Here is a 57,671-nt window from a genome sequence, read left to right as displayed (position 1 = left end):
CACTTTCCCTCACCTACCAAGATAGTTGTCTTAACACCAGAAGGAACATAATCTACAGCCGTTTGCAGATCAAAATACAATCCACTTCCATCTTTTGCAACTGAAGCATCATACTTGCAACGATATTGTTTAAGTTCTGGAACAGCATCAGAAACGGCATCAGCAAGTAATCCGGCAACAACATACGCACCATAAACATTATAGTGAGTATTGTCTTGACGCCCCTTTGGCAATGAAGGAACTTCATTAGGTAGATACCACATATGCAGTTTTTTGGATTTATCCGGCCCTAGCCCCTGTTCCAAATCATGTGTAATCTTATTTGCATCCACAAAAGGCACATTCAACTCACGCGCAACATTACGAGGAGACAAAAGATAGTCACCGTGAGTATCTACCAATGTATCACCTTCAACCAAATCAGCTGACGAATTAGAACGGGTATCATCATCAGCAACAGCTGTTTTACTATTTGTAAAGATTCGCCTTACTACACTATTAAATAAAACAGGAATGCCGCCTCTCATCCTTGTTTCCTTAACAAACTTGCGCAAGTTTTCATCGAAAGTTGTTCCAGGATCAGTGTGTCGTTTAGGATCGTCTTTCTCATCATTATGCCCAAACTGAATAAAGACATAATCTCCAGGCTTTATTTTTTCCACGACCTTCTGCCAATGACCCTCACTAATGAAACTTTTTGAAGAACGCCCATTAAGTGCATGATTATCAACAATTACGTCCTCAGTGAAGAAATTTTTGAGCATCATTCCCCATCCTCGCTCCATCTTTCCACCACTAATATCCTTATTAGCCATAGTGGAATCACCTATCATAAAGATTGTAATTTTTTCATTTTTCTTATATGCAGATAGTGACAACACACACAGGAGAAGGACAAGAAAATATTTTATTCTACCCATAATCACTGTCCAGATTTAACGATTGACACAAGTTCATCAGCATCAACCAGACGCTGCTCACCTGTCAACATGTTCTTCAAAGTTATCTTATTCTCATTTATCTCATTTTCACCTGCAATAGCCACATAATGAACATTGCAGTTATTAGCATAGTTCATCTGCTTTTTCATCTTTGCTGCATCAGGATATATCTCAGTAGCAATGCCGTTCTCACGAGCTTTGGCAGCAATAGGCAAACAATACGCCATTTCCTTTTCCCCGAAGTTAATAAACATCAGACGAGTTCCGCTCATTGCATTTTCAGGATAAAGTTCCAATGCATTAAGGACATCAAAAATTCTATCTGCACCAAAAGAGATTCCGACACCACTCAAACCTGGCATACCGAAAATGCCTGTAAGATTATCATAACGTCCTCCGCCTGTAATACTTCCGATTTGAACATCAAGTGCCTTAACCTCAAAGATTGCTCCTGTATAATAATTAAGACCTCTTGCAAGAGTCAAATCAAACTGTACCTCATTCTTAAGATTAGACTTGTCAAGTACGCCGAATATATAACGAAGCTCTTCAACACCCTTTGTTCCTATTTCTGAATCTTTGAGGATATTGCTTATAACATCCAATTTTTCTTCATTGCTGCCGCTGAGTGATATCACCGGCTGTAGCTTTTCAATTGCTTCTTTACTGAGTCCGTCTTCTGCAAGTTCAGCATTTACATTATCAAGACCTACTTTTTCCAGTTTATCAATAGCAACAGTAATAGGCACTATTTTATCAGCCTCGTTGATATATTCAGCTATTCCTGTTAATATTTTACGGTTGTTGATTTTTATCTGAACGCGCACGCCAAAACGTGTAAACACTGTATCAATAATCTGCATCAATTCAATCTCATTGAGCAACGAATCACTGCCGACAACATCTGCATCACACTGATAGAATTCACGATACCTACCCTTCTGAGGACGGTCCGCACGCCATACAGGCTGAATCTGATAACGCTTGAACGGCAACTGCAACTCATCCCTGTGCATAACGACAAAACGGGCAAAAGGAACGGTCAGGTCATATCGCAAACCTTTCTCACATAATTTTGAAGCCAAATGCAACGGATTTCCATTGACAAGTTCCTCTCGATCAATCTTGCTCAAATAATCTCCACTATTGAGCACCTTGAAAAGAAGTTTATCGCCTTCCTCACCATACTTTCCAAGCAATGTCTGCAATGTTTCCATGGCCGGAGTTTCAATCTGCTTAAAACCATAAAGAGCGAAAACAGACCTTATTGTATCAAAAATATAATTGCGCTTTGACATTTCCAACGGGGAAAAGTCACGTGTACCCTTAGGTATTGATGGTTTGTTCATATCTGTCTTTATTTAAGATAAAACCCAAGAATTGAGAATGATGAATCTGGATATTGAAAACATCAATTATCCACACCACAAATTCTCAATCCTTGGGACGAAATTATACGTATTATTTTCTAACTATTGTCTGGGCACGATCCGGACCTATTGAGATAATCTTAATAGGAGTTTCAAGTTCTGTTTCAAGGAATTTGATATAATCCTTAAATTCCTGCGGGAACTCTTCCTCGCTGGTCATCTTTGTCATGTCGGCCTTCCATCCCTTAAGTTCCTTATAAACAGGCTCGATGCCTTCCTCTATATTATAGGGGAAATCTGTCAAGGTCTCACCATTGCGTTTATAAGCTACACATGCCTTTATTGTATCAAAGCCATCAAGCACGTCGCTCTTCATCATGATTAACTGAGTGACTCCATTAACCATAATAGAATAACGCAGCGCAACAAGGTCAATCCATCCGCATCTGCGCTCACGTCCGGTAACAGCTCCATACTCATGGCCAAGCTGCCTTATAAGACTTCCAGTCTCATCAAACAATTCTGTCGGGAACGGTCCGGCACCGACACGTGTACAATAAGCCTTCATTATGCCATACACTTCTCCAATTCTGTTAGGGCCAATTCCCAATCCGATGCAAGCTCCTGCACAGATAGTGTTAGAAGACGTTACAAAAGGATAGCTGCCGAAGTCGACATCAAGCATTGTACCCTGAGCACCTTCACATAATATATTCTGACCAGACTTTAAGATTTTATTAATTACATGTTCAGAATCTACAATATGGAACTGACGGATATATTCTATACCTTCCATCCATCTCTTTTCTACATCAGAAATATCATAGTCAGTATAATTAAGCGATTTCAAAATCTGCTCATGACGTGCCTTATGAGCATTATATTTTTCTTCAAAATTATCAAATATATCACCCACACGAAGTCCATTGCGCGAAACCTTGTCTGTATATGTAGGACCGATGCCTTTACCTGTTGTTCCTACTTTGTTTTTTCCTTTAGCCTGTTCATAGGCTGCATCCAACAGTCTGTGAGTTGGCATAATAAGATGGGCTTTCTTTGAGATATAAAGTCTTTCTTTCAAAGGATGACCGCTTTTCTCCAAGTCTTTAGCCTCATCCATAAACAAATCCGGAGCAAGTACTACACCATTACCAATAATGTTAATCTTGCCACCCTGGAAAATGCCAGAAGGAATACTTCTAAGGACATACTTTTCGCCTTCAAACTCGAGAGTGTGTCCTGCGTTAGGACCGCCCTGAAATCTTGCAATCACATCGTAATGAGGCGTAAGCACATCAACAACCTTGCCTTTGCCTTCATCACCCCACTGCAAACCTAGCAATACATCAACTTTGCCTTTTTCCATATTTATTAATATATTTGTTTTTATTTATATTCTCCTGTTTTTCAGTATTCTCTTTATTTTTCAAGCGCGTAAGCATTGCCTGACAGGTGCTGCATACACCATAAATATGCATTGAGAAGCCTTCTTTGCGAAAGCGCCTCAAATGCGTTCTGTCAATTACATCTGCAATCTCGGGTATTTTTATCTCTGTAACCTTTCCGCAAACAGTACAGACCTGAGTGCAGTGATTATCCGAGTAACACGCCTTATAGCGTATACCGTCCTGCAGTCTCAGGCATATAACAAGTCGTAAACTCATCAACAGCCTTACCGTATTGTAAAGCGTAGCTCTGCTAACGGGAAAGCATCGTTCTATCAGCCTGTCGCTAAGTTCTTGTATTGAAAAATAAGAATTGAAGCTATACACCGCATCGAGAATCGCAAATCGTTCAGGGGTTTTGCGATAATTGTTCTGTTCCAAATAGTTGTCCAGAATCTCCCTTACTGCGTCGCTACAATTATTTTTCATTTTATCCATACTCCGGATTGTCCGACAAAAATACAACAAAATTCCGTATTAGCCGTACAAAACATCAAAAAATATCTAAATCGTATGATTTGAAGGCAGATTTTGTTATTTTATTATACTCGTCGGAAATAGTACAAAAATGTGACAACATATTTACAACTGTATGCTGCAGTGACACACTTCCACCTTCAAGAGCAGTTTTGGCCTGATCAAAAAGCTCATTTATCTCTCGTGAATCAAGCACCTCTCCACGCATAAAAAGCCGTGACAAGATGTTATAACCACACATCTGCTCTAGCTCACTCGCTGACGCAAGCCATTTGAACGCGAGGTCTTTCGCGCTGTCTATATACTGAAACAGATTGAAGGCCACCATAGCTGCAACTTCCTGATTTGGAATCTGTGACACCCAAAGGCAGGCCAAATCAGCTTTCATATCCGCCGGTGGCATAATCAATGTGGCAAGAATCTTACATTCGCGGATGTTTTCTTTCCACAGTTCGATGGCCAAGTCATAGTCTTTGCCATACTCTTCTGCCAGTGTTTTCAAGGCAGGCAGAGATATGCCCCAGTTTATGCTATACCCAAGTCCTTTCTCGCGCATTGACTGAGAAGCCATGCCGTTCATCATCAATCTGAAACGCTGTTTAATTTGTTTCAGTTTGTCTTGTGTTTCCTGTTTCATATTTATCAAATCAATGTGGAGTAATCTCTGCTGTAACGCAACATCTGATGCTCGTAAGTTTCAGAATAATCAACAGTTATGTCCATTATTTTACCATCACAATCAGTAACAGGCATAAGTACCGGATTTATGAATCCTTTATAAGGAGGTATGCCCAGACTATTATATCTGCACAATATTTCATCATGCAAAACCGGATCAATATTCACAGCATAATTCTCGACTATGTCCCGGGCTGCGGCATAATCACCCTCGCTCTTTATGCGTTGAATTTCAGCTAGCAAGGCTGCAAACAGATTGCGGAGTTGCTCATAATCGTTTATACGCACATAAGTTTTCCCGTTTTGACGCACAAGCTCTACAACATTGCCCTCACGTCCTTTTTCATAACACCAACGTGCAACCAGGGCACGGTTACGCATATGGGCCTCCTCTATACAATTGCCTTTTTTAATGCGTGCAAGCTGAGTGAGAAGTCCATTCATCATATATGAATAATACTCTGCCTTATAAGCTTCTGCATCAGGCAGCAGCCCCAATTCAACTAACTTTTTATCTGCTGCATAATACAATCCGAACAAATCAGCACGCGCCTCTTCAATAGTATTGCCGTATGCTTTCAGAGAGTCAGGATCAACACCGGGCAACAATTGTCCGCTACCATGTCCGAGACACTCATGCAGGTCAGTATGTATGATGTCACATATATCTCCATACTGTCTTATAAGCTTTATTGTCTCTTCGTCAATGACAAACTCTTCGTCAAAGCCATTACCACGTGATGCTTCATTATAAGCCGATATGATATTACTTATCGTAACGCTCTTGCTTCCATGGCTTGCTCTAATCCAGTCAGCATTAGGAAGGTTTATGCCTATGGCCGTTGAAGGGTATTCACCTCCGCCGAGAGTTGCCGCACATATTACATTTGCAGACACACCCTTTACCTGCTGTTTCTTAAAACGAGAATCAACAGGCGAATGGTCTTCAAACCATTGAGCGTTATCGCTAATCACTCTGGTCCGCCTTGTTCCTTCTACATCACGGTATTCAACAAGACCTTCCCAAGTGCCTTTCATTCCGAGCGGATCGTCATAAACCTCAATAAACCCATTAATAAAATCAACGGCAGATTCTTTTTCATCAACCCATTTAATGCAATATTCATTAAAGTCTGCCAAATCGCCCGACTTGTAATATTTAATCAAAGCATCAATTACACTGCGCTGCCTGTCATTTTCAGCCACAGTTGAAGCCATTTCGAGCCAATATACAATTTTCTCTATTGCTGCGCCATATTTTGCTCCAATTCTCCAAACATCTTCAACAACCCGTCCATCACATTTTTTCACTGTAGTATTCAGTCCATATGACAAAGGCTCCTTATCGTCTGGATTTTTCTTTGAAGCATAATACTCTTCAACTTCACTCTGTGTTACACCATCATAGAAGTTGCATGCTGAAGTTTCAACCAAATCGAAACCGTCCTTTTTATTCACCTTTACAGGCATTACATCCGGATCAAAAATTATCGGCAGAAGTTCTTCACATAATCCATCCACCGTCTGTCCTTCGTCTAAAGGCAGCAAACTGCCATCAACAGATTTAACAGCATCTATAAAAAATGCTTCAGAAAAACCAGGGACAAATTTATCGCATCCGTAATGATGGTATATGCCGCTAGAGAACCATACCCGCTTCAGATACACAACAAGTTCCTTAAACTCATCAGCAGTTCTGTCACCTTTATAATTAAGGTATATCTGCTCAAACACTTTGCGTATCTTCAGATTATACCGGCCAAACTGATCAAAAGTTATGTCACGGCCATAAAGCGCGGCCTCAGACAAATAATACACTAGCTTTTTCTGCCTCAGCGACAAAGAGCTGAAGTTGTCAAGTTTATACCTGAGCATCAGTATATCCGCAAAACGTTCGTCGGTATATGAAAATTGAGTATTTCTCATTGCAGCATTAATATGTTACGTTATTTTTCCGAATTATCTAACTTATACTTTCGCGGCGTAACACCTGTGTATTTATAGAACGCCGCATAAAAAGACTGTCTGTTTGAAAAACCAACCAAATCACTCACTTCCTCCATTTTAAGCTTTTTATGCTTTTTGTCAGTAAGCAAAGCCTTGGCATCTTCTATGCGATACTTATTTACCCATGACGTATAATTCATGTTGAAGCATATATTAACCACGGCAGATATATACCTAGTATTGGTTTCAAGTTCTTCAGCCAGACGCTTGGCCGAATATTCCTTGTCTTTATATTTTTTCTTTTTTACGATAATCCTGACAATCTTTACTTTCAACTCACTGACCAATTTTGGACTTATAAGCGAACGATATGCAGCGTCCTTCTTATAATTGTCAAAATTCACGTTATACTTTACCATACCTTAAACTTTTAATATTTCCTACTAAAGACATTTTATCGCAGAATTTTCATTCTGCCTGTTCATATTAATGCAAAGGTAATATTTTTTCAGCAAACAGATTGATAAATGGCTTATTTTAATAAAAATTGCATTTAAACATTATCTGTGAATACAATAAATACCGTTCACGAAAACAGTAAACTGATAATATACAAAACTAGGATTTGACTAATGCTTGATGTTATGCCTGCTTTTGGCTTATAAAATGCGACCTTTTACGAGGTGAAAGGGCATCTTTTGCCAGCCAAAAGATATTCTTTTACAAAACACTGTATATCAAGATGTTACGTACACCACACAAATCATGAAAAAAGAACTTTATCAAAAATTAAAAAACCGGCTTAACAGCCGGTATATGTAATCTTAAGTATTTTCTTCGTTGTATCAGAAACCCTGCATCTGTTGTCAGGTCTCTGGTTTACGAGCCATATTATCTTTTCGTCCGAATCAGTTATAACAAGCTGACGGCGCTTATCAAACAAATTAAACTTACGATCTGTCAAATAATCACTTACCAACTTGGAGCCATTCATCCCGAAAGGAATGAATCTGTCACCGGTAGAGGCCCTGCGCACAATAAGCGGAAAAGCGACCTTAGACAAATCTGCAAAAAAGCAATTTCTGTCTCGTACAATTTCTACATTCGACCCGTTATCTATAATCTCTACCCGAAACTTAGAAGACTCATCATATACATAAGTTCCTGTCTCAGGTATAACAAACCGCCTTTGTCCTTCGTCAGACAATGGTTCAATGAAAATATATTTACGGTCGATAAGCAGAGCGTGGGTAGATGAACGAAATTCTGTGCCAGGCCCAGAGTTCAATGAAGAATAAATCTGTTCTATCTGCAACGGGGCAAAAGAATAGTTCTTTAAAATATGAAACAGCACATTCTCAGGAGACGGTCCTGAAGAAAGTATATCCAGTGATATTTTTGCCTCACCTTTATTATTATATGTAACTGCACGCCCGGCAGCCTCGCTGATAGTAGAACCAAAAACTCGAGCGACCTCTTCCATACGCATGGCAGTCTTGGCTATGCTGTTTCCAACAGAAGGATTTATCTGCCTCATAAGAGGAAGAATGTCCAGACGGATTTTATTTCTGACAACATCATCAACCAGATTCGTACTGTCAGTTACATAATCCTGCCCTGCGGCACAAAGCTCGTTTTCGATATCAGCTCTTGAAACGCACAATAGCGGACGCACTATGTCACCGTTTTTCGGAGAGATACCCGTAAGTCCGTCAATACCTGTACCACGGATAAGATTCATCAATACGGTCTCAACAGAATCATCCTGATGATGCGCAACACATATAGCGTCGGCGCAGATGTCACGCTTAAGCTGTGAAAAGTAAGAATACCTGAGATCTCGGGCTGCCATCTCTATGCTTACTTTACGCAACTTTGAATAAGACACTGTATCAAAATGAGCTCTATGAAGCTCTATGCCATTCTGCCGGCAAAACTCGACACAGAAATTTTCATCACGGTCTGATTCTTCACCACGCAGATGAAAATTGCAATGAGCAGCCTCAATCTTGTAGCCCAATTCGCAAAGAGCTAAAGCCAAAGTAACGCTGTCGGCACCTCCCGACAGCGCAACTATATATTTTCCGTCCTTACTAAGTAACTGACGGTCTTTAATAAAATCTGATATTCTTTTTAGGAAACCATTACTCAACATAAAGAACCAATCCCTTTAGATATTCGCCTTCAGGATGATATATGTTTATTGGATGGTCGGCCGGCTGATGCAACTGGTGCAATATCCTGACATTACGACCTGCCAATGCAGCCGCTGTAAACACGGCATTTCTGAAATTATCCTTTGTCACGACCTGACTACAGCTGAACGTAAACAGAATACCACCACTCTTTATCTTCTCAAATGCCTTCACATTAAGCCTTGTATATCCTTTAAGCGCATTATGCAATGCAGCCCTATGCTTGGCAAAAGCAGGAGGATCGAGTATTATCAGGTCATATTTGTCTTTTGCGGCATCAAGAAACTTGAATGCATCCTCACAAAAAGCCTGATGACGCTTGTCGCCGGGAAAGTTCAGTTCCACATTGGCATTAGTCAGTTCTATCGCCTTGGCACTGCTGTCTACTGAATGAACGGCCTTAGCATTGCCTCGCATGGCATAGAAAGAAAAACCGCCCGTATAGCAAAACATATTCAAGACAGTTTTACCTTTTGCGTAATGCTCAAGCAATTTTCTGTTTTCACGCTGGTCAACAAAGAATCCTGTCTTCTGACCTTTTAGCCAGTCAACATGAAACTTAAGGCCATTTTCTACAGCGACATTGTCATCACTTCCCCCATATATAAACCCGTTTTCCTGTCCAAGGTCAGCCTTAAACGGCAATGTTGTCTCACTCTTATAAAAGACATTCTCTATGCGGTTGCCCATAACCTCAACCAGCTGGCGGGCTATGACATTACGGCACACATGCATACCAACACTATGAGCCTGCATGACTGCAGTCTTGCCATAGCAGTCAATAACCAATCCCGGAAGATTGTCGCCTTCACCATGTACAAGCCTGAACGTATTGTTTTCAGGATTGTCTGCAATACCGGCACACTGACGCATGAGCAACGCAGCCGCCAGGCGCTGTTTCCAGAAGTCATCATCAATAGCTATATCCTGAAATGAAAGCACACGCACAGCAATGCTTCCAATCTGATAATGCCCCAAAGCAATGAAAGCGCCCGACTGAGTGATGACTCTTACAATGTCACCCTCCTCTATTCCATCGTCCATATGCGCTATCGCACCAGAAAACACCCAAGGATGAAAACGCTTAAGACTGTCTTCCTTACCTTTCTTTAAATATATGTTCTTATACATCTGTCTCCTTATTTTCTTCTATTTTTACCAACTCATAATCTCCGGTCTTTTCCAGCCGGCACAACTCTTCATATATATTTATACATGCCCACGCATCGGTGGCGGCATATAGTTTCTGTCTGTCGCTAAGCACATCCGACTCCCAGTTACTCAGCCTTACCGACTTACTGATCTTCTGATGGAAGAAATTTGCATATAGCTTTTGCAAGCTCAAATCCTCCACTCCAAGTTCGCAGACATGCTTCTGCAAATCAATGAAATTCCCCGGATGAAAATCGGCACGCTTATGCAATGAATTTATATCGTCGCGCAACGACAAGCCAATCTTCGGAATTGAAGGATCTTCAAGCAGACGGATTATAGCCGGAGTTATACCTGTAAGATTCAATCTGAAAAGAAAACACGTGTCATGAGTTGACACCTGAAGCAATGCTACATTATGAGTCTGTCCCTTTTTAAACGAAGGCCTTGTCTCCGTATCTATCCCCAATATTTTTTGAGACATCAGATAGTCAACAGCCTTCTCTGCCTCCGCAGCAGTATTTATCACAATGATACGTCCGGAGAACAGCACTTTCGGCAGAGCTGTTATGTCATGCTTATCAAACTTATTGTATATGATTTTTCTCATTTGCAAAAATTACAGTTTGCAAAAATATAAAAAAAAGGTGATTTTATAGCTTGATTTGGCAATTTTCAATTACTTTTGCAAATAAAATATTCTAAATACACTGATGGCTAAGAAAAAAAATACGAACACGAACAAATCATTAAGTGAGGTAGTAGGATTTAAAAATATTTTTCAAAATGACTTTATTAATTTTACGGTAGGAATCATTCTGATATTTTTATCCATTTACATAATCATAGCATTTATATCCTTCTTTTCTACAGGCCAAAACGACCAAAGCTTGGTATTGGATTTAAGGCCAGGAGAGATATTTAATTCAAACAGGGCATTTCAGAACAGCTGCGGCCCGTTCGGAGCATTCGTTTCATATTTCTTTATTTCAAGATGCTTTGGTCTTTCAGCCTTTATTGTTCCGGTATTCATGGGCATGGCAGGACTGAAACTTGTACGTGCATATAACTTCAACCTGATTAAATGTTTCTTTTGCCTTTGCATATCTATGCTATGGCTTTCCATAACATTTGCAGAAATATTGACACCTATCATGGGAAGCCAGGTGTTTAATCCCGGAGGCGACCACGGCCAGTTCTGCAGTCAATGGATAGAAAATCTTGTAGGAGCGCCTGGACTGACAGCCATCCTCCTTTTAACGGCTATCATATTCCTTACTTACCTAAGTAAAGAAACCATCACGGTTGTACGAAAGATTCTGAATCCCGTGAACAGCATATCAAACAAAGTGAAATTCGACATCACCAACAATCAGGGAAAAGCCAATAAGTCTAAACCTATTGAAACCCTTGAAGACCCTACTGTATTTGACGATCCGCAGACACAAAGGGTTGAATTTGGTGACAACGGAGAAGCTGTAATAAAACAAGAAGAGCAAGCAGAAGAAACCAAGGTTGAGACAGCTAAAGAAATAAAACAAGCTCCAAGCACTAACGACCTCAAGATAATTATACCCGAGAAAGAGAACCTGGCAGACTCGAAAGACGTATCTGGCAGCAGCAATATCAATACGCCCATCAATCCGAAAGAGCCTTGGACGAAGTATAAATATCCGACGCTCGATTTGCTGAAGAAATACGAGAATGACGGCAAGCCGTACATCGACATGAAGGAACAGACGGCTAATAAAAACCGTATTGTTGAGGTGCTGAACAATTTCGGAGTACAGATAAAGACCATCACGGCTACGGTTGGTCCTACAATCACATTGTATGAGATAACCCCTGCCGAAGGCGTAAAGATATCAAAGATAAGAAACCTTGAAGACGACATCGCCTTGAGCCTTGCCGCGCTCGGCATACGTATCATAGCGCCTATACCAGGCAAAGGCACGGTCGGAATAGAGGTGCCTAACGCACAGAAGAACATTGTCTCTATGGAAAGCATATTAAATTCAAAACGCTTTCAAGAGACAACCATGGACTTGCCTATTGCCATAGGAAAGACCATAACCAACGAGGTATTTATGGCAGACCTTACAAAACTGCCCCACTTGCTGGTTGCCGGTGCTACCGGACAGGGTAAATCAGTTGGACTAAATGCCATAATTACTTCATTGCTATATAAGAAACATCCGAACGAATTGAAATTTGTGCTGATAGACCCTAAAAAGGTTGAGTTCAGCATGTACATGCCTATTGCAGACCATTTCATGGCAAAAATTCCTGATGACAATGAAGATGCAATAATAACTGACGTCACCAAGGTTATACGCACACTGAACAGCCTGTGCAAGCTCATGGACTACAGGTATGACATGCTTAAACTTGCCGGTGCAAAGAACATTAAAGAATATAACAAAAAGTATGTCAACCACCAGCTGCGACTTACAGACGGTCATGAATACATGCCATATATCGTTGTTATTATCGACGAGTTCGGAGACCTAATCATGACTGCCGGCAAAGAAATAGAAATGCCTATTGCACGTATTGCACAGCTTGCACGTGCGGTCGGCATACACATGGTGATTGCAACACAACGCCCGACAACATCTATCATCACAGGAAACATCAAGGCTAACTTCCCTGGCAGAATGGCTTTCAGAGTAAGTTCGATGATTGACTCGCGTACAATACTTGACCGTCCTGGAGCCAATCAGCTCATTGGACGAGGCGACTTGTTGTTCCTCAACGGAAACGAGCCTGTCAGAGTGCAGTGCGCATTTGTAGACACACCTGAAATAGAAAGAATAAATGAATACATCAAACAGCAGCCAGGTCCGATAGAGCCGATGGAACTGCCAGAGCCAACCACAGACGAAGGTTCAGACTCAGGCAAAGGCGGATCGCTTGAAATGCACAGTCTTGACCCTCTGTTTGAAGAAGCAGCACGTACAATAGTGTTAAGCCAGCAAGGCTCAACCAGCATGATTCAGCGCCGTTTCTCAATCGGATATAACCGTGCGGGCAGACTGATGGACCAGATGGAAAAAGCCGGAATCGTTGGTGCGGCACAAGGCAGCAAACCACGTGAAGTATTGATACAGGACGAGAACAGTCTTGAAAATCTTCTGTCTGCATTACGAAAATAGTATTTGAACATTAATTTAGAATAACAATTCAAACAGGAAGCACAATTATGAAAAAGTTTTGTTTGCTAATACTTTTGTTTACATTGGCAGTTGGCATGCATGCACAAAATGCAGCGCAAGCACGAAAGATACTCGACAAGACTGCAGCCGTAGTAGGACGCAAAAGCGGAGCAAGTGCCAACTTCACCATAAGCGGAAAATACGGAAATACGTCCGGCACTATTGCGATAAAAGGAAACAAATTTAATGCACGTACTTCACAGGCCATTGTATGGTATGACGGAAAGACACAGTGGACATACATGAAAAAGAATCAGGAGGTAAATATAAGCACGCCTACTGAAGCACAGCAGCAATCTATGAATCCATATAAATTCATCAATATCTATAAAAACGGATTCAATCTCGGCATGAAAAACGTTGCAGGCGGATGGCAAATACATCTTTACGCACAAAACCAAAAACGGACAATAAAAGAAATGTATATAACGATAAACAAGAATTATTATCCGCAAACAATAAAGATGCGTCAGAGCAACGGATGGACGACAATAAAAGTTTCAAACTTTAAAGCAAAAAATATCAGTGACGCCACATTCCGTTTCAATTCAAAAGATTTTCCTAACGCTGAAATAATTGACCTAAGATAGGAAAAGTTATTTACCATAACAGGAATAAATCAAAGTTCTGAAAGATATCAGCTTAAAAAGAATTTAAGAATAATCATAATCCGGCAGTGTTTTTATTGGAGTTGATAAAACACTGCCGGATTTCATTTTGCATTATCAACATACAATCCTTAATAAAACTCGTATACAAGATTAATCCACACACAGCGTTCTAACTAGATGTTTTTAAGTACGATATTGTCTTCTTTACATGCACTCGGATAGCTTTCTGCCCCAGAAAATATAAAGTCCATAAAATCCGTAACAAATCCGCCCCATTTTATTTCACATTAAACATCTGCCGCGCCCTATCAGCAATTACATTAAACAAACGACGGCTATTTTCTTTCAAACTGTTAATGGCTGAGTTACGCCTCGTAACTCGGCCACTTTTGCATCAAAAGTCACTGCTTTTTTATGCGTAAATCATTGACTTTTTCATTATAATATTATCACCTGCATTTTAGCTGGCATAGCTGACTATATTTATGAGAAACAGATGGCAAGATGACATAGGATAACAAATGATGGGTAAAAGTATCTATTTACTAACAGAATTAATACACAAGCCTGATGCCTGATTTGGGCATAAAGACCTAAAGAAAATGAGTATGCATAAAATACGTAAATTAATAATAAAAAATCATATTTTTAAGTTATATAGTCTATATTTAAAGGATTTAATATTTATATTTGTCGAGGAATAATCTACAAACTATTTAAAAACTTAAATAATGAAAAGGAAAACATTTTTATGTATGTTCCTGATGACATTATTGTCAGGAGGAACAATGTATGCAGAAACAGAACAAACCGTTATAATAAACGGAACTGAAATCGACAAATTCGTAAGCAATCTGACTTTCAATGGGAACAACGTAACACTTCAATTTGACGACAACACTTCACTGACAGAAGACATGTCGAAGGTCAGCATCTCCTTAAGCTATGAAAACACAACCGGAATAACAAATATTACATCTATGGACAATTCCGGAAAGTCAAAAGTCTACAACCTTAACGGACAATACATGGGCAAAGATGCCAATGCCCTTAACAAAGGCGTGTATATTATTAATGGAAAAAAGACAGTCATAAAATAATTTTATCATGAAAGACATATACTCAAAAATAATTATGGCATTCCTAATATGCCTTATGCCATTTTTTACTACTGATGCAGTTGCTCAGACATGGGACTTTCAAGAGGAAGGTGTAAGCAGTACAGACAGGACAAATCTGTCTGCCGATACTGAAAACTGGACATATGATGCCACAAATGACAGATATTCGAACAATAAGGCATTAAACTCTGAAACATTAAAAGCTAACGGCACAGAACTGATATTTACACAGAATATCATATTCACGGCTGAAACATCAGATGCCATTCGAGTGGATATAAAGAAACAATGCCTTACATTGAATAAAGTGTCAACAATAACGATAGACAACCTTGAAAAAGGCTCTAAGATAACTGTTAAATGCAAGACAAGTTCAAAAACAGAAAAAAGAGGACTCAATGTGACAAACATTACTCCTGAGTCAGGATTTTTTAACAGCACAAGTCTTGACGATCAGGTAAACATAGGCACTGTTACCGAAGACGGAAGCATAACGCTGACAAACACAGGAGGACTTTACATATATATGATATCTGTTGAAAAAGAAGGCGAAGGAACAACGCCTGAACCGACAACAGACCACTCCGTAAGCCTCAACAGCCAAAATAATCAAATGCGACTGACACTGACCAGCAACGACATTAAATATTATAATACAGATGAAGTAAAAGTCAGTATAGACAGAGCCAACGGCATAGTAAACGTCAGCCCTGTAAACGGGACATGGACAGACGCATACACAAAGACTGTAAAAAATATCAGCTTTGCAAAAGCAGAAGACAGCGGCAGCGAAGGCGACATTGACAATCCGGAAGGAAAGGTAAAGATTCTTGAGTCAAAAGGATGGCACGAATCAGCCTTCGTAAAATGGGAGCCGTTTGCAGATGCTTCGTCTTACATAGTGTACGTAAAAGGTGGACAATACGAAGAATATACAAAACTTGACGACCAGCTGGTACGCAACTATGGAACATACGGACGGGCAGATGCTACAGGCTTAATTGCTGCAGACAATTATTCATTTAAGATTGTTCCGGTAATTGAAGAAAAAGAACAAGATGATGCAGCTAACGAAGTTACCGGAATAAAGGTAATAAACTATAAACGTGAAGGTTTCTGTTTCCTCAATGGCAATACGCCGGGAGCATATAATGCCGACGGTACGCTAAAAGCCAACGCACGCGTAATATACGTTACGGCAAATACAGCAAAGACTGTAACATGTCCTGTTATTGGTGATAAGGAACAGACTTATACGGGACTGCAGGCAATACTCAACGCATACCAAAAAGGAAAAGAGACACGTCCGCTGTGCGTAAGAATCATCGGCATGATCAAAAACACCGACATGGATGCACTGTTAAGCAACGAAGGACTTCAAATAAAAGGAAAGAACAATTCTGTTGAAATGAATATAACAATAGAAGGCATAGGTGAAGACGCAACAATAAACGGCTTCGGATTTCTTCTGCGCAATGCCGTAAACGTAGAGCTGCGCAACTTCGGCATATTAAACTTCATGGATGATGGTGTTTCGTTGGATACGGACAACAAATACTGCTGGATACACAATCTGGACTTATTCTATGGTCAGGCCGGAGGAGATTCAGACCAGGCTAAAGGCGACGGCACTATCGACATCAAAGGCGACTCTCAGTATATAACCGTATCAAGCAACCATTTCTTCGACAGCGGAAAATCGTCATTATGCGGAATGACAAGCGAGAGCGGACCAAACTATATAAGCTACAACAACAACTGGTTTGACCACTGCGACTCACGTATGCCGCGTATCCGCACGATGTCTGTACATGTATGGAACAACTACTTCGACGGTATTTCCAAATATGGCGTAGGTGCAACATCCGGCTCAAATGTATTTGTAGAAAGCAACTATTTCAGAGCAACAAAATGTCCGATGCTCATATCCAAACAAGGATCAGACATTTCATCTGACCCTAAAGGCACATTCTCTGGCGAAGATGGTGGTATGATAAAGTCATTCGGCAACATCATAACAGAAAAGACACAATATTATAAATATGTAACATACCAGGAAGACAATGTACAATTTGATGCATACGAAGCCAAAACTAGAGACGAGCAAGTGCCGCAGGACATAAAGACCTTGCAGGGTGCAACTTCTTATAACAACTTCGATACCGATGCATCATTGATGTATGACTATGAACCGGTAGAAGCAGCAAATGTACCGTCAGAGGTCACAGGCTGGTATGGTGCAGGAAGAATGAATCACGGAGATTTCAAGTGGACCTTCAATAACAGCATCGACGATACAGACTATAACGTCAATAAAGAACTGAAAGAAGCTGTTACAAACTACAAGTCATCACTTATCGGCATCTTTGGAGACGAAAATGCTTCTAGCGGTGAAACAGGCGGAGGTGAAACAGGTGGAGAACCGGGTGACACAGAAACACCTGTTGAGGGTGAAATAATCTGTGACTTTACAAACGGCACTCCGTCTAACAGCGCCATTACAATGACCGGAACAAAAGAAAATTACAGAAAAGAAGATACTATAATAGATGGTGTTACATATACAAACAGCCTTAAGATGGAGTCAGGCACAGAGATATCATTCTCTACAACTGAAAAGATGACCCTTACAATATACTTTGGCTCGAGCAGCACTAAATACAACATAAAAGTTGACGATGTTAAAATTGAAGGCGACAGCTCTTCTAAGAGCCTGACGACCACAATAGAGCAAGGAAGCCACAAAATAACAAAGGCCGACAGCTGCACTGTAGCCCTAATAAAATTAACGCCTATTGCTGAATAAAGCCTAAACTTGATTTTTAATTATAACGTGAAATCTGATTGACAATTAAATTCTATCTGAAGCGGACCTGACATAAATCAGGTCCGCTTTTATTTTATATGCCTCATAGGCCTATTAATCTTTACGTAATAACTTAATTTAAATTCTATCTCAAAAAATAATAGCTACAAAGACGGAAACAGACAATCATATTATAGGTATATCACGTGAAATAATATAACTAACTTATAAAAATCAAAAACATTTATTTTACAAAAAATATCTTTCTTGGTATTGTCATTCATATCCGATTATTTAGAATAAAATATTGAAAAAATAGAATTTTGTTATTACCTTTGCAATATGGTAATATTGTGAGTTAAGTGAAAATATTTAAATAATATGCTATAAAATAATACACAGAAACGTATCCTAATAAAAAAGGTTGCTTTAAAAGAATGTACTACAATAGTCACAAGGGAAGCGAATAGACTTGCTTTGCATATGTAAAAAAGATCAGCAATAGTATTGATTATGTATACAAACAACATTATGTTTTCAATATTAAAGGTAATAATTTAAGACCGATTGTAGCAATAATATTTACTAAAAATCTATTTATAATCACTTTATTGGCACTCATGCAGAATATGATAAAATAGTTGATTGCTCTAAAATTTAAAGATATGACAAAGATAGAAACAAAAGATCAATATGACAGGGCTGTACAAAGAGTTGAAGAGTTACTTCCACTGATAACAGACAAAACACCTCTCGATGACCCGAACAGTATAGAATTGGAACTACTTTCTAATCTTGTTGCAGAGTATTCGGAAAAACATTTTGCATTGAGAGCACCCTCACTTGCTGATGTTCTCAAATTCCATATGCATGAAATGGGGCTTACCCCAAAAACATTGGCTAAATTGATAGGTGTTACCCCTCCCCTTTTGAATGATTATATTTCCGGTAAATGCAAGCCCACATTGAAGATAGCCCGTGAAATTAGCCGGAAACTGAATGTTGATGTTAATATTGTTTTAGGTGTTTGATATGAGAACTGTTGAAGTCATTGTTGAACATGCATGAAACGACCTAAGTGCTTACATAAAACTTGAGGTGACAAAACATATTTATATCGAGGGTATATGGAAAGTTCAACAAAACATCTAATGTATACATTTTCATGGCAAAAAATAATGCCAAGACTTATAAGAAAGAAATGATGCAGTCTGTAAGTTGTATCATCAATCAATATAAACGCAAATAAGAACATCTATGATAAAAAGAAAAAGGAGCATCACATGATGCTCCTTTTCTGTGATTCCGTTGGGATTCGAACCCAAGACCCACGCCTTAGAAGGGCGTTGCTCTAATCCAACTGAGCTACGGAACCCCTAAATCGAGTGCAAAGGTACTCAAAATAATTCTTATAACAAAATTTTTTAGTAAAAACTTTTAAATAAGAATACAAGTACCTCTAAAATATTTATGAATTCATCGTTGCAAGGAACTCATCGTTATCATAAGTACGAGCCATACGATCATGAATTGTATTCATAGCCTCAATTGGCGTCATGTCAGAAATATACTTGCGTAAAATCCACATGCGGTCGAGAGTTGTCTTGTCCTGCAACAGATCATCACGTCGTGTACTTGAAGCAACAAGATTAACAGACGGGAATATTCTCTTGTTACTGAGGCTTCTATCCAACTGGAGTTCCATGTTACCAGTACCCTTGAACTCTTCGAAAATAACCTCATCCATCTTACTGCCTGTGTCAATCAATGCTGTTGCAACAATAGTGAGCGAACCTCCACCCTCTATATTACGTGCCGCACCAAAGAAACGTTTCGGCTTCTGCAGAGCATTAGCGTCAACACCACCGGTAAGCACCTTACCACTAGCTGGTGAAACCGTATTGTATGCACGTGCAAGACGTGTGATAGAATCAAGGAAGATCACCACATCATGACCACACTCAACCATACGCTTTGCCTTTTCCAATACAATACCGGCAATCTTTACATGACGTTCTGCCGGTTCATCAAACGTAGAGGCAATAACTTCTGCATTAACCGTACGCGCCATATCGGTAACTTCCTCTGGACGCTCATCAATAAGCAACATCATAAGATATGCTTCAGGATGATTTGCCGCAATTGCATTGGCTATGTCCTTCATAAGGATTGTCTTACCTGTCTTTGGCTGCGCAACGATAAGCGCTCTCTGTCCTTTACCGATCGGCGAGAACAAGTCAACAATACGAGTGCTGAGGTTTGTAGTTGAACGCTCACCGCACAAAGTAAACTTCTCATCCGGGAATAAAGGAGTAAGATGGTCAAACGGTATACGGTCGCGTACTTCAGCTGGATCACGGCCGTTAATCTTATCAATGCTTGTCAACGGGAAATACTTCTCTCCGTCATGCGGTGGACGCACGTGGCAATTTACCACATCGCCAGTCTTAAGTCCATAACGCTTAATCTGGGCTATAGAAACATAAATGTCATCAGGAGAAGAAAGATAATTATAGTCGCTCGAACGCAGGAATCCATAGCCATCAGGCATTATCTCAAGTACACCGTTGGCAGTGATAATATCCTCAAAATCAAATTGCGGTACACTTTCCGGCTCCATCTGAGGAGCATACATAACATTATTTAAGTCCATAGGACTTGTCGGATTGTCGAACATATCAAATCGCGGCACAGCCATCTGATCCTCAATCGGCAAGTCAACAATAGGAATAAAGTCTGTTCCGTCTCCGGGATCGCCTTCCCACACACCTGATGCAATAATCTCACGTTTCTCGTCAGCCACTTCGTTGTGTGCATTCACCTTGGCCTGCAACTGTGCTATAAGATCTGTTGAGTTGTCATTCTGAGTATCAGGAGCTTCTGCGGTTGCAAATTCAGCTTCAGGAACAATGGCCAAATCTGTTTCTTCCGGCATGTCATCACTTATTGCTTCAGGAATTTCGCTGACACCTTCAACAACATCCTCTGATATTGCTTCGGGAACTTCAGGCGCAGCCTCAACTACATTATCAACAACAGGCTGCAATGGCTCAGGCTGTTTTTCCGGTTCAACAGGCACAACATCTTCCACAACAGGAACTGCCTGCGGCTGCTCAACCTCAGCCACCGGTTCGGCAACAGCCTTGCTCTTAGCCCGAGAACGTGTCTTGGCGGGCGGAGTAACCGGTGCATCATTAAACAATGACGGAGTCTCAGCCTGAACTTTATTCTTTTTCAAGTCGAAGTTTTCGCCTTCCTTTCCGTTTACAGAATAAACACGGTCGGTGTCCTTCTTTACAATACGAACTCTGCGACGCTTCGTGCCAAGCGGGTTCTTGTTTCCTTCAATTTCGGCCTGCTTATCAAGGATCGAATATATTATTTCTTCCTGAGTTTCGCCAGACTTGATTTTAGCACCCACTTTCTCTGCTATCTCTTCAAGCTCGGAAATATCTTTAGATAATAATTCGTCTTTGCTATACATATTAGGTTTACGTATATAAGAAATTTATTGATTGTATTCGTTTCACGAGTGGAAACAAATTATGATTTTTTAAATTTAATGCAAAAGTAATAATTTATATTGATTAAAAGAAGTAACGGCTCTGAAGACTTATTCATTTTAACTTAATTTTAATATTTAAGATTCTATTTCTGAAAGCTCCAGCCACCGCATTTCCTTAAGGTCAAGTTCTTCCTTTATCAACGGCAGACGCTTACTTTTTTCAGTCAGTTCGCCTACCGGCAGCTTACCGCTGCAAAGCTGCTCTTCTATTTCCTTCTGCTCTTTTTCCAGTTCGGCTATTTCTTTCTCAAGCTGAGCAAACTCCATCTTTTCTTTATACGACATCTTGCGGCGCTCCTGATGCCGTTTTTCTCTTGGACGACTGTCTTTTTTAGCCGCCGTTTCTTCGTCACGGCTCTTAAGCGAACACCATTCGCGATACTGTGTGTAGTTTCCGGGGAAATCGTTTACTACGCCATTGCCTTTGAACACAAGCAAATGGTCTACCACTTTATCCATGAAATAACGGTCGTGACTTACGATTATGACACAGCCGGGGAAGTCGGCCAGATACTCTTCAAATATCTGCAGAGTCTGTATGTCAAGGTCATTTGTCGGCTCATCAAGCACCAGGAAGTTCGGATTTTTCATCAGCACTGTACACAGATACAGCTTGCGCTTCTCGCCTCCGCTCAACTTATACACATAATTGTGCTGCTGTTCGGGAGTAAACAAGAAATGCTGCAGGAACTGTGATGCCGACAGATGCTTTCCGCCTCCCATGTCGATATAGTCGGCAATGTCGGTTATCACGTCGAGCACTTTCTTTTGTTCATCAAAGACCATGCCTTCCTGAGAGAAATATCCGAAACGTACGGTCGAGCCGATGTCAAAACGGCCGCTGTCAAGCTTCTCTTGTCCCAACAGCAACTTCAGGAATGTTGTCTTGCCTGTGCCGTTGTTGCCAACAATACCCATTTTCTCAAAACGGGCAAAATTATAGTAAAAGTCTTTGAGAATAACCTTATCCGGCGACCAGCTCTTGGAGATATACTGGCACTCAAATATCTTGCTTCCGATATAGACGTTTCTGACTTTAAGCCTTACCTGGCGGTCCTCAATCCTCTGCTTGGCCACTTTCTCAAGTTCATAGAATGCGTCCTCTCTGTATCTTGCCTTATGGCCTCGTGCCTGGGGCATTCTGCGCATCCAGTCGAGTTCCTTTCTGTACAGGTTGTTTGCACGTGCTATTTCGGCGCGCGTGTTGTCTATGCGCTCCTGACGTTTCTCGAGATAATAGCTGTAGTTGCCGCGATAGGTGTATATTTTCTTGTCGTCAAGTTCCAATATCACCGAGCATACCTTGTCGAGGAAAAACCTGTCGTGGGTAACCATGAGTAAGGTTTTGTTGCCACGGGCAAAGAAGCCTTCCAGCCATTCTATCATGTCGAGGTCAAGATGGTTGGTTGGCTCATCCAGGATAAACATGTCCGGGTCGGTCAGCAATACGTTTGCCAGTGCCACACGGCGCTGCTGTCCTCCGCTCAGAGTGCCCATCTTCTTGTCAAGGTCATCTATCTTAAGCTGTGTAAGTATCTGCTTCGCACGCAGAATCTTCGCCTCATCTCCTTTATGATTAAAGCATGCATCCAGCACAGTGTCGTCGGGATCAAACTTGGGCGACTGTTCCAAATAGCCAATCTTAAGCTCGCGTCTGAAGATAATATTGCCCGAATCGTAGCCTTCGCGCCCTGTCAATATGGAGAGCAGCGTCGACTTGCCCGTGCCGTTCTTAGCAACAAGACCTATTTTCTGTCCTTCGGCAACACTGAACGATATGTCCTGAAACAGGACATGGGCTCCAAACGATTTAGTAAGATTCTGTATGTCAAGATAAGGTAACTGACCGGCCATTTCTGTCTTTATTTATTATTTACGCCTTACTGTTTAAGCGTTTTATTTATATTTTCGATATAATCAAGAATTTCGTCGCGTCCGCGCTTTGTCTCGCTGCTCGATATGAAATAAGGAGGAAGCTCATCCCAAGTTTCCTTCAGCTTGTCCATATATGCGGCTGCCGTAGGCGCCACCTTAGACGAGCTAAGCTTATCGGCCTTTGTGAACACTATCGAGAACGGTATGCTGCTCTGCCCGAGCCAGTTGATAAAGTCTATGTCGATAGCCTGCGGCTCGTGTCTGATGTCTATCAGCACAAACACGTTTACGAGCTGCTCGCGCTGCAGGATGTAAGACGTTATCATCTGCTCCAACTTCTGCTGAACCGTCTTTGAGCGCTTGGCAAATCCATAGCCGGGAAGGTCTACCAGATACCACTCATTATTTATAATAAAGTGGTTGATAAGCAGAGTCTTGCCCGGGGTGGCCGATGTCTTTGCAAGATTTTTGTGGTTGCAGAGCATGTTGATAAGGCTTGATTTGCCAACATTGCTTCGTCCGATAAACGCATACTCAGGCTTTGTGTCTTTAGGACAAAGCTGTATGTTAGGACTGCTCACTGAAAATTCTGATTTTGTTATTATCATTTAGTCGTCGATAAATTTATGAAAAACCTTTGCAAAGGTAATAAAAATATCAGAAAAATACAACCGCCGGCACAATGTTATATATAAGCAACGGATAAAATCTGCAGACAATACCCTGCATGCACCCAGGCACAATGACGACGGCGCATACGCGAAAACGCACCCGGACCGGCATGTGTGCAATAAAAATTCATGACAAATTATTTTTCAGAAACAGACAATCACAAATGCAAAAATGGCATACAGAGATGACAAAACAGGGGATATTTTACACAAGAAAAGCCAACTTGCAGTCATAAAACAGCCAATATCGCCGCTGAAACACACTTAAATGCGATGCGAAACACACTGAATTACGAATCAAAAAGCATGCTTTTACGACCTAAAAGGACACATATCAGCAGTCAGAAAGTGGCATGCGTGACTACAATAGCACATAACACGCTGGCTTACAATTAATTACGCAAAAGCCACTATTTTTCGATTAAAACACAGCAAAACAGTCAAGCTGCTAATACGGAGGCTGCCTGAGAGGCTTAAAAATCTGCATTTTGTAAAGAAATAAGAAAGTGTGCATTCTTCATATACGATACACTCTTCATGCCTGACATCAATAGTCGATATGCAGAAGACATTAATAATGCGCAAAACAGGCTGCCACAGCGCACAAAACAGCAGCCACGCAACCCGCAAAAGACATTCAAAGGAAAATAAAAATAAATTTGTTTTGAATTTTACTACTATTGAAGTAACTTTGCCGACAAAAACATTTTAGCAAAGTATGACCCAACAATATCCGTCGGCATTGCTCGAAAAGGCAGTGGCAGAATTTTCAAGCCTGCCCGGCATAGGACAGAAAACAGCCCTAAGGCTGGTGCTGTTTCTGCTGAGACAGGACAAGGACAAGGTGGAAAGGTTTGCCCAGACCATAAGCGAAATGAGGCATAAGATAAAGCACTGCACCGTGTGCCACAACATAAGTGACACGGACGTCTGCCCTATCTGCTCCGACGCAAGGCGCGATGACACCACTGTGTGCGTGGTTGAAAACGTGCAAGACGTAATGGCCATCGAAAACACTCAGCAGTACAACGGGCTTTATCATGTACTCGGAGGCGTAATATCGCCCATGGATGGCATAGGTCCTAACGACATAGAGATAAGCTCGCTGGCAGAAAGAGTTGAGAGCGGAAAGATAAAAGAGGTGATTCTGGCGCTTAGCTCCACAATGGAAGGCGACACCACCAACTTCTACATCTACCGCAAACTGGCAAAATTCGACATACGCCTGAGCGTGATTGCACGCGGAATATCTGTGGGCGGCGAGCTGGAATACACCGATGAGGTTACGCTCGGACGCTCTATCATTAACCGGCAGCCGTTCGACGGCAGGCAATAGCAGATGACGCCACCTGCCGGAAAACTGCTTAAAGCGAAAATATTAACCAAGAAAATGAAAAGAACAAAAAACATACTCTCGGTAATCATGTACGTCAGCATAGCTTTGCTGCTGGCCATAACCGCAATATTTGAAACCGAGACGCTGCTGCCGGGAGACCTGACAGCAAGCAAGAACGCCGAATTTCTTACCGTGTCGCTAATGGAAGTCATTACAATATGCCTCATTCCTGCGTCACTGAGGCTGTTCAAGGTCAAGAAAATCAGCATGAAGCTACAGGCTGAGCCAGAGAAAGAGCTGCTCCGCTGGGGAAGCATACGCATGATGATGCTTTGTGTCCCGATGGTGGCCAACACCCTGCTCTATTACCTGTTCATGAACGTGGCATTCGGCTATATGGCAATTATCGGACTTATCTGTCTGATTTTCGTCAACCCTACAATGGCAAGATGCATATCTGAAACAAGCTACAAGAAATGAAACTTGCAATAATAATCGTCAGCTACAACGTAAGACACTATCTTCAGCAATGTCTCGACAGCTTATACAGAGCCGTTGAGGGCATCGACGCAGAAATATACGTAATCGACAATCATTCAAAAGACAACACCGTGAAGAAGCTTAAAGGCAAGAACCGCGGTGTGAAGTTTATTGCCTGCAATCACAATCATGGCTTTGCAAAAGCCAACAACATGGGCATAAGGCGCACAAAGAGCGAATACGTGCTGCTGCTGAACCCCGACACTATTGTTGGAGAAAACACCCTGAAAGAGTGCATCAGATTCATGGACGAACATGAGAATGCGGGCGGACTGGGCGTAAGAATGCTGAAATGCAACGGCAGCGACGCCATGGAGAGCCGGCGCGGTCTGCCGACACCGATGACCGCTTTCTACAAGATGTGCGGACTGTGTGCCAAATATCCCACACATAAGAAACTGGGAAAATACTACATGGGATATCTTCCGTGGGACGAACCGGCCAAGATTGAGATAATAAGCGGAGCCTTCATGATGATGAGGCGCACCGCACTTGACAAGGCAGGACTGCTCGACGAAGACTTCTTTATGTACGGTGAAGACATCGACCTGTCATACAGGCTGCTGAAGAGCGGCTTCGACAACTGGTATCTGCCAACAAAGATACTGCATTACAAAGGAGAAAGCACGCAGAAGTCATCGTTCAAATATGTACACGTGTTCTACGAGGCCATGCTCATCTTCTTCAAAAAGCACTATGGCCATCTCAGCATCTGGCTGAACATGCCAATAAAGGCTGCAATATATCTTAAAGCCACAACGGCTCTTATAAAGACTACGTCAGAGCATATACAGAAGACACTGGGATTCATGCCCGACAGAAGACGCAAGTCGCCACTCTACATATTTATTTCTACAAAAGAATCAATATCAAGATGCCGAAGCCTCGCCGACCGTAACGGCCTGGACGCACAATATATAGTAACGCAGACACCGGCAGACCCGGCTGCACATGCCGAAGCCGTAAAAAACATCAGTTGCAAGACGCCCGTATATCTTGTTTATGACACAGGCTTATGCAGATATGAAGACATTCTTAATCTATTCTCTAAAAACAGCAAGCCCAATGTAAAAATCGGCACATACAGTCCGAGATTCAACATAATAATAACAGACAACGAGATAATAGCCTGATGACAGACATTCTACCGACAATACATCTCAGGGCGATAGAGCCGGAAGACCTCGACGTGTTGTATACCATCGAGAACGACACTAAGGTTTGGAACGTTAGCACAACGAACGTGCCATACTCAAGGTACGTGCTATATGACTACGTCGCAAATGCAAAAAACGACATTTACGCCGATAAGCAGGTGAGGATGATGATAGAAGACGAACATCATAACGTTGTGGGAATAGTTGACATAATAAACTTCGACCCTAAGAACATGAGAGCAGAGGTAGGCATAGTAATAAAACAAGACTACAGAAACAAAGGCTATGCCCTGGCCACTATAACAAGAATAAAAGCTTACGCCGCAAACATCCTACACCTGCATCAGCTTTATGCGTGCATAAACAAGGATAACGAGAGGTCGTTAGCCCTGTTTGAGAAGAGTGGATTCATAAAGTCAAATGAGCTGAAAGACTGGCTCTTCGATGGCAAAAAATACCATAATGCACTGCTAATGCAACTTTTTTTGTAAAAAATCGCCAAAAAGTTTGGTAGATAAAAAAAATATTCATACCTTTGCAACCGCAATTGAGACAGATACCTAATGGTGCGTTAGTTCAGCTGGTTAGAATGCCTGCCTGTCACGCAGGAGGTCACGGGTTCGAGTCCCGTACGCACCGCTCTCAAAAGAGTGGTATTCTCATCTCAGGGTGCGTTAGTTCAGCTGGTTAGAATGCCTGCCTGTCACGCAGGAGGTCACGGGTTCGAGTCCCGTACGCACCGCCAGAAAACATATAAGTCCGCAATCAAGATTGTGGACTTTTTTATTTATTATCACTCATTATATATCATGCGAACGGATCACCCGATAAATATAGAGCACATTATCATTGGCTATGTCTTTTTACAATCATATGCATTACAATAAGATTTAGCACACATAAGATAATGCCTATAAACGCATAAACAAACATTTCGTACAAGGAAAAAAATGAATATGTTTTAATCATTGCCCAAAAACAATATGGCAAACAAAACGCTGTTGTAAAGATGGCAGGAATATATCCTTTCCACACAACGAACTGTATAAAATGTACTACAAGATGAATCGCAAATGCCGCCAGACAACAATACCATACAACAATCTTGCCGAAATAAAGACACATTAATGTACATAATGAAACAATAATAAATTCTTCAGCAGCAACAACTATAAACCTTCTGGTGGTCATTTGTTCCATCCACACAATAATATGTCCCAGATTTGAAAAACGCTCACGTAAAGCAGCCTGATTTTTATCCAACCATGAACGCACCATTATTATTTCCTCCAACTCATGCAGCAAAAAGAATAATGGCAATAACGATACTACAATAGAAACATCCATCTTATATTATTTTTCGCATCATAAAATTTGTCATAATCATACGATTGGCCTGAACACGCTGCTCACGCTCAACCTTATAACCATGGTGTTCAAAAAACGGACGGGCAGTAATACTCACCTCAGATGTCATTTCTTTTATTCCATGCTCCGATGCATAAGCTTCTATTTTCTGCAACAGAGCCGTTGCGATGCCCTGACGCTGGTAATCTTTATGCACAAACATTGAATGAAGATAGCCATCCCCTCTAAGGGCTGTAAAACCAAGCATCTGGCCTTCAACATCAGTAGCAACAATAAAATACAAAGTAGAAAGCAACTGTTCCCAACGTCCGTCGCTTTCACAGCACGACGCCCAGTCTGCCACTTCTTCTGCCGTATAGTCACGACGATTAACTGCCATAACAGTATTACAAAAAAGTTTTTTAAGCTCCTGTATGTCTTTCATCGTAGCAGTACGAAATTTACATTCTATTTTCATTGCATTATCATTATTTTTCATTACACAACTTAACACAAACAGATGTTTCTGTTATTATTACAGAAATACATCTAAGAACAAAGGTATAAAACTTATTCGTTATTCCGGCATTAAAGGACAAAATCAACAAATATATTTTATTTAGTTATAGCATATTTTTTAACGACATAACAAGAACAAAAAGAAAATTGTTGTTTACGGACAAATATATTCACCGACAGACATCTCATACAGACAAATTGGTATTCCATTAGTTTTCATAGCATCTGTAAACTGTTACATCGTCTCTTCCATCAAAAGTTTTCTCCATATCATCCATAACTTCAATGGCTCTGACATCAGAATAAAGACTATAAATTTAGGGCATATTGCAACATACATATTCCAAAATGCGCAATTGCAACTAAGTTGCATCCGTTTTACGTTATTTTTGCATAAATAATAAATATGACAAAACATTATTAATAAAGCTACATAAAATAAACATGAAGAAAAACATCTTAATTACATCTGTACTAAGCATGCTGGTCATGGTTTCATGTCAGCACAAACACACACACAGCGAAGAGGCAGACGCACACGAAGGTGAAGAAAAAGGCCATTCAACCGAAATTGTTATTAGTCCGGAGCAGGCTCACCAGGCAGGCATAGTTGCCGAGATTATCAAGCCGGGCAACTTCAGCGGAGTTATTCCGGCCGGAGGCAAGATTCTTGCAGCATCCGGCAATGAAGCCACAATAGTGGCAACTGTGCCAGGTATAGTAAGATTTCAACGCGGCATAACAGAAGGAACAGCCGTAAGCAAAGGAGGAACGGTGTTCACTATCTCAGCAGACAAGCTTCAGGATAATCCGGCAAAGCAGGCTGCAATCGCATATCAGACAGCCAAGAAGGAGTATGAACGCGCAGCAAAGTTAGTGAAAGACAATATCGTCACACAAAAAGAATTCAACAGCATAAGAGCCAACTACGAATCTGCAAAGATTGCCTACGAGGCATTCTCTGGAAGCAAAGGCGGAAGCGGAGTGGCCGTAACATCTCCAATAAGCGGATATGTAAAGACATGTCTCGTAAAAGAGGGCGACTATGTAAGCGTCGGACAGCCTATGATGAACGTCACTCAGACACGCAAGCTATATCTAAAAGCCAACGTTCCAGAGCGATATTACTCAATACTTGGTACAGTCAAGTCAGCTAAGTTTAAGACAGCATACAGCGACAGAATATACAACATAGGAGCAATGAACGGCCGTCTTGTTGCCACCGGCAAGTCAACAGGCGACGGATCACCCTATATTCCCGTAACATTCGAGTTCAACAATCAGGCCGACGTCATGCCGGGAGCATTCGTTGAGACTTATCTTTTGACGTCAGAACGCCCCGGAGTAATAAGTGTTCCAGTGTCTGCACTTACCGACGAGAACGGAGTAAACTTTGTTTATATACAGACAGATGCCACTTGCTATGAGCGCCGTGAGGTGGAAATAGGCGAAACCGACGGTGAGAGAGTTGAAATAAAAAGCGGCCTGAAAGGAGGCGAGAAAGTAGTTACCAAGGGCGCAACTCAAGTAAGACTGGCATCAGCCAGCACTAGTCTGCCCGCACATTCGCATCAACACTAAACCAAGGATAAGCAATGCTGAACAAAATAATAAAATTCTCACTGCAAAACCGCCTGCTTATACTTGTCGCAGCGGTACTGTTGATTATTGGAGGCATCTACACAACAGGACAAACCGAGGTAGATGTATTTCCCGACCTTAACGCCCCTACTGTAGTTGTCATGACCGAAGCCAACGGCATGGCGGCAGAAGAGGTGGAGCAACTTGTAACATTCCCTATCGAAACAGCAGTGAACGGAGCCACGCATGTACGACGTGTGAGGTCTTCTTCAACGACGGGATTCTCTGTTGTATGGGTTGAGTTCGACTGGAGTACTGATATTTATCTGGCACGCCAGATTGTTTCAGAGAAACTTGCTGCTGTAAACGAGACCCTACCCGACAACGTAGGACAGCCAACCTTAGGTCCGCAGTCGTCCATCTTAGGAGAGGTTCTCATCGTTGGCCTTACAGCAGACAGTACATCAATGACCGACTTGCGCACATTGGCCGACTGGACAGTGCGCCCCCGACTGATGTCTACGGGAGGTGTGTCGCAAGTAGCTGTATTAGGAGGCGACATTAAGGAATATCAGATTTTACTTCATCCCGGCAGAATGAACCATTACGGAGTGACACTGGCTGAAGTTATGGCCGCAACTGACCAGATGAACCGCAACACCAATGGAGGCGTGATATATGAATATGGCAACGAGTATATCGTTCGTGGCGTTGTGTCGACAGAAGACGTAAAAGAAATGGGCAATACCGTCGTAAAGACAGTCAACGGCGATGCAATAACCCTTGCTGACGTGGCAGACGTACAGACCGGGCCACAGGTTCCGAAACTCGGAACAGCTTCTGAGAAAGGAAAACCAGCAGTATTACTCACCGTAACCAAGCAGCCCGACACCGGCACCATAGAACTTACGGAAAGACTTGAGGCTGCACTAAAAGACCTTAAAAAGAATATGCCGGCTGACGTACATGTATCTACCGACATATTCCGTCAGTCACGCTTCATCGAAAGCTCTATAAACAATGTTAAGCAGTCACTTTACGAAGGTGCTATATTTGTTGTCATAGTTCTGTTCCTCTTCCTTGCCAACGTCCGCACCACTGTCATTTCACTGATAACACTGCCGGTATCGTTGCTCATATCGCTCATTGTTCTTCATTATTTCCACATGAGCGTCAACACGATGAGTCTCGGCGGACTCGCAATAGCCATAGGTTCACTTGTCGACGATGCCATAGTGGACGTTGAAAATGTATGGAAACATCTGCGCGAAAACAGAGCATTGCCAAAGGAACAACGGCTTCCGGTGCTGAAAGTTGTATACAACGCTTCACGCGAAGTACGAATGCCTATCCTCAACTCAACAGCAATAATCATCGTAAGCTTTATCCCGCTGTTCTATCTAAGTGGAATGGAAGGACGCATGCTCATACCTCTCGGCGTGGCATTTATCGTAGCACTAGTGGCATCAACAATCGTTGCACTCACGCTCACGCCTGTACTGTGCAGCTATCTGCTAGGCCGCGACACCAAAAAGGGCATGCCAAAAGAAGCATTCGTAACAGTATGGCTCAAGAAGCACTATGAACACTGGCTCACATGGGCACTTGCCCACAAGCGTCCGGTTGTAGCATCAACGGCAATACTTTTTGTTGCTGCTCTTGGATTGTTCTTTACTCTCGGCCATAGCTTCCTTCCGAAATTCAATGAAGGCTCGCTTACAATAAACATCAGCTCTTTACCAGGAATATCACTCGAAGAGTCTGACAAAATAGGACGTCGTGCCGAAAATATCCTGCTGTCAATACCTGAGATACAGACTGTAGCAAGAAAAACAGGACGAGCAGAACTTGACGAGCATGCACTTGGCGTAAATGTGTCAGAAATCGAGGCACCATTTGAGCTGAAAGACCGCTCGCACGAAGAGATGCTCAACGACGTGAGAAAGAAACTTTCCGTAATAACAGGTGCCAACATCGAGATTGGCCAGCCTATCAGCCACCGTATTGACGCCATGCTCAGCGGTACACAGGCCAGCATTGCCATTAAGCTATTCGGTGACGACCTTAACAAGATGTTTGAAATTGGCAACCAGATAAAAGATGCCATAGGTACAGTAGACGGCATTGCCGATCTCAACGTTGAACAGCAGATTGAGCGTCCGGAACTCGAAATAAAGCCTAAACGCGACATGCTGAAACTCTACGGCATCTCAATCGCCGACTTTAACACATTTGTCCGTGTCAACATGGCAGGCGAGACTGTATCACAGGTATACGACAACGGCAGCAGCTTTAATCTTGTGGTACGTGCTGCCGAACACGACCGTTGCGACATGGAACGCATACGCGACCTGATGATAGACACGCCCGACGGCCGCAAGATTCCGTTGGCGAATGTTGCAGAAGTAAAATCTGCCATGGGTCCAAACACAATCAACCGCGAGAACGTAAAACGTAAAATTGTCATCTCTGCCAACGCGAGCGGACGCGACTTGCGCAGCGTGGTGAACGACATCCAGAAACGAATAAACTCAGAGATAAAGTTGCCGGAAGGCTATCATGTTGAATACGGAGGTCAGTTTGAGAGCGAGCAAAACGCAAGCCGTGTACTTCTGCTGGCATCATTGCTCAGCATAGTCGTAATATTCCTGCTGCTCTACATGCAGTTCAGAAACGCCCTCGAGAGCGGAGTAATCCTGCTCAACCTTCCTCTTGCACTTATCGGAGGCGTATTCGCGCTGGTACTTACCACAGGAGAAGTCAGCATTCCTGCCATAATCGGCTTTATCTCGCTGTTTGGTATTGCCACGCGTAATGGAATGTTGCTCATCAACCGATACAACACCCTCCGCGAAGAGGAACATCTTCCGCTGAGAGAATGCATAATGAGAGGCTCACTCGACCGTCTTAATCCTATTCTTATGACGGCATTATGCTCGGCTCTCGCCCTCATACCGCTGGCTCTGCGCGGAAGCCTGCCCGGTAATGAAATACAAAGCCCTATGGCAAAAGTCATACTTGGCGGACTTCTCACGTCTACTTTCCTCAACGCATTCATCATTCCTATTGTATATGAGTGGATGAACCGAAAGAATATTATCAAAACAGACAACCAAAATAAGGAACAATGAAAAAAATAATATTGGCCGCCATGGCCTTTGCCGCAGTTGTCAGCGCAAAAGCTCAAGACATAAACGCCGTACTGAAAAGCGTTGAGCAGAACAACATGGAACTGAAAGCACTGCTCAAAGGCAATGAGGCTGCAGACATAGAGAACAAATCGCAAAACACACTCGAGGACCTCTCGATAGAATACAGCCCATTCTTTCAGAGCGAAACAAGCGGTATCGCAAGTTCAGAGCTAGTCATTACCCAGGGGTTCGACTTCCCTACCCTTTACGGAGCGCGCAAGAAAGCCGGACAACTGCAGCGTAATGTGCTCGACATGCAATATCAGACGGCACGGCGCGACATTCTGGTCAATGCCAAGAAGCTCTGCCTTGACATCATCAACTACAACAAACAGAAACAACTGCTGCAGGAAAGGCGCAAGAATGCCGATGAACTGTTGGCCATGTTCGAACTTAAATTCAAGAACGGTGACGCCACATCACTTGAACTTAACAAAATAAAGCTCGACAGGATGAACCTTGAGACAGAACTTGTTCAGGCTGACACCAAACATGCCAATGCCATGCAACAGCTGCAGGCTCTTAACGGAGGACTGCCGATAGAGGTAAACATGACAGAATATCCACAAGCCCCGGCTGACGACGAAGTTACGATGTATGAAAAAGCCGTTGCCACAGACTGGACTGTCCGCACAGCACAGGCTTCTGTGCTTGCCGCAGAACAGGATGTGAAGGTGAACAAACAGAGTTGGATTCCTAAGTTTGAGATAGGTTACCGCCGAAATACTGAGGGCGACAATGCAAGCAACGGTTTCCTGATTGGAGGTTCGATACCTTTGTTCTCAAGCAAGAACAAGGTAAAAATCGCAAAGGCAAGACAGACTGAAGCCGTAATGCAACATGCAAATGCACGTATTAACGCCGAGAACTCGGCACGCACTATGATAAACCAGATGAAGCAGCTGAAAGCTTCGGCCGATGCATACGACGTGCCTTTGATGCGACAGACACTAAAATTGCTGCGCACTGCGGTTGAAAATGGAGAAATTTCCGTAACAGAGTATTACGTGGAAGCCGACAACATCTACAAAAACATGATTACGTATATGGACATTGAGCGCCAATATCAGGACGCCTTGACTGAAATATACAAAAACGAACTGTAGAGATAAGATGAAGAGAGCCTGACAAATAGGCCAAAAAACGACAAAAGAAGCATTCGGGAAAAGGTGTCAACATCAGTCGCTGGTAAATGCTTAATGCCATACCATGATGTCTACCGCCTTTTCCGAATGCTTCTTTTTATCTAAATACTCTATACATCTAATGCATTGTCCGGATTATATCGCCGGCCCAGTCTGCAAGCATCAGACTATACCCGTCAAAGCAATCACTGTTGCACCCGTCAGCCACAGAAGCAGCACAGAGCAAAATCTGCCTGTCTTCATCAGGAACAACATCTTTCAACCTGCTGAATGAAGCGACATAGTCGCCTGTATCATAATAATGTTTCATGCGAACTGTAAACCTGGCCGACTTAAAAAGTTCCGCAAGAACGCCCTTGTTCCGCGCATGAAGAAAATTGTGCAGACAAGCGTGATAAATATTACATGCCCCTATCTTTACTGCACGGCGTATATCTTCTTTGGTGAAAAAGACACCAAAGCTGTCAAGCGAACCAATGATAGGCTGCGTGTCAAGAAAGAGCTGAAGCAAATCAGACTTCTCCCATCCACGCAATTCCTCCGAACCGGCAACAAATCCACAAATCATGCTGCTGCGGTCCATCGTATCAAGCATATTGCGATATGCAAATATGTCACGACGGCTCATGCCGTCAATGACAACAACAACATCTATATCACTGCCGGCTGTCTGCTCTCCACGCCCATAACTTCCCTGCAATCCGAAGAAGCGCAGACGCCTGCCGAAGAGTGAAACAAGCTTAACTCTGAAACACTCCAGCCATACATTAATATCAAAATCCTGCGACATTTTCTTTATTACTTGTATTTTTCCACTCACTTAACGTCATAAGCATAAAATGTTCTGTACGTATATCGCCCAATGGTGAAATCTTTCCGCATTCTGTATGATGAAAAGTAAACCCACACTTCTCCATAACACGACGCGACTTCACATTTCCATCGTAATATCCACACCAAACCCGCTTTACGCCTAAGTCATCAAAACTATGGCAAAGCAGACGTTTAACAGCCTCAGGTATCAGGCCCTGACCCCAATATGGGACACCAATCCAATAGCCTATTTCGGCATCATCCTCATTCATATCCGCACTATGTACTCCATTGCCAAACATTATGCCGACACTTCCAACTGGCTCCGCCGTAGCTTTCAATACAACAGCATACGTTTCTGGAGCAGAAAGAACAGTGCGTATAATATCACAACTGCTTTCTACAGACGTATGAGGCGGCCACCCTGCAACAGGCCCAACCAGCGGACTGCTCGCATATTTGTAAAGTGCCTCTGCATCATCCACATTCCAAGGACGGAGAATCAGACGTTCGGTCTCAAAAAACTTATCAATCATTTAATACTAAATCATTTATGCAAAATGTAAATACTCTATTCACCAAACACAATTGACTAGAAATCTCCAATGCTGTATTTCAAGCCAGGCACATATTGTATACTTCCAATCAATAGATTTTAATGTATCTTCAGTTATTAATAAACACCATATTGTTGGATACGTCTTATTTTATATACAAATAACGGAGCAAAAAATGTTGTCAGAACCACCAACAGCCACAGATTGCCAGTCATAGGATTGTATGCAACAAGCATATCTCTGAACGAAAGACCTGCAGACATGCTGAAGACAACTTCAAATACTACAGTCAGAATCATCCACAATCCACCTATTATCAAACATTCTTTTCTGCTTAATTTTACCACACGCGGCAACAGAAAACATGATATGAGCAATATAAACAGACTCAGCAATACACCGCTTAACGCCATTGCACAAGCATTGCCCATATATTCAGAAAGTACGTGTTGACGAAACCCGCCATTGAGAATGGCTGCCGGAATAAAGCACAGCCATACAAACAACGATTTTAATACATTAATCATCACGCGCTATACGCAAAATATTCAATAAAAAACTACTTTAAATGTTTCAACAAACAGCAACAAATACTGCCATGCATAAATAAACGGACAAGCCCCCACTTAGAAAACGTCCTGTTCACTTGCAAACATACGAAAAATCACCGGGGCGTCATTCAAATGACATTCGATCATCAGACAGCAAAAATACAAAGAAAACGAACACCCCACTATGAAAAGATAAAATATTTTTCTTTGAGAATTACATTGACAAACTCATTCAAAAAGTCATATCTATGCAAACATTATAAAATGCCTGCAAAAAAGAAAAGACATAAAAGCTGAAACCATCTGCAATTTCAGCAATTGCTAAAAATGCCAAAACGCTAAAGGCTGATCTCGAAATGCTGATAATCTTTAGAGCGGCGCCATGCTCCACCCCATGTAAATCCGGCCTCGATAAACAGCTTGTATACCAGATCATTACGGTCTATCTTATAAGGAATATCCTTACGCTTATCTCGGTTGAAGGCATAAGGGCGCCCTTCTTTCGGCTCAATAGTCCATGTGCCGTTGCTGTTCTTGCGGACATAAGGATTATAAAGCGCATTAATGTCTATTGCCAGTCCCTGACCATGCTTAGAAACCCGTGTCCTTGAACCTGTCATAAACCTGAAATTAAAGCACGAAGTGTTGTTGGCACGCATCGAGGCCTGATCGTCTGCGTCATAATCGTCGATGAGCACCATACGTTCAATGCGGTAACCTGAATCATAAAGTTTTCTGAAAATTCTCAACACCTTACCGGCTATAGCCCTGTTTACAACCATCTCGCCGAGCTGTGTCTGCCCCTTGGCATTACGGTGCAGCATCTTCAGATAGCACAGCTGGCTGCGCTTCATCGTGCAGTTGCGTTTCCACGACTTGAGCCACATGCGTTTGAACACCTTGTCACTAATATCTTCGCTTACAAAGCATCGGGATATGCCTACCGACTTGACATCTGAATCAGACACGACCGTGCCTGCACGCCATGACGACAGCCACAAAGGATCTGATGATGCAGCCTCTGCACTTACTGATGACAAACACGCTAGAAACGATACTACAAAAAACAATATCTTATTGACACCTTGCTTAAACATATTCTACTGATTAATCTGTAATTATTTACTTAGCCACAGCATGACGGAATGTCCATACGGCACAATCCGCCCAATATATTTTGTAGCACTTAAAAGCACATCGCGGCATTATGTCAGAATATTGGCACAAGCCGAATAAGCCCAACAATATCTTTTATGGCCAGAACGCACGTATAATTTCATCACCAAAAATCGTGCCATCGGTATAAACATGAAACATCATATTTTGACAAAAATACAGAAGCCGCCGTATATGCCTCAAGGAGTTATAAGGATTATGACAAACTGCTGTTTTTTATATTGGCAAATTGCTGTCGATATTTTTACAGACTCTGCTGGCAATGCCCATAAAGGCATACAGCAAGATGTCTACTGGAAACAATAAACAGACGGAATAAATGAATATACAAATTATACATGCCTCAATACGGATTAAAGACATATTAAACTCATTAATAATGCTAATTACATATGACGGAAAGAAGTAAAAGAATTTTACTTTTATAACATTGATAATATTTCATATAAAGAGAGAAAAACTCAATAGAAAGCAACAACTGACAAAATGAAGAAAACGGTAAAAAATCAGGACATGAGTTTTCTTTAATCTAGAAATCATAATGTTAATAGACATTTATTTTCTATCTGCATAGACGTCAAATATTAAGACATATTCACATTTAGCATACAGAAAAGTCAATAAAAAGGCACATTTTTAATTAAAACTCATGCATATTCAAGACATAAAAGCATGAGTTTGCCTTGCTAAATGAGCCGTTTCTGACCGCCAAACGGCATAGTAACATTTTTTAACTCTTCTTGTCTTTACCAAGAAACAATGTAAGTTATTGTATATCAACATATTGTCAAATATATACTATATTTGATATTTTTCGCTCAAAATCATTGGTTTGCAGAGAGCATGGCCACTCTGAGAGCGTTAAAAATAAAAAGTTTTCTGTCTGAACAGAGAATTATATTTACAAAACAGCGACAACGTAACAATGAAATTTCCATACAAAAAGAACGACAATAGACGAGACAATATAAAAAAACAGGAACAACTCAAACAGCAGACATCATAATTAAACAGAAAGAACCATTATATCAAAACAAAGATAAAGAAACGCCACGAGCATCATATCCCACAAAAGGAGGCACAGCAGAAATAAAAAAAGCAAAACAACCTTAAGACATAACAGAAGAAAGAAAACAAAAAAGCCGGCTCAAATGATGAGCCGGCCCTATTCTAAAATCTCTTTTTAAGAAAATTAAGCCTCAGCAGGTGCCTCTTCAGCAGAAGCCTCTGCATTTGCAGCAGCCTCGGCCTCAGCCTTAGCAGCAGCTGCAGCAGCCTTCTTCTCAGCTACCTTCTTAGCTATCTCCTCATTTACTTTCTTCTCAGCGTCAAGAGCTTTAGCAGCAGCGTCTTTCTTGCTCTTAGCCTCGTTTTCACGAATCTGGTCAAGACCCTTAACCTTGTTAGCTTTCCAAGCGTCAAACTTGCTCTGAGCTGCAGCCTCGTCGAAAGCGCCTTTCTTTACTCCACCGCGAAGATGCTTCATCATATAAACACCCTCACCTTTAAGGATATTGCGTACTGTGTCTGTTGGCTGAGCGCCTGTCTCAACCCAATAGAGAGCACGGTCGAAATTCAAATCTACCGTAGCAGGATTGGTGTTAGGATTGTATGTACCAATCTTCTCTGTAAACTTACCATCACGTGGTGCTCTTACATCTGCGATGACAATGCTGTAGAAGGCATAACCTTTACGGCCACCTCGCTGTAATCTGATTTTTGTTGCCATTTTTTATTTGTAATTAGGTTTGAATTTATGCTATCAACTCGTAATAGCGGCGCAAAGGTAATGCTTTTAGCTGATATAAGTGTTATTTTGCCTCGTATTAACTAAACATTTAACTATTTTTATTCAATATCCATGCCGGCATCACCTCTTAGAGCTGAAATTTACTGCTTAACCAGCTTCAGTCCGCACTCAAGACCATCCATTCCGCCTATAAGCGAAGCAGCTGTCTTAAGTGTTGAGTTCTGTGACACAGAACCAAGTACGTTTACATACTCAAGAAGCTTTGACGCATTCATAACGATAAGAAGATTGTCGCCGTCAAGCTGTGTTGTTCCTACTATCTGTGAAATCTTGCCGCCGTATTTCAGCACAATGTTCTTATCTTCAATGGTGTATGTACCGGTAACTTTCTTTCCCATAAGCGTCTGGGTGAAGTTTCCCGACTTGTCAAAAGTCATGGTCACGCTGCCTTTCTTAAAGCCATAGCCTTCCAGCTTGCTCTTCAGCTGAGTTTCTACAGCTGAAGAAGCCACCTTTCCGCCTATGTTCTTCAGCATGTCATCGCTCGACAGCACAACTGCCGGCTCTTCATAAACCCATGTGCCTATGATTTTATCCTCCGTAGCCACCTTGTTTGATGAGAAAATACTCGTAAGCGACGATAACAAGCCGCCAACGCCTGAATTGTCTGAAGATGTTGTCTCAGTGGTTGTCTTTTCTGATGAGCCACCAGACACTACATTTTTCAGGATATTACCCAAACTGATCTGAGCGTCGGCCTGAACCGTGAAAAACAATGCGGTGCATAACAATGCACCCTTAATAAACAACTTTTTCATTTCAATCCAATTTAATCATTTAAGTATATATGCCCCACTTGGGCTGTTCCTTTTCAATACATCTACCTTTAGCTGTGCCAAATCAGGATTACCAGAGCCTGCCAATCCCATTTCAACGGTCTTGCGGGCTAGTTCTGGATGATTGTTCTCCTCGCTTAAATGGCACAGCCACACATGATTGAGCCTGCCCGTGGCATTGGCTGCAAGACTTTGTGCACACAGTCTGTTTGACAGATGGCCGTTGCCGCCGGCCACTCTCTTCTTAAGGTATTCGGGATATGGGCCAGTCCGCAACATTTCTTCGTCATGATTAGCCTCAATGACCAAATAGTCGGCGTCATTAATAGCCTTTGTCATTTCGTCGGTAACATGCCCGACATCTGTCATCAGGCAGAAATTGGTATTCTCGTACTTGATTTTAAAGCCTATATTGTCGCGACTGTCATGAGGCACATGAAATGCCGACACCGTGAAATCGTCCAGAACGATGTCCTTACCTTTCTCTATTATACGAACGTTTGCCGCATCTATCTTTTTCCTTACACAATAGTTGCTTCTTATACCCTCATGAACTTCTTTCGTGGCATATACAGGCACACCAAGACTGTTGCTGAAACTGCCTACAGACTTAACATGGTCTGCATGGTCATGAGTTATCAGCACATACCTTACGTTTTTTACGCTAAGGCCATAATCATGAAAATATTTTTTTAGCTTTCTTATTCCTATACCGATATCAATAAGTATGCCGTATGTCTCGGTATATATATAATAACAGTTTCCACAACTTCCACTACCGAAAGATATAAAATTAAGCATCTTGATATTTTTTGTCTGCAAAGTTACTACAAAAAAGTGAAATGCGGAAAGATATAGTGATAGAATTGAGTTACAAGGGTTTTGGTTGAAGTGGCGATAATCCGTGAAGCCATTACAATCCCTGCCGAAGCCAAATCCTGACGCCGCTACGTTACTTGTTCGTAACCATGCCCGAAAATGCGACAAACGGGTACGAATAGCGAAACAAGGCTCTAAGGAATAGTGAGTTATCCATAACTCATGCGAAAAATCAGGTTACGGAAAAAGATTGCGCCGTTCCTCCCCGTTTTGCGTACCAACACCGGACTCTTCACCAACTAATTTTGAAACCCAAAAATTAAGGACAATGAAGAGTACATTTTCAGTAATCTACTACCTCAAGCGTCAGGTAGTGAAAAAGGACGGGACAGTTCCCGTCATGGGACGCATCACGGTGGACGGCAGCCAGACACAGTTCAGCTGCAAACTGACTGTCGATCCGAAACTGTGGGACACCAAAGGTGGACGTGTCACGGGCAGAAGCACGGCGGCACTCGAAACGAACCGTATGCTTGACAAGATGCGGGTACGCATCAACAGGCATTATCAGGAAATCATGGAGCGTGACAACTTCGTCACGGCGGAGAAGGTGAAGAACGCCTTTCTCGGACTGGAACACCGCTACCACACGCTGATGCAGGTGTTCCGCCAGCACAACGAGGACTACGAGAAGCAGGTGGAGGCAGGCATGAAAGCCAAAGGCACGCTGCTGAAGTACCGCACCGTTTACAAGCACATGCAAGAGTTCCTCGACATCCGCTACCATGTGAAGGACATCGCCCTAAAAGAGCTTACCCCGGCTTTCATCTCCGACTTCGAGATGTTCCTGCGCACGGACAAGCACTGCTGCACCAATACCGTGTGGCTGTACGTCTGCCCGTTACGGACGATGGTATTCATCGCCATCAACAACGAGTGGCTGACGCGCGACCCGTTCCGCGAGTATGAAATCAAGAAGGAGGAAACAACACGCAGTTTCCTGACCAAAGATGAGATCCGCCTGCTGATGGAGGGGAAACTGAAAAACGCCAAACAGGAATTGTACCGCGACCTCTACCTGTTCTGCGCCTTCACGGGGCTGTCGTTCGCGGATATGCGCAACCTTACGGAAGAGAATATCCGCACCTACTTCGACGAACACGAGTGGATAAACATCAACCGCCAGAAAACGGGCGTGGTGTCCAACATCCGCCTGCTCGACATCGCCAACCGCATAATCGGCAAATACCGGGGACTGTGCGGGGACGGCAGGATATTTCCCGTTCCGCATTATAACACGTGCCTTGCCGGTATCCGTGCCGTCGCCAAGCGTTGCGGCATCACCAAGCATATCACGTGGCATCAGAGCCGCCACACGGCAGCCACGACGATATTCCTCTCCAACGGTGTTCCCATCGAAACGGTCAGCTCCATGCTCGGACACAAGAGCATAAAGACGACGCAGATTTACGCAAAGATAACCAAAGAGAAGCTCAATCAGGACATGGAGAACCTTGCCGCAAGATTGAACGGCGTCGAGGAATTTGCAGGTTGCACCATCTAAAAAGAAAAGCCATGAAACGTGACACAATCATCATCGAGGACAAGGCAGTCAGCGTAACCGGTAACGACGTGTGGATGACCGCCACCGAAATAGCCGGATTGTTCCATACGACCGTCCCGGCAGTGAACGCCGCCATCAGAGCCGTCCGCAAGTCGGACGTGCTGAACGACTACGAGGTGTGCCGCTACATGCAGCTTGAAAACGGGCTGCACGCGGACGTGTACGCCCTTGAAATCATCATCCCGGTCGCTTTCAGGGTGAATACCTACAACACCCACCTGTTCCGCACATGGCTGGTGGGAAAGGCACTCTCACAAGAGAAACGGCAGACATACGTGATGTTCATACAGAACGGAAAAGCCGGGTATTGCTGATTGCACATACCCCATAAGACAAGTAAACGGGTAGCACCACAAAAGGTGTCACCCGTTTACTTTTTCATGAAACCGCCTCACTCCAGCGGCTTGCGGTAGTTCGCTTCCAGTACCCCGCGCAGCCCCGTTTCCGGGTAAAGCACCTTCCCTCCCAAAAGTATGAAGGGCAACACGCGGTTGTTGCGGTATTCCTGCAAGGTGCGCCGGCTCACACGGAGCAGTTCCGACACCTCGCCGTCCGTCAGGTAACGTTCCCCGTCCAGCGGAGGACGGTAGCTTTCCAGAAATGCGGACAGCCATTTCGAGCCTTTGCGCATATCCTGCACCACAGAGGCTATCGGCTCGTCTTCCATCGTAAAAACATCGTTGTTCTCGTTCATCATAACTTCGGATTCAGTGGGTGAATAAATCAAATCATCTGCCGTGCGGATAGAGCGTGCCGACAAGCGGTATCAGCCGCTTCACCTCCTCTGGCTTGTAATAGAACCTGCGGTTTATCTGCGAGTAGCCGATAAGCCGCCTGTCACGCAGCGTCTGCAACGTGCGCGGGCTTATTCTCAACTGCCCGCAGACCTCCTCGCCCGTGAGCCATCTTTCCATGCGCCCCGTGTCGCTTTTGCGCCTCAGGGCGGCGACCTTCTCCGAGAGTGCGCCGAATGCCGCCACCATCATCTCGAAAGTCTTTTTCTCGATAGATACTATTTCCATATTCATGTCATTTAGAGTTTGCCGCAAAGGTAACGAAACGGCATACAAGACGTATCGTTTTCCGCTGAAAGGCTGCCTGTTGCGCCGTTTGACCGGGTTACGGAGCCATCTTCCGCAAAAATCTTACGTGAGTCACGTAGTGAGTTGTTAAAGCCCCTTTTGTTTATTGCCGAATTTTGTCGCAGAAACAAAAAGAAAGGACTGAACATGAAAGTGATAACAATGGAAAGTTCCGCCTACAAGGAGATGATGGCGCAGATTGCGAACATCGCAGGGTACATCCGCGAGGCAAGGGACGAGAAGAAACGGAAGCGGGAAACCGAAGACAAGCTGCTTGACACGGCACAGGCGGCGAAGATGCTCAACGTGAGCAAGCGCACCATGCAGCGTATGCGCACCGACCACCGTATCGAGTATGTGGTGGTACGCGGAAGCTGCCGCTACCGCCTTTCCGAGATACTGCGGCTATTGGAGGACAACACAGTAAGGAACGAGGAAGGGACAATAGACACCCTGTTCCACAACCACACGCTGCGCACGGGCGGCAAACCAAAAGGAAGGAGGACATAGGTCATGGAACTGCTCACACGAAACAACTTCGAGGGCTGGATGCAGAAGCTGATGGAACGGCTCGACCGTCAGGACGAACTGCTGCTGGCGATGAAGGCTGAGGGGAAACAGCCCACTATCACGGAAAGCATCCGCCTTTTCGACAATCAGGATTTGTGCATGTTGCTCCAGATAAGCAAACGCACCCTCCAACGCTACCGCAGCGTAGGCGCATTGCCCTACAAGACGCTGGGCAAGAAGACCTATTACAGCGAGGAGGACGTGCTGACATTCCTTTCCAACCATATCAAGGACTTCAAAAAGGAAGATATAGCCTTCTACAAGGCTCGTATCCATAATTTCTTTCATAAATAACCCATTAAAACATTTTTCAGATGGCAAAGAAAAAAGACGAAAAGGACGTGCTGGTAGTCCGTGACGAGAAGACAGGCGAGATCAGCGTGGTAGCCGGGCTGAACGCGGACGGCACACCCAAGCGCACCCCCGCAAAAGCGGAGAACGCGCAGAGTTTCCTGCAATTCGACCGACATGGCGACGTGCTGGACAACTTCTTCAAGAACTTCTTCCGGCAGTGCAAGGAACCCAGCCGCTTCGGTTTCTACCGCATTGCGGCAGACCAAGCTGAAAATCTCTTAGAGGTGATGAAGCAACTGCTGAAAGACCCCGAAGCGAACAAGGAGCTGCTCGCCCCTCACAAGGTGGACACCTCCGACTATGAGAAGAAGGTGCAGGAAGAGATGGCAGCACAACAGACAGAGAAACAAGAACCTCAAAAACAGGAGAACATGGAACAACGGAAAGAACAGCAACAGGACAAATCCGAACAGATGCAGGGCAAACGTGGCTACCAGCCCATCGACGAGAGTAAAATCAACTGGCAGGAGCTGGAGGACAGATGGGGCGTAAAGCGGGACAACCTTGAAAAGTCCGGCGACCTTACGAAGATGCTCAACTATGGCAAGTCCGACTTGGTAAAGGTCAAACCGACCTTCGGCGGCGAATCATTCGAGCTGGACGCCCGCCTCTCCTTCAAGAAGGACGGTGAGGGAAACATCAGCCTCGTGCCGCACTTCATCCGCAAGGAGCAGAAGCTGGATGAGTACAAGGAACACAAATTCTCCGACAATGACCGGAAGAACCTCCGCGAAACGGGCAATCTCGGTAGGGTCGTGGACATTGTGGACAGGGAAACGGGCGAGATCATCCCCTCCTACATCAGCATCGACCGCAAGACGAATGAAATCACGGACATTCCGGCAAGCAGGGTGCGCATCCCGGAGCGCATCGGCAAGACGGAAATCACCACGCAGGAGCGGGACATGCTCCGCGCCGGACTGCCCGTACGCGACAAGCTCATCGAGCGCAACGACGGCAGAAAGTTCGTCACCACCCTGCAAGTGAACGTGGAGCAGCGCGGCGTGGAGTTCGTGCCGGGAACCGGCAAGTCGCCCCGTACCGCACAGACACAGGAAACCAAAGGCGACACATCGAAAAGTCAGGCGCAGGGCGGGGAAAATGCCGCACAGACCAAGAAGGAGCAACGCCGCAACACGTGGACGAACGAGGACGGCAGCATCCGCCCCATCAGCAAATGGAGCGGCGTGAGCTTCACCGACCAGCAGAAAGCCGACTATGTGGCGGGTAAAGCCGTGAAGCTGGAGAACGTGACCGACAAGCAGGGCTTCCATGCCACGATGTATATCAAGTTCAACCCGGAGAAGGGACGCCCGTACCGCTACGACACGAACCCTGACAATGCACAGCAGGTTGCTCCGTCCAACGAGAGCCGCACGCAGGTGGCGGTGAACAACGATGGCAAGACCAACGAGGCTACAAAGAATCTGAGAGAGCCGTTGCAGAAAGGTCAGACCAACCCGAAGGACGCCCGCCAGCAACAGCAGCAGGAGAAGCCGCAGAAGAAAACGGGCAAGGGCATGAAAATGTAATCCCGTGTCCGCCACTGAATCCAAAATAAAATCCAAAGTATCAACAAAAAAGAAGAAGACATGAAGACAATCATTGCAGAAAAGCCCTCCGTGGCACGTGAAATCGCCCGCATCGTGGGCGCGACAAAGAGAGAGGAAGGATATTTCGAGGGAGGCGGTTATGCCGTGACATGGGCATTCGGACACCTCGTTCAGCTTGCCATGCCCGACGGCTACGGCGTGCGCGGATTTGTCCGTGACAACCTCCCGATTATTCCCGACACATTCACGCTCGTCCCCCGTCAGGTCAGGACGGAGAAAGGTTACAAGCCCGACAGCGGCGTGGTGTCGCAGATAAAAGTCATCAAAAGACTGTTCGACACAAGCGAACATATCATCGTGGCGACCGATGCCGGACGCGAGGGAGAGCTTATCTTCCGCTACCTCTACCACTATACGGGTTGCACCACTCCTTTCGTGCGCCTGTGGATCAGCTCTCTCACCGACAAAGCTATCCGCGAGGGACTGCGGAAACTCGAAGACGGCAGCAAATACGACAACCTCTACCTCGCCGCCAAAGCGCGGAGCGAATCCGACTGGCTCGTGGGCATCAACGGCACACAGGCGTTATCCATCGCCGCCGGACACGGCACGTATTCCGTGGGGCGGGTGCAGACACCAACGTTGGCTATGGTATGTGAACGCTACTGGGAGAACCGCCGCTTTACGTCCGAAGCATTCTGGCAGCTCCATATCGCAACGGACGGTTGCGACGGCGAAGTCGTGAAATTCTCATCCTCCGAGAAATGGAAAGAGAAAGAACCGGCGATGGAACTATATAATAAGGTAAAGGCGGCAGGTTGCGCCACTGTCACGAAAGCCGAGCGCAAGGAGAAGACGGAGGAAACTCCCTTGCTCTACGACCTGACCACGCTCCAGAAAGAAGCCAACGCCAAGCACGGCTTCACGGCGGAACAGACGCTTGAAATCGCGCAGAAACTCTACGAAAAGAAGTTGATAACCTATCCGAGAACGGGAAGCCGCTACATACCCGAAGACATGTTCGCTGAAATCCCCAAGCTGCTCGCCTTCATCGGGGCTTTGCCCGAATGGAAAGGCAAGGTGCAGCCGAAAGCGCAGCCGACACGCCGCAGTGTGGACGGCGGCAAGGTGACGGACCACCACGCCCTGCTCGTCACTGGCGAGAAGCCGCTGTTCCTCTCCAAAGAGGACAGCACCATTTATCAGATGGTTGCCGGGCGCATGATTGAGGCTTTCTCCGAGAAATGCGTCAAGGACACCGCCACCGTCACGGCGGAATGTGCCGGAGTGGAGTTCACGGTGAAAGGCAGCATCATCAGGCAAGCCGGATGGCGTGCCGTCTATGGCGGGGAGGACAAGGAAGAAACCGCCATCCCCGATTGGCGGGAAGGCGACACGCTGACGCTGAAAGGCTGCTCCATCACGGAGGGCAAGACCAAACCCAAACCGCTGCATACCGAAGCGACACTGTTGTCGGCAATGGAAACGGCGGGCAAGGACATAGAGGACGACGCATTGCGTCAGGCGTTGAAGGACTGCGGCATCGGCACGCCCGCCACCCGTGCGGCGATTATCGAAACGCTCTTCAAACGCGGCTACATGGAACGCTGCAAGAAATCGCTTGTGCCGACAGAAAAAGGGCTTGCCCTCTACTCGGTCGTGAAGACGATGCGCATCGCCGACGTAGCCATGACGGGCGAATGGGAGAAGAATCTGGCACGCATCGAGCGCGGGGAACTGCCCGCTGACACCTTCCGCAGGGAGATAGAGGCGTACACACGTGAAATCACCTCCGAACTGCTCTCGTGCGACAAACTGTTCTCCCGCAGGGATTCCGGCTGCAAGTGTCCCAAGTGCGGGACGGGCAGCATGCAGTTCTACGGCAAGGTGGTACGCTGCGACAACGCGGAGTGCGGGCTGCCCGTGTTCCGCCTGAAGGCGAACCGCACCCTTTCCGACGACGAGATCAAAGAGCTGCTCACCGACGGGCATACGAAGCTGCTCAAAGGCTTCAAAAGCAAACAGGGCAAAAGCTTTGATGCCATAGTCGCCTTTGACGGGGACTATAACACGACTTTCGTGTTCCCCGAAAGGAAAACGAGCAGGAAATTTTCAGGACGGAAGAAATAGTATTACCTTTGCCACTGGTTCAGAGTAATGAATTGTTCTTCGATACCGGATTACACTCATACTTTGGATTTAGTGGTGGCACTCGGAGGGATACCGAGTGCCTTTTCTTTCTCCTTTCCAGACGATTATCCACGTCATTACCAATCCACTAAATTCCAAAGTAATGAACAACAAGAAGAAAAACGAGGGTCAGACCGACTTTTCCTATTACGGTCTGTACCTGCTGGACTACCTCCGCACGAACAGGTTTGAACAGGCTTCCGATGATGCCTTCATCCGGGAGCGTGCCGACCGTGCCGCCGAAACGTATGAGCGTGTGCGGCTCGAAGGCTATCCGCCCGAAGGGGCGCAGGAGTTGGCGATGGACACGCTCCTGCGGGGGCTTCGCTATTCCAAGTACGCCATCCTCCGCGAAGTCGTGGAAAACGAGTTTGCCAACGAAGTGCCGGAAAAGAAACGCGAAGCCTTCATCCGAAAGCTGCTGCCGCCTGTCGGTAATGTATTCTCCGCCTATGACCTTTCGGACGACAACTTCGCCCTGTCGCCCGAATACGACCTGCTCTACACGGAGCTGACGGGAGCCGCCGTCCTTTATATCGACGAGTATGGCGTTTAACCGCAAACAACGGCTGCGGGACAACATCGAGGCGATACGGACGGCATTCATCCTTGACAGGGAACGGAGGACGGCAACCGCCGAGGAACAAGCCATACTTCGGAAGTATTGCGGTTTCGGCGGATTGAAGTGCATACTGAACCCGGCAAAGGAACTGACGGATGCCGTGCATTGGGCGAAATCGGACCTCGAACTGTTTGCCCCTACGGTGGAGCTGCACAGGCTGGTGCGTGAAAACAGCAAGGACGATACGGAGTACAAGCGGTACGTGGATGCCATGAAGCAGTCCGTGCTGACCGCTTTCTACACCCCGCCGGAGATAACCGGCACTATCGCGGATGTACTGCATGAACACGGCATACGTCCCGATCGCGTATTGGAGCCGTCGGCGGGCGTGGGCGCATTCGTGGATGCCGTGCTGGAAAACAAGCCGGACGCGGATATCATGGCTTTCGAGAAAGACCTGATGACGGGCAAAATATTGGGATACCTGCATCCAGACCAAAAGGTAAGGGTGCAGGGATTCGAGAAGATAGAGAAGCCATTCACGGACTATTTCGACCTTGCTATCTCGAACATCCCGTTCGGCGACGTGGCTGTGTTCGACCCGGAGTTCACGGGCAGCCAAGACCCGGCAAGGCGTTCCGCACCGAAGGCAATACACAACTACTTCTTCCTGAAAAGCCTTGACGCGGTGCGTGAGGGCGGCATCGTGGCGTTCATCACCTCTCAAGGGGTACTGGACGCACCGTCCAACGCGCCCATACGCGAGTATATGATGCGTAATGCCAATCTGGTGGGAGTCGCACGCCTGCCGAACAACCTCTTCACGGACAACGCGGGTACGGAAGTGGGTAGCGACCTGATTATCCTGCAAAAGAACAGCGGCAAGAAACGGGAGCTGTACGATTATGAAGAGTTGTTCGTGCAGACGGAAAAGACACCGATAGGTAGTTTCCAGAACGGGTATGTCGGCAGCATCGGCATGATTCCCCACTCGGATCTGATAAGCGGCACAGACCCTTACGGGAAACCAGCCTATAAAGTCATGCACCGGGACGGCATCGAGCAAATGGCGGAGGATTTGCGGGAACATATGGATATTGAGCTGTATAAGTTGGACAAAAAGCTGTATGAAATGCACAGCCTGCATCCGGCACAGGGGAAAAGCACGGTGACAGAAACCATTTCCACACCGGTTGTCACTCCTGAGATACAGCCACGTCATGAAATGGCAGTGAAGCCCGAAGCGGCAACACCGCAGCCGGAGGAAGAAAAGTCGGAGATAGAGCCGCGCCGCCCCGATTATTCGGAGGGCGTGCAGCTCTCCCTGCTCGACCTCTGGGGCATGACGGAGGAAGTACGCAAGCAGGAAGCACCCGCCAAGAAGAAAAAGACGGCGAAAAAGGAAAGCCCGGCAAGGCGCATGCCTCCCAAACCGCAGGCGCAGGTTACGCCGAAGGTTACGACCGCACCGCCACAGCCGTCTGCCGCACCGCCGACGGAAAGCAGGGACAGCCATGAAACAAAGCCGGTGAGTGTCGCAGCCAAAGCCGATCCGGATGATATTTACGCTACTTTGGATTGGGACACCAATCCGCCCATCAACGGCTTCTATGAAATGATGATGGACCTCACGCCGGAGCGACGCAAGGAACTTCGCAGGCTGGCGGCACAGCATCAGGAGAAACGGCAGCATGTCCCGGACGTGAAAGCCGCGCCGGAGCAGGAAACACGGCAACCCGAAACACAGCCGGAAGTTGCCGCCATTCCTGTCGCTCCCGCAACGGAAGCGGCTGCAACCTCCCTTTTTCCCGAAATGGAAGCGGAAAAACCGAAAGAGGAAGCTCCCGACCTGTCGCCGCGTCCCTACCACCGCACGCCGGAAATGCACTTGCGTGAAGGCTCGTTAGTGGCTGACAGTGGGCGTCGTAACATCGGTTATCTGAAAGACATCACGCCTTACGGCGCGACATTCCAGCCGCTTGGACTGACAGGCTATCAGAAAGAGAAGGCGTTGCTGTATGTGTCGCTCCGTGACGCATACGAGCGTCTGTACCGTTATGAATCGAACAGGCGCGAGGAAAACCCGCAGTGGCGTGAGCATCTGAACACCTGCTATGACGAGTTTGTCATGCGCTACGGCAACCTCAACGCCAAGCAGAACGTGAAACTGGTGGTGATGGATGCAGGAGGACGCGACATCCTTTCGCTGGAACGTGCGGAGGACGGCAGGTTCGTCAAGGCGGACATTTTCGAGCGTCCCGTTTCCTTCTCGGTAGAGAGCCATGCCAACGTAAGCTCTCCCGAAGAGGCACTCTCCGCATCGCTCAACAAGTTCGGCACGGTCAATCTCGACTATATGCGGGAGATAACCGACAGTACGGAGGAGGGATTGCTTGACGCCCTCAAAGGACGCATCTTCTACAACCCGCTCGTAACCGGTTACGAGATAAAGGACAGGTTCATCGCCGGGAACGTGATAGAGAAGGCGGAACGCATCGAGGCATGGATGGGCGACAACCCCGAAAACGGGCGTATGCCGGAAGTGAAGCAGGCGTTGGAGGCTCTGAAAGAAGCCGAGCCGCCGCGCATCGCTTTTGAAGACCTCGACTTCAATTTCGGGGAACGCTGGATTCCGACGGGCGTATATGCCGCCTACATGAGCCGTCTTTTTGACACGGACGTGAAAATCGCCTACTCCGCAAGCATGGACGAATTTTCGGTGGCGTGCGGCTACCGCACCATGAAAATCACGGACGAGTTTTTAGTGAAGGGCTATTACCGGAACTATGACGGCATGCACCTGTTGAAACACGCCCTGCATAACACCTGCCCGGATATGATGAAGTCCATAGGAAAGGATGAACACGGAAACGACATCAAGGTACGCGACAGCGAGGGCATACAGCTCGCCAACGCCAAGATTGACGAAATCCGTAACGGGTTCTCGGAATGGCTGGAAGAGCAGTCGCCGCAGTTCAAGGAACGGCTGACGACGATGTACAACCGCAAGTTCAACTGTTTCGTGCGCCCGAAATATGACGGCTCACACCAGACCTTTCCGGACCTCAACCTCAAAGGGCTGGCAAGCAGGGGTATCAAGAGCGTCTATCCGTCGCAGATGGATTGCGTCTGGATGCTCAAACAGAACGGCGGTGGCATCTGCGACCACGAAGTCGGTACAGGCAAGACGCTGATAATGTGCATTGCAGCGCATGAGATGAAGCGTCTGAACTTGGCGCACAAACCGATGATTATCGGGCTGAAAGCCAATGTCGCGGAGATTGCCGCCACCTATCAGGCGGCATACCCGAACGCGCGGATTCTCTATGCCTCGGAGAAGGACTTTTCGACCGCCAACCGCGTGCGTTTCTTCAACAACATCAAGAACAACGACTATGATTGCGTCATCATGTCGCACGACCAGTTCGGCAAGATTCCGCAGTCGCCGGAGTTGCAGCAGCGCATCCTGCAAGCGGAGCTTGACACGGTGGAGGAAAACCTCGAAGTCTTGCGGCAGCAGGGCAAGAACGTATCGAGGGCGATGCTGAAAGGTCTGGAAAAGCGCAAGCACAACCTTGAAGCGAAGCTGGAGAAGGTGGAACACGCCATCAAGTCGCGCACGGACGACGTGGTGGACTTCAAGCAGATGGGCATCGACCATATTTTTATTGACGAATCGCATCAATTTAAGAACTTGACTTTCAACACGCGGCATGACCGTGTGGCTGGTTTGGGCAACTCGGAAGGAAGCCAGAAAGCCCTGAATATGCTTTTTGCCATCCGCACCATACAAGAGCGCACGGGTAAGGACTTGGGGGCGACGTTCCTATCCGGCACGACCATCAGCAACTCGCTGACGGAACTGTACCTGCTCTTCAAGTACCTGCGCCCGAAGGAACTGGAACGGCAGGATATCCGGTGCTTTGACGCATGGGCGGCTATCTTCGCCAAGAAGACGACCGATTTCGAGTTCAACGTGACGAACAACGTGGTGCAGAAGGAGCGTTTCCGCTACTTCATCAAAGTGCCGGAGCTTGCCGCCTTCTACAACGAGATAACCGACTACCGCACGGCAGAGGATGTGGGTGTGGATCGTCCGCACAAGAACGAGATACTGCACCATATACCGCCCACGCCGGAGCAGGAGGACTTCATTCAAAAACTGATGCAGTTCGCCAAGACGGGCGACGCCACGCTGCTCGGTAGACCGCCCCTGTCGGAAACGGAAGAGAAGGCAAAGATGCTGATCGCCACCGATTACGCACGGAAGATGGCTCTCGATATGCGCATGATAGACCCGAACTACGAAGACCACCCCGACAACAAGGCTTCCCACTGTGCCAAGACGATTGCGGAGTATTACCATAAATACGACGCGCAGAAAGGCACGCAGTTCGTGTTCTCGGATCTGGGGACGTACCAGCCGGGCGACGGGTGGAACGTGTACAGTGAGATAAAGCGGAAGCTGACGGAGGACTACGGCATACCGGCAAGCGAGGTGCGCTTCATTCAGGAGTGCAAGACCGACAAGGCGCGCAAGGCGGTGATAGACGCCATGAACGCCGGAACGGTGCGCGTGCTGTTCGGTTCCACCTCCATGCTCGGAACGGGCGTGAATGCGCAAAAAAGGTGTGTCGCCATCCATCATTTGGATACGCCTTGGCGACCGTCCGACCTGCAACAGCGTGACGGACGGGGAGTCAGGGCAGGCAACGAGATTGCCAAGCATTTTGCCGGGAACAATGTGGATGTCATCATCTACGCGGTGGAAAAGTCGCTGGACAGCTACAAGTTCAACCTGCTGCACTGCAAGCAGACGTTCATCTCGCAGCTTAAAAGCGGGGCGATGGGCGCGCGTACCATCGACGAGGGGGCGATGGACGAGAAATCGGGCATGAATTTCTCGGAGTACATGGCGTTGCTCTCCGGCAATACCGACCTTTTGGACAAGGCGAAACTGGAGAAGCGTATCGCATCGCTTGAAGGGGAACGCAAGTCGTTCAACAAGGGCAAGCGCGATTCGGAGTTCAAGCTGGAAGCCAAGACGGGGGAACTGCGTAACAACACGGCTGTCATCGAAGCCATGACGGAAGATTGGAACCGCTTTCTTTCCGTTGTGCAGACGGACAAGGAGGGCAACCGCCTGAATGCGGTCAAGGTGGACGGCGTGGATTCTACCGATGAAAAGGTTATCGGAAAGCGTTTGCAGGAGATAGCCAAGAACGCCACTACGGGCGGGCTGTACAAGCCTGTCGGGGAACTTTACGGCTTTCCGATAAAGGTGGTAAGCGAGAGGATACTCAAAGAGGGGCTGGAGTTTACCGATAACCGCTTCGTGGTGGAGGGAAACTACAAGTACACCTACAACAACGGGCATCTGGCGATGGCTGATTCGGTAGCCGCCGCACGTAATTTCCTGAACGCATTGGAGCGGATTCCGTCCATAATCGACCAGTACAAGGGAAAGAACGAGGTGCTGGAAAAGGAAGTTCCGCAGTTGCAGGAGATAGCGGGCAAGGTATGGAAAAAGGAGGACGAACTGAAACAGCTTAAGTCCGAACTTGCCGCACTTGACCGAAAGATACAGCTGGAACTTGCGCCGCCTACGCAGGAAGCCGACGAAAAAGAAAAGGATGGACAGGAGGTCAAGCCTGTTTCGGAAGGTGTACGGAGCATATCGCCACAACAAACTGATGATGCACCGCAGATACGCAGCCCGGTGAATGAGCGAAATCCAACGGGCAACATCATTGGCGACCATGTCATCATCGGACGACCGGGTTTTCAGTTAAAGAATAAAAACCGATCGAAAGGGATAAAAATTTAAAATTAGGAATTTTATATAAAATATTAATAGGGGCTATCCAAAAGGTCTAAAAGTAAATCATATCCCCTCTGCAAGTATCTGTAGGAGAGTGATTGCAAGACTTTCTTTCTTTTTGGGCAGCCTCTATTAAATTTATTTGCTCTTTCTTGATTTATGTTTATAAACATTATACCAAAAACATTCCAACTAACCTTGTTTATGTTTTGTCAGCCACCATTTGCACAACCATATTTGACTCCCAAAGAGAATGAATTCGATAAGATAACTTGCTGCATACCCACAATAAGGGGCTAAATAGAATACGAATGGGAAATAGATAACAGCACCGACAACAGATTGCGTTATGTAGTTGGTTAAACTCATTTTACCATAAAGCTGTAATGTGGAAACCGCTTTATTTGACACATTCCTTATGACACAATAATATGAACGAGAATATTTCTACAGAATCATCAGTAAAACAGAAAAAAATACTAATTTTGTTTTTGATGATCCTTCCAAAAGGAATTAGAAAAAATGTCTAATTCTAACTTATAGAGGAAAAAGCAACAATTAAATATTAAAGAATAAAAGATACGAAAAATATGACGCCAAAAGAGATACTACAAAAATGGATTGACTGCTTCAACGCCGCCGATGCAGTCGCTTTGGCAAACTTATACGCTCAGGATGCCATAAACCATCAAGTCGCAAACACCCCAGTTATAGGAAAAACAGCTATCCATGAAATGTTTGTAAATGAATTTGCAACCTCAAAAATGGTTTGTATTGTTGAGCATATATTCGAGGATGGAGAATGGGCTATCATGGAATGGAAAGATCCGCTCGGGTTGCGAGGATGCGGATTCTTTCATGTGCAAAACGATAAAATAGTTTTCCAAAGAGGTTATTGGGATAAGCTCAGCTTTCTCAAACAGCACGGTTTACCCGTAGAGAATAGTGATGAAAATCCAAACACATAACACCGTCCGATATGGGAATCATCATTCATTCTTTAGAGTCCGTTTCTTTCAAAGATTTGTATGCGGCATTCTCATCTGCATTCAAAGATTATGATTTCTCTTTGAATGCGGATGAATTGCGACGCATGCTCGACCGACGAGGATACAATCCACAACTATCTTTCGGAGTATTTTTCGAAGGACGGCTGATTTCTTTTGTGCTTAACGGAACAGGCATGTACAACAACATCTTGACTGCCTATGACACAGGGACGGGAACCGTACCTTCATTCCGGGGATTACACCTAACCCAAAAAATATTCACTTTCAGCCTCGAATTGATATGTCAACAAGGAGTTCGGCAATATGTACTGGAAGTTTTGCAACACAATCACAAAGCAATAAAAATATATCGCAAATTAGGCTTTGAAACACAGAGAAATTTCAACTACTACTCTGCCAAACTGAGCGATATTGTTCCTGTATTGCAAGTAAACCATACCGCATGTCGCATACTCCCATCGGATTTAAAAAACTGCCTTAACCAAACGGCCTGGTTCGATTTTCATCCTTCATGGCAAAATGACAGGGCTTCACTGGAACGCGGAATCGACAATTTGGACATATTGGGAGCTTATGAAAGAGAAGAACTTGTCGGATTTGTTATCTTTGAACCGGCATCTGGCGATATTTCATCCCTCGCAGTTGCAAAAGATTACCGGCGTAAAGGAATAGGCAAGTCTTTGCTTAAAAGTGCTGTCAGTCATTTTCAAAGCGATGTACTCAAATTTACTAATGTTGATTGCGATTGTGAATCAGTCACTGGTTTCTTGTCATCATTAGGACTTACCCCAAAAGGACAACAGTTTGAAATGGTCAGAAAAATTTAACCTACATTTATATGAATAGCCCTCATCATCAAATAACAAATTAATAATACCAAATAAAAATACGTATAGATTAAAAAAGTTTAAAAAAGTTCTTTGTGCTTTTGTCAGGGAACTTTTTTTTCGTAAATTTGCGTTCAATTATGCGGCAGTAATAATATACATATTAATACGAGTTAAGAATCCTGTAGTTTTCTACATGCTACGAGGAGGTATTAAAAGGTGCGTTTCGGCAATGCATCTATTGTAGTATATTATTGCTTAATCAAATGAACATTATAAATTTAGGAATTCTTGCTCACATTGATGCAGGAAAAACTTCCGTAACCGAAAATCTGCTATTTGCCTGCGGAGCAACGGAAAAGCGCGGCAGTGTTGATAAAGGTGACACCATAACAGACTCTATGGATATAGAAAAACGTAGAGGAATTACTATTCGGGCTTCTACGACATCTATTGTTTGGAATGGTGTGAAATGCAATATCATTGACACTCCGGGACACATGGATTTTATTGCAGAGGTGGAGCGGACATTCAAAATGCTTGATGGTGCAGTCCTCATATTATCGGCAAAGGAAGGCATACAAGCACAAACAAAGTTGCTGTTCAGTACTTTACAAAAGCTGCAAATCCCGACAATTATATTTATCAATAAGATTGACCGTGCCGGTGTGAATTTGGAGCGTTTGTATAT

General features: G+C 44.8%; 48 protein-coding genes, 3 tRNA genes and 1 pseudogene (1 of these 52 running past the window's edge). 26 read left to right on the top strand and 26 right to left on the bottom strand.

All coding sequences use genetic code 11. The features are described 5' to 3' along the window. From ACZMIG_RS13400 to ACZMIG_RS13355, 10 genes are all read right to left on the bottom strand, one after another. Positions 1-920, bottom strand: the 5' portion of a protein-coding gene (locus ACZMIG_RS13400) for a rhamnogalacturonan acetylesterase (RefSeq protein WP_418874844.1). The gene continues 73 nt to the left of window position 1, outside the view; the window shows 920 of its 993 coding nt (coding positions 1-920); the start codon lies at positions 918-920; the stop codon falls past the left edge of the window. Positions 921-922: 2 nt separating this feature from the next. Then, a complete protein-coding gene (gene hisS / locus ACZMIG_RS13395; RefSeq protein WP_302698599.1) occupies positions 923-2,290 on the bottom strand; it encodes a histidine--tRNA ligase in 1,368 nt (455 codons plus the stop codon). Positions 2,291-2,402: 112 nt separating this feature from the next. Next, positions 2,403-3,677: an adenylosuccinate synthase gene (locus ACZMIG_RS13390; protein ID WP_302698601.1), complete on the bottom strand. Its 1,275-nt coding sequence runs from the start codon at positions 3,675-3,677 to the stop codon at positions 2,403-2,405. Continuing rightward, the gene (locus ACZMIG_RS13385) at positions 3,658-4,185 is read right to left on the bottom strand and encodes a Fur family transcriptional regulator (RefSeq protein WP_302353256.1); all 528 of its coding nucleotides are present in this window, start codon (positions 4,183-4,185) and stop codon (positions 3,658-3,660) included. The genes ACZMIG_RS13390 and ACZMIG_RS13385 overlap by 20 nt, the downstream gene beginning before the upstream one ends. Before the next feature lie 64 nt (positions 4,186-4,249). Then, positions 4,250-4,870 carry a DNA alkylation repair protein gene (locus ACZMIG_RS13380; protein ID WP_287602545.1) on the bottom strand — a complete coding sequence of 207 codons (621 nt, stop codon included), beginning with the start codon at positions 4,868-4,870 and terminating at the stop codon, positions 4,250-4,252. Positions 4,871-4,875: 5 nt separating this feature from the next. After that, positions 4,876-6,837 carry a dipeptidyl-peptidase 3 family protein gene (locus ACZMIG_RS13375; RefSeq protein ID WP_487889689.1) on the bottom strand — a complete coding sequence of 654 codons (1,962 nt, stop codon included), beginning with the start codon at positions 6,835-6,837 and terminating at the stop codon, positions 4,876-4,878. Between the two features lie 20 nt (positions 6,838-6,857). After that, positions 6,858-7,277, bottom strand: a complete 420-nt coding sequence (locus ACZMIG_RS13370; RefSeq protein ID WP_021854887.1) for a helix-turn-helix domain-containing protein — start codon at positions 7,275-7,277, stop codon at positions 6,858-6,860. 383 nt (positions 7,278-7,660) lie between these two features. Beyond that, positions 7,661-9,013 (bottom strand): tRNA lysidine(34) synthetase TilS, encoded by a 1,353-nt coding sequence (gene tilS, locus ACZMIG_RS13365; RefSeq protein ID WP_487889688.1) that lies wholly within the window; start codon positions 9,011-9,013, stop codon positions 7,661-7,663. Beyond that, on the bottom strand, positions 9,003-10,184 hold the full coding sequence (locus tag ACZMIG_RS13360; protein WP_125104065.1) for a class I SAM-dependent rRNA methyltransferase: 1,182 nt from the start codon (positions 10,182-10,184) through the stop codon (positions 9,003-9,005). Before ACZMIG_RS13360 ends, tilS begins: the two co-directional genes overlap by 11 nt. Continuing rightward, on the bottom strand, positions 10,177-10,815 hold the full coding sequence (locus ACZMIG_RS13355) for a 3'-5' exonuclease (RefSeq protein ID WP_021854884.1): 639 nt from the start codon (positions 10,813-10,815) through the stop codon (positions 10,177-10,179). The genes ACZMIG_RS13360 and ACZMIG_RS13355 overlap by 8 nt, the downstream gene beginning before the upstream one ends. Positions 10,816-10,918: 103 nt before the next feature. Here ACZMIG_RS13355 and ACZMIG_RS13350 point away from each other — a divergent pair, with 103 nt between their 5' ends. The 6 genes from ACZMIG_RS13350 (at position 10,919) to ACZMIG_RS13325 (ending at position 18,989) form a co-directional block, all read left to right on the top strand. Next, positions 10,919-13,360, top strand: coding sequence for an FtsK/SpoIIIE family DNA translocase (locus ACZMIG_RS13350; RefSeq protein ID WP_487889687.1), 2,442 nt, complete (start codon positions 10,919-10,921; stop codon positions 13,358-13,360). Between the two features lie 47 nt (positions 13,361-13,407). Next, on the top strand, positions 13,408-14,010 hold the full coding sequence (lolA1, locus tag ACZMIG_RS13345) for an outer membrane lipoprotein periplasmic chaperone LolA1 (protein WP_021854882.1): 603 nt from the start codon (positions 13,408-13,410) through the stop codon (positions 14,008-14,010). Between the two features lie 752 nt (positions 14,011-14,762). Further along, positions 14,763-15,131, top strand: coding sequence for a subtilase (locus ACZMIG_RS13340; RefSeq protein ID WP_487889686.1), 369 nt, complete (start codon positions 14,763-14,765; stop codon positions 15,129-15,131). Between the two features lie 34 nt (positions 15,132-15,165). Further along, positions 15,166-17,958, top strand: a complete 2,793-nt coding sequence (locus ACZMIG_RS13335) for a pectate lyase family protein (protein ID WP_487889685.1) — start codon at positions 15,166-15,168, stop codon at positions 17,956-17,958. Between the two features lie 494 nt (positions 17,959-18,452). Next, entirely contained in the window at positions 18,453-18,599 is a 147-nt protein-coding gene (locus tag ACZMIG_RS13330) for a type II toxin-antitoxin system HigB family toxin (protein ID WP_443732751.1), read from the top strand. A gap of 24 nt (positions 18,600-18,623) precedes the next feature. Continuing rightward, a complete protein-coding gene (locus ACZMIG_RS13325) occupies positions 18,624-18,989 on the top strand; it encodes a helix-turn-helix domain-containing protein (protein WP_418874848.1) in 366 nt (121 codons plus the stop codon). 269 nt (positions 18,990-19,258) lie between these two features. On the opposite strand, the gene ACZMIG_RS13320 is transcribed toward ACZMIG_RS13325, so the two are convergent. The 4 genes from ACZMIG_RS13320 to yihA all read right to left on the bottom strand — a co-directional run bounded on the left by ACZMIG_RS13320 (position 19,259) and on the right by yihA (position 24,006). Next, positions 19,259-19,333: transfer RNA gene (locus ACZMIG_RS13320), tRNA-Arg, on the bottom strand. 93 nt (positions 19,334-19,426) lie between these two features. Then, positions 19,427-21,442, bottom strand: a complete 2,016-nt coding sequence (gene rho, locus ACZMIG_RS13315) for a transcription termination factor Rho (protein WP_302953309.1) — start codon at positions 21,440-21,442, stop codon at positions 19,427-19,429. A gap of 156 nt (positions 21,443-21,598) precedes the next feature. Continuing rightward, the gene (locus ACZMIG_RS13310) at positions 21,599-23,377 is read right to left on the bottom strand and encodes an ABC-F family ATP-binding cassette domain-containing protein (RefSeq protein WP_418874849.1); all 1,779 of its coding nucleotides are present in this window, start codon (positions 23,375-23,377) and stop codon (positions 21,599-21,601) included. A gap of 26 nt (positions 23,378-23,403) precedes the next feature. Next, positions 23,404-24,006, bottom strand: a complete 603-nt coding sequence (yihA, locus tag ACZMIG_RS13305; protein WP_053399087.1) for a ribosome biogenesis GTP-binding protein YihA/YsxC — start codon at positions 24,004-24,006, stop codon at positions 23,404-23,406. 781 nt (positions 24,007-24,787) lie between these two features. Here yihA and recR point away from each other — a divergent pair. From recR to ACZMIG_RS13275, 6 genes are all read left to right on the top strand, one after another. Then, the gene (gene recR, locus ACZMIG_RS13300) at positions 24,788-25,405 is read left to right on the top strand and encodes a recombination mediator RecR (RefSeq protein ID WP_021855723.1); all 618 of its coding nucleotides are present in this window, start codon (positions 24,788-24,790) and stop codon (positions 25,403-25,405) included. A gap of 54 nt (positions 25,406-25,459) precedes the next feature. After that, on the top strand, positions 25,460-25,885 hold the full coding sequence (locus ACZMIG_RS13295) for a hypothetical protein (protein ID WP_053399086.1): 426 nt from the start codon (positions 25,460-25,462) through the stop codon (positions 25,883-25,885). Next, positions 25,882-27,078, top strand: a complete 1,197-nt coding sequence (locus ACZMIG_RS13290) for a glycosyltransferase family 2 protein (RefSeq protein ID WP_021855721.1) — start codon at positions 25,882-25,884, stop codon at positions 27,076-27,078. The genes ACZMIG_RS13295 and ACZMIG_RS13290 overlap by 4 nt, the downstream gene beginning before the upstream one ends. Then, positions 27,078-27,593: a GNAT family N-acetyltransferase gene (locus ACZMIG_RS13285; protein WP_021855720.1), complete on the top strand. Its 516-nt coding sequence runs from the start codon at positions 27,078-27,080 to the stop codon at positions 27,591-27,593. The genes ACZMIG_RS13290 and ACZMIG_RS13285 overlap by 1 nt, the downstream gene beginning before the upstream one ends. A 74-nt stretch (positions 27,594-27,667) precedes the next feature. Continuing rightward, positions 27,668-27,741: transfer RNA gene (locus tag ACZMIG_RS13280), tRNA-Asp, on the top strand. Positions 27,742-27,770: 29 nt separating this feature from the next. Next, a tRNA-Asp gene (locus tag ACZMIG_RS13275) sits at positions 27,771-27,847 on the top strand. A gap of 101 nt (positions 27,848-27,948) precedes the next feature. Here the strand turns inward: ACZMIG_RS13275 and ACZMIG_RS13270 are convergent. Next, the gene (locus ACZMIG_RS13270; protein ID WP_302023958.1) at positions 27,949-28,449 is read right to left on the bottom strand and encodes an HXXEE domain-containing protein; all 501 of its coding nucleotides are present in this window, start codon (positions 28,447-28,449) and stop codon (positions 27,949-27,951) included. Position 28,450: 1 nt separating this feature from the next. Then, on the bottom strand, positions 28,451-28,948 hold the full coding sequence (locus ACZMIG_RS13265) for a GNAT family N-acetyltransferase (RefSeq protein WP_486997768.1): 498 nt from the start codon (positions 28,946-28,948) through the stop codon (positions 28,451-28,453). Positions 28,949-29,412: 464 nt separating this feature from the next. Between ACZMIG_RS13265 and ACZMIG_RS13260 the strand changes: the two genes are divergently transcribed. The 3 genes from ACZMIG_RS13260 to ACZMIG_RS13250 are packed head-to-tail and all read left to right on the top strand — an operon-like array spanning position 29,413 to position 34,846. Beyond that, the gene (locus ACZMIG_RS13260; RefSeq protein ID WP_021854111.1) at positions 29,413-30,549 is read left to right on the top strand and encodes an efflux RND transporter periplasmic adaptor subunit; all 1,137 of its coding nucleotides are present in this window, start codon (positions 29,413-29,415) and stop codon (positions 30,547-30,549) included. Positions 30,550-30,563: 14 nt separating this feature from the next. Next, positions 30,564-33,680: an efflux RND transporter permease subunit gene (locus ACZMIG_RS13255; RefSeq protein ID WP_487889684.1), complete on the top strand. Its 3,117-nt coding sequence runs from the start codon at positions 30,564-30,566 to the stop codon at positions 33,678-33,680. Continuing rightward, positions 33,677-34,846 (top strand): TolC family protein, encoded by a 1,170-nt coding sequence (locus ACZMIG_RS13250; RefSeq protein ID WP_302951337.1) that lies wholly within the window; start codon positions 33,677-33,679, stop codon positions 34,844-34,846. Before ACZMIG_RS13255 ends, ACZMIG_RS13250 begins: the two co-directional genes overlap by 4 nt. A gap of 157 nt (positions 34,847-35,003) precedes the next feature. On the opposite strand, the gene ACZMIG_RS13245 is transcribed toward ACZMIG_RS13250, so the two are convergent. The 7 genes from ACZMIG_RS13245 to ACZMIG_RS13215 all read right to left on the bottom strand — a co-directional run bounded on the left by ACZMIG_RS13245 (position 35,004) and on the right by ACZMIG_RS13215 (position 41,369). Further along, entirely contained in the window at positions 35,004-35,675 is a 672-nt protein-coding gene (locus ACZMIG_RS13245) for a nucleotidyltransferase domain-containing protein (protein ID WP_302698210.1), read from the bottom strand. After that, complete coding sequence (locus tag ACZMIG_RS13240; protein WP_487889683.1) at positions 35,659-36,234, bottom strand: GNAT family N-acetyltransferase; 576 nt, start codon at positions 36,232-36,234, stop codon at positions 35,659-35,661. Before ACZMIG_RS13240 ends, ACZMIG_RS13245 begins: the two co-directional genes overlap by 17 nt. A gap of 137 nt (positions 36,235-36,371) precedes the next feature. Beyond that, entirely contained in the window at positions 36,372-36,782 is a 411-nt protein-coding gene (locus ACZMIG_RS13235) for a hypothetical protein (RefSeq protein WP_487889682.1), read from the bottom strand. 362 nt (positions 36,783-37,144) lie between these two features. Then, positions 37,145-37,846 carry a M15 family metallopeptidase gene (locus tag ACZMIG_RS13230; RefSeq protein WP_302330604.1) on the bottom strand — a complete coding sequence of 234 codons (702 nt, stop codon included), beginning with the start codon at positions 37,844-37,846 and terminating at the stop codon, positions 37,145-37,147. A gap of 1,328 nt (positions 37,847-39,174) precedes the next feature. Beyond that, the gene (locus ACZMIG_RS13225) at positions 39,175-39,711 is read right to left on the bottom strand and encodes a 30S ribosomal protein S16 (protein ID WP_021854119.1); all 537 of its coding nucleotides are present in this window, start codon (positions 39,709-39,711) and stop codon (positions 39,175-39,177) included. 161 nt (positions 39,712-39,872) lie between these two features. Beyond that, complete coding sequence (locus ACZMIG_RS13220; RefSeq protein WP_021854120.1) at positions 39,873-40,550, bottom strand: lipocalin-like domain-containing protein; 678 nt, start codon at positions 40,548-40,550, stop codon at positions 39,873-39,875. Positions 40,551-40,565: 15 nt separating this feature from the next. Next, a complete protein-coding gene (locus ACZMIG_RS13215) occupies positions 40,566-41,369 on the bottom strand; it encodes an MBL fold metallo-hydrolase (protein WP_053398441.1) in 804 nt (267 codons plus the stop codon). Between the two features lie 346 nt (positions 41,370-41,715). Here ACZMIG_RS13215 and ACZMIG_RS13210 point away from each other — a divergent pair, with 346 nt between their 5' ends. Both ACZMIG_RS13210 and ACZMIG_RS13205 read left to right on the top strand, forming a co-directional pair. After that, positions 41,716-42,951 (top strand): site-specific integrase, encoded by a 1,236-nt coding sequence (locus tag ACZMIG_RS13210; RefSeq protein ID WP_004291422.1) that lies wholly within the window; start codon positions 41,716-41,718, stop codon positions 42,949-42,951. Positions 42,952-42,962: 11 nt separating this feature from the next. After that, complete coding sequence (locus ACZMIG_RS13205) at positions 42,963-43,325, top strand: hypothetical protein (RefSeq protein WP_004291423.1); 363 nt, start codon at positions 42,963-42,965, stop codon at positions 43,323-43,325. Between the two features lie 77 nt (positions 43,326-43,402). Here the strand turns inward: ACZMIG_RS13205 and ACZMIG_RS13200 are convergent, their stop codons facing one another. Continuing rightward, a complete protein-coding gene (locus ACZMIG_RS13200; RefSeq protein ID WP_004291424.1) occupies positions 43,403-43,708 on the bottom strand; it encodes a helix-turn-helix domain-containing protein in 306 nt (101 codons plus the stop codon). A gap of 31 nt (positions 43,709-43,739) precedes the next feature. Beyond that, positions 43,740-44,039, bottom strand: a complete 300-nt coding sequence (locus ACZMIG_RS13195; RefSeq protein ID WP_004291426.1) for a helix-turn-helix domain-containing protein — start codon at positions 44,037-44,039, stop codon at positions 43,740-43,742. Between the two features lie 138 nt (positions 44,040-44,177). Between ACZMIG_RS13195 and ACZMIG_RS13190 the strand changes: the two genes are divergently transcribed. From ACZMIG_RS13190 to ACZMIG_RS13165, 6 genes are all read left to right on the top strand, one after another. Further along, positions 44,178-44,603: a helix-turn-helix domain-containing protein gene (locus ACZMIG_RS13190; protein WP_004291432.1), complete on the top strand. Its 426-nt coding sequence runs from the start codon at positions 44,178-44,180 to the stop codon at positions 44,601-44,603. 3 nt (positions 44,604-44,606) lie between these two features. After that, a complete protein-coding gene (locus tag ACZMIG_RS13185) occupies positions 44,607-44,957 on the top strand; it encodes a helix-turn-helix domain-containing protein (RefSeq protein ID WP_004291454.1) in 351 nt (116 codons plus the stop codon). 20 nt (positions 44,958-44,977) lie between these two features. Then, positions 44,978-46,549, top strand: a complete 1,572-nt coding sequence (locus tag ACZMIG_RS13180; protein WP_004291455.1) for a DUF3945 domain-containing protein — start codon at positions 44,978-44,980, stop codon at positions 46,547-46,549. Positions 46,550-46,609: 60 nt separating this feature from the next. Then, entirely contained in the window at positions 46,610-48,700 is a 2,091-nt protein-coding gene (locus tag ACZMIG_RS13175) for a type IA DNA topoisomerase (RefSeq protein ID WP_487889681.1), read from the top strand. Between the two features lie 163 nt (positions 48,701-48,863). Further along, positions 48,864-49,316: a DUF1896 domain-containing protein gene (locus ACZMIG_RS13170; protein ID WP_005944286.1), complete on the top strand. Its 453-nt coding sequence runs from the start codon at positions 48,864-48,866 to the stop codon at positions 49,314-49,316. Beyond that, entirely contained in the window at positions 49,306-55,149 is a 5,844-nt protein-coding gene (locus tag ACZMIG_RS13165) for an N-6 DNA methylase (RefSeq protein ID WP_015532455.1), read from the top strand. The genes ACZMIG_RS13170 and ACZMIG_RS13165 overlap by 11 nt, the downstream gene beginning before the upstream one ends. Positions 55,150-55,335: 186 nt before the next feature. Here ACZMIG_RS13165 and ACZMIG_RS13160 read toward each other — a convergent pair. Next, positions 55,336-55,615 (bottom strand): annotated as a pseudogene (locus tag ACZMIG_RS13160) (DUF418 domain-containing protein); the annotation flags it as partial. 118 nt (positions 55,616-55,733) lie between these two features. Here ACZMIG_RS13160 and ACZMIG_RS13155 point away from each other — a divergent pair. The 3 genes from ACZMIG_RS13155 to ACZMIG_RS13145 form a co-directional block, all read left to right on the top strand. Continuing rightward, positions 55,734-56,111, top strand: coding sequence for a nuclear transport factor 2 family protein (locus ACZMIG_RS13155; protein WP_005944282.1), 378 nt, complete (start codon positions 55,734-55,736; stop codon positions 56,109-56,111). 11 nt (positions 56,112-56,122) lie between these two features. Beyond that, positions 56,123-56,980: a GNAT family N-acetyltransferase gene (locus ACZMIG_RS13150; RefSeq protein ID WP_005944281.1), complete on the top strand. Its 858-nt coding sequence runs from the start codon at positions 56,123-56,125 to the stop codon at positions 56,978-56,980. 266 nt (positions 56,981-57,246) lie between these two features. Then, a partial coding sequence (locus ACZMIG_RS13145) for a GTP-binding protein (protein WP_487889680.1) occupies positions 57,247-57,671 on the top strand: 425 nt, incomplete at its 3' end.

The sequence above is a fragment of the Xylanibacter sp. genome (assembly GCF_057607445.1).
Note: the sequence above shows the minus strand (reverse complement) of the source record. Positions and strands in the feature narration are given on the sequence as shown.

What these genes read in the sequence shown, in the direction of transcription:
- hisS (WP_302698599.1), bottom strand. Translation starts at nt 2,290, where the DNA reads ATGAACAAACCATCAATACCTAAGGGTACACGTGACTTTTCCCCGTTG.
- ACZMIG_RS13390 (WP_302698601.1), bottom strand. Translation starts at nt 3,677, where the DNA reads ATGGAAAAAGGCAAAGTTGATGTATTGCTAGGTTTGCAGTGGGGTGAT.
- ACZMIG_RS13385 (WP_302353256.1), bottom strand. Translation starts at nt 4,185, where the DNA reads ATGAAAAATAATTGTAGCGACGCAGTAAGGGAGATTCTGGACAACTAT.
- ACZMIG_RS13380 (WP_287602545.1), bottom strand. Translation starts at nt 4,870, where the DNA reads ATGAAACAGGAAACACAAGACAAACTGAAACAAATTAAACAGCGTTTC.
- ACZMIG_RS13375 (WP_487889689.1), bottom strand. Translation starts at nt 6,837, where the DNA reads ATGAGAAATACTCAATTTTCATATACCGACGAACGTTTTGCGGATATA.
- ACZMIG_RS13370 (WP_021854887.1), bottom strand. Translation starts at nt 7,277, where the DNA reads ATGGTAAAGTATAACGTGAATTTTGACAATTATAAGAAGGACGCTGCA.
- tilS (WP_487889688.1), bottom strand. Translation starts at nt 9,013, where the DNA reads ATGTTGAGTAATGGTTTCCTAAAAAGAATATCAGATTTTATTAAAGAC.
- ACZMIG_RS13360 (WP_125104065.1), bottom strand. Translation starts at nt 10,184, where the DNA reads ATGTATAAGAACATATATTTAAAGAAAGGTAAGGAAGACAGTCTTAAG.
- ACZMIG_RS13355 (WP_021854884.1), bottom strand. Translation starts at nt 10,815, where the DNA reads ATGAGAAAAATCATATACAATAAGTTTGATAAGCATGACATAACAGCT.
- ACZMIG_RS13350 (WP_487889687.1), top strand. Translation starts at nt 10,919, where the DNA reads ATGGCTAAGAAAAAAAATACGAACACGAACAAATCATTAAGTGAGGTA.
- lolA1 (WP_021854882.1), top strand. Translation starts at nt 13,408, where the DNA reads ATGAAAAAGTTTTGTTTGCTAATACTTTTGTTTACATTGGCAGTTGGC.
- ACZMIG_RS13340 (WP_487889686.1), top strand. Translation starts at nt 14,763, where the DNA reads ATGAAAAGGAAAACATTTTTATGTATGTTCCTGATGACATTATTGTCA.
- ACZMIG_RS13335 (WP_487889685.1), top strand. Translation starts at nt 15,166, where the DNA reads ATGGCATTCCTAATATGCCTTATGCCATTTTTTACTACTGATGCAGTT.
- ACZMIG_RS13325 (WP_418874848.1), top strand. Translation starts at nt 18,624, where the DNA reads ATGACAAAGATAGAAACAAAAGATCAATATGACAGGGCTGTACAAAGA.
- rho (WP_302953309.1), bottom strand. Translation starts at nt 21,442, where the DNA reads ATGTATAGCAAAGACGAATTATTATCTAAAGATATTTCCGAGCTTGAA.
- ACZMIG_RS13310 (WP_418874849.1), bottom strand. Translation starts at nt 23,377, where the DNA reads ATGGCCGGTCAGTTACCTTATCTTGACATACAGAATCTTACTAAATCG.
- yihA (WP_053399087.1), bottom strand. Translation starts at nt 24,006, where the DNA reads ATGATAATAACAAAATCAGAATTTTCAGTGAGCAGTCCTAACATACAG.
- recR (WP_021855723.1), top strand. Translation starts at nt 24,788, where the DNA reads ATGACCCAACAATATCCGTCGGCATTGCTCGAAAAGGCAGTGGCAGAA.
- ACZMIG_RS13295 (WP_053399086.1), top strand. Translation starts at nt 25,460, where the DNA reads ATGAAAAGAACAAAAAACATACTCTCGGTAATCATGTACGTCAGCATA.
- ACZMIG_RS13290 (WP_021855721.1), top strand. Translation starts at nt 25,882, where the DNA reads ATGAAACTTGCAATAATAATCGTCAGCTACAACGTAAGACACTATCTT.
- ACZMIG_RS13285 (WP_021855720.1), top strand. Translation starts at nt 27,078, where the DNA reads ATGACAGACATTCTACCGACAATACATCTCAGGGCGATAGAGCCGGAA.
- ACZMIG_RS13270 (WP_302023958.1), bottom strand. Translation starts at nt 28,449, where the DNA reads ATGGATGTTTCTATTGTAGTATCGTTATTGCCATTATTCTTTTTGCTG.
- ACZMIG_RS13265 (WP_486997768.1), bottom strand. Translation starts at nt 28,948, where the DNA reads ATGAAAAATAATGATAATGCAATGAAAATAGAATGTAAATTTCGTACT.
- ACZMIG_RS13260 (WP_021854111.1), top strand. Translation starts at nt 29,413, where the DNA reads ATGAAGAAAAACATCTTAATTACATCTGTACTAAGCATGCTGGTCATG.
- ACZMIG_RS13255 (WP_487889684.1), top strand. Translation starts at nt 30,564, where the DNA reads ATGCTGAACAAAATAATAAAATTCTCACTGCAAAACCGCCTGCTTATA.
- ACZMIG_RS13250 (WP_302951337.1), top strand. Translation starts at nt 33,677, where the DNA reads ATGAAAAAAATAATATTGGCCGCCATGGCCTTTGCCGCAGTTGTCAGC.
- ACZMIG_RS13245 (WP_302698210.1), bottom strand. Translation starts at nt 35,675, where the DNA reads ATGTCGCAGGATTTTGATATTAATGTATGGCTGGAGTGTTTCAGAGTT.
- ACZMIG_RS13240 (WP_487889683.1), bottom strand. Translation starts at nt 36,234, where the DNA reads ATGATTGATAAGTTTTTTGAGACCGAACGTCTGATTCTCCGTCCTTGG.
- ACZMIG_RS13235 (WP_487889682.1), bottom strand. Translation starts at nt 36,782, where the DNA reads ATGATTAATGTATTAAAATCGTTGTTTGTATGGCTGTGCTTTATTCCG.
- ACZMIG_RS13225 (WP_021854119.1), bottom strand. Translation starts at nt 39,711, where the DNA reads ATGGCAACAAAAATCAGATTACAGCGAGGTGGCCGTAAAGGTTATGCC.
- ACZMIG_RS13220 (WP_021854120.1), bottom strand. Translation starts at nt 40,550, where the DNA reads ATGAAAAAGTTGTTTATTAAGGGTGCATTGTTATGCACCGCATTGTTT.
- ACZMIG_RS13215 (WP_053398441.1), bottom strand. Translation starts at nt 41,369, where the DNA reads ATGCTTAATTTTATATCTTTCGGTAGTGGAAGTTGTGGAAACTGTTAT.
- ACZMIG_RS13210 (WP_004291422.1), top strand. Translation starts at nt 41,716, where the DNA reads ATGAAGAGTACATTTTCAGTAATCTACTACCTCAAGCGTCAGGTAGTG.
- ACZMIG_RS13205 (WP_004291423.1), top strand. Translation starts at nt 42,963, where the DNA reads ATGAAACGTGACACAATCATCATCGAGGACAAGGCAGTCAGCGTAACC.
- ACZMIG_RS13200 (WP_004291424.1), bottom strand. Translation starts at nt 43,708, where the DNA reads ATGATGAACGAGAACAACGATGTTTTTACGATGGAAGACGAGCCGATA.
- ACZMIG_RS13195 (WP_004291426.1), bottom strand. Translation starts at nt 44,039, where the DNA reads ATGAATATGGAAATAGTATCTATCGAGAAAAAGACTTTCGAGATGATG.
- ACZMIG_RS13185 (WP_004291454.1), top strand. Translation starts at nt 44,607, where the DNA reads ATGGAACTGCTCACACGAAACAACTTCGAGGGCTGGATGCAGAAGCTG.
- ACZMIG_RS13180 (WP_004291455.1), top strand. Translation starts at nt 44,978, where the DNA reads ATGGCAAAGAAAAAAGACGAAAAGGACGTGCTGGTAGTCCGTGACGAG.
- ACZMIG_RS13175 (WP_487889681.1), top strand. Translation starts at nt 46,610, where the DNA reads ATGAAGACAATCATTGCAGAAAAGCCCTCCGTGGCACGTGAAATCGCC.
- ACZMIG_RS13170 (WP_005944286.1), top strand. Translation starts at nt 48,864, where the DNA reads ATGAACAACAAGAAGAAAAACGAGGGTCAGACCGACTTTTCCTATTAC.
- ACZMIG_RS13165 (WP_015532455.1), top strand. Translation starts at nt 49,306, where the DNA reads ATGGCGTTTAACCGCAAACAACGGCTGCGGGACAACATCGAGGCGATA.
- ACZMIG_RS13155 (WP_005944282.1), top strand. Translation starts at nt 55,734, where the DNA reads ATGACGCCAAAAGAGATACTACAAAAATGGATTGACTGCTTCAACGCC.
- ACZMIG_RS13150 (WP_005944281.1), top strand. Translation starts at nt 56,123, where the DNA reads ATGGGAATCATCATTCATTCTTTAGAGTCCGTTTCTTTCAAAGATTTG.